Genomic DNA, 56,795 nt, shown 5'->3' with positions numbered 1-56,795 from the left:
GCGGCGACGGTGAAACCGAGCTTGCCGAGCCTTTCACGCGCCAGATCGATATTGACCACGGGCAGCACGACATGATCCAGCGGGTGCGACTTGGCGGAATGCGCGTTCATGAATATCCCTCCTGAAACCGGCAAGAGATGTGCGACAGCACCTCGCTCAATGCAAGACATGTGCACCAATCCGGCGAATGAAAATAAAAATCTCGACGAGTTGACGCGAAGTTTTACGGAAATTTAGCTACTTGCGGAACACATATGGAACATATAGTGTCCGTTCTGGATTTGTTTCAATCACGGGGTCTGACGTCGATGCTCACGCGCAAACAACAGGAGCTTCTCCTTTTCATTCATGAGCGCATGAAGGAATCCGGCGTCCCTCCCTCTTTCGACGAAATGAAGGATGCCCTGGATCTCGCCTCGAAATCCGGAATCCACCGGCTGATCACGGCGCTCGAGGAGCGCGGCTTCATTCGCCGCCTACCGAATCGCGCCCGGGCGCTTGAAGTGATCAAACTTCCGGAGGCCTATAACCCCAGCCTTCAACAGCGGCGCGGTTTTTCGCCGAGCGTCATCGAGGGCAGCCTCGGCAAGCCCCAGCCGGTCGCCGCCCCCGCTGCGCCAAAGCCGGTCGCCGACAATGGCAACTCCATCTCCGTGCCGGTCATGGGACGTATCGCCGCCGGCGTTCCGATCTCGGCGATCCAGAACAACACCCACGACATCGTCGTTCCCGCGGATATGCTCGGCTCCGGTGAGCACTACGCGCTGGAGGTCAAGGGCGATTCGATGATCGATGCCGGCATCTTCGACGGCGATACCGTGATCATCCGCAACGGCAGCACCGCAAGTCCCGGCGATATCGTCGTTGCCCTCGTCGACGACGAGGAAGCAACGCTGAAGCGTTTCCGCCGCAAGGGTGCCTCGATCGCGCTCGAGGCCGCCAACCCGGCCTACGAGACCCGCATCTTCGGACCCGACCGCGTCAAGGTGCAGGGCAAGCTCGTCGGCCTCATCCGTCGCTATCACTGACGCCGGATGGGCCGGAATCGGTAAAACGATCGTTGCGCCAATCATAGGCGCGGTGGCGCATCCATGGTCGCGACAAAGCATCGAAGGCGGTGGTGACCTCCAGGTCGGCACCGGCGAAGCGCAATTCGACGGAACCGGTCCTGCGCAGCGTCTCGCCGGTGAAAAGCGTGCCGCCTGAGCGGCAGCTGTCGAAGCGCAGACGGACCGAGGTCACGACGATATCGGCCGTATCGCAGGCCGGGCCGAGATAGGCGGCATTGTCGATGACGGTCACGATATGGCCATTGCCGAGTCTTGATGTGCACCAGGCTTTCTTGACGCAGGAAAAGCGGTTTGCTTCACCGCCTGCTGCGGCTGCCCGCATCGCTGCGCTCGCTTCGTTCTGCTGATCGCGGGAAAGCCTGACACGGCGGTCTTCTCCTTCCGGCGGGATAGCCGGACCATCCAGCATCTTCGGCGGATCATGTGTCGGCAGGACCAGCGCTCGCTGCCACTGGTCGAAGATGAAATCCGGCGGGTTTTCACGGTTGGAAGCTATTGCCTCAGCCGCGACAACCGCAACCAGACTGCCATCCTCCGAAATCACCAGATCCGGCGGCCGGGGAGCCGGCAGAAGCAGCACGATGAGCGTCGAGATGGCGATGATCGATGTGCCGACATGGCGCAGTCGGGTGCGCAGCAGCGTCAGCAGCAGAAAGCCTGCCACCGCCACTGCGAAATACCAGGCGGGCAAGTGGCCGACGCCGATATCACCGCCCCAGCCGGACACCGTCTTGGCGACCGCAATCACCAGATCGAGGCCGAATCCGACCACCTTCCAGAGCGGAGCGTCCACACCGAAAGGCATGAGCAACATCGCCAGCAACCCGGCCGGCATGACGATGAAGGAGATGATCGGCATCGTCGCAAGGTTTGCCGGCAGGCCGTAAGCCGTCAGGCGATGAAAATGCTCGATCGAAAACAGTGCGGTGGAAAAGCCGCCGATCAGCGAGGTCAGGAAGACGCCGCCGAAGAAACCGGCGACGGCAACCACCGGCCTGATGATCGGCAGTTTCAGAAAAGCGTTTTCGCGGACACGCCTGTCCTTCCAGAGCTGATAGCCCGATACCAAAGCCAATGTCGCGGCAAAGGACATCTGAAAGCTCGGTCCCAATACTTCAGAAGGTGAAATGGCGATGATGATGAGCGCAGAGAGAACGATATTGCGCAGGCTGATCGACGGCCGATCGAAGAAGATGGCAATCAGCATAATGGCCATCATGATAAAAGCGCGCTCGGCCGAAACGCCGAAACCGGAGATCAGGTAATAGGCGGTGACGGCGATGAGCGCGCCGGCGGCGGCGAATTTCTTTGTCGGATAGGCTTGGGCGACACCGGGAAAGAGGCTGAGCAGCATCCGGAAGCCGACGAAGAAGATGCCGGCCGACAGCGCCATGTTGAGGCCCGAGATCGCGACGACATGGGCAAGGCCGGACTGGCGCAGCGCCTCCGTCGTCGTCTTCGAGATGGCGCGCCGTTCATCCGTCACCAGGGCAGCGGCAAAAGCGCCGGTGTCACCGGGCAGGATCGATCTTATGCGGTCGCCGATGCTGCTGCGCAGGCGGTAGAGCCATTCGAGCAGCGCGTCCGTCGACCTGTCCGCCTGCGGGCCTGCCTCCAAGTCGAGTTTCTCCGGCGCACCGTAGAAGAAACCGTTGGCGCCGATGCCGTCGAAATAGGCACCGAAGGAGAAGTCGTTGAGCGCGGGAAGTGCGGGGCCGGCCGGCGGCGTCAGCCGTGCCTTGCCGGTAATGATGTCGCCGATCTCGAAAGGCGCATCGGCACCCCGGACGATCGCGGTAATGCGTCTCGGCGGCCGTTTCAGCTCCGGCGCCTCGGTGCCGGTGACGGCAAGAATGTAGCGCCAGCGCCCGCGGCCGTCGCCTTCCCGCCGTTCGACACGGCCGGTCACCGTCGTCGTCACGGATGAATCGAGGATCACCGTCGAAGCCCGCCAGCTCTCGAACTGAGCCGAGAGCATGCCGCCGGCGAAAAGTGCCAGCGCCATGAAACTTGCGCGCAAGACCGGCCGGCTGGGACCGGTGAGGAAAACCGCGGTCGCCGACACCAGCAGGCAGAGCAGCGATGCAACGAGGGGAAAATCCGATCTGCCGAGAAACCAGAAGGCCGAGCCGGCTCCGAGGAAGACCGGCGAGAACAGCAGCAGGCGGCCATGATCGGCCTCTTCGCCCAGCATGCAGGCTCCGGCACGCAGCGATTGCCGGCCGGTGGCCAGCAGCCGACGACGCAATGGGGTCTGCGACTGCGTCCTTACCGATTGAGTCACCACCGCAGGCGCAGGAAAATCCGGCGGATCGGCAAGGCCGACGCTCGCTTGCGGCCGCAATTCGGCTGTCGTCAATTCCTGCATGCCCCGCCCAAGATCACCCCGTAAAGTCGCCAGAATGCAACCTTCAAGCAAATCCGGCAAGGATAATCGATTGAAATATGAGGGAAAATCTTAAGCGGCAAAAGGCCAGTCGAATCATCGGCTTCCGCTATGCGTGCGGCTCATCGCTGCAGTGCCTAAAAGGTGATGCCGCAATGCACAAAATGCCGTCACGGTAACTTGGCATTAGCGTTGCGATCATATAGCTATCGGAAAGGACGCTTAACCCCTATGGCGCTTTTGTGGCGCCACCGACATTTCGGAGGATCAGCATGACGGATCAAAGCGCTACAATAAAAATCGGTGACAAATCAGTCGACCTCGCCGTTAAAAGCGGCACGATCGGCCCGAGCGTCATCGACATCGGTGCTCTCTACAAGAACACCGCTTCCTTCACTTACGATCCGGGCTTCACCTCGACCGCATCCTGTGAATCGAAAATCACCTATATCGACGGTGACGAAGGTGTGCTGCTGCACCGCGGTTATCCGATCGAGCAGCTCGCAGAGCATGGCGATTTTCTCGAGGTCTGCTACCTCCTGCTCTACGGTGAATTGCCGACGGCCGCGCAGAAGAAGGATTTCGACTATCGCGTCACGCACCATACGATGGTGCATGAGCAGATGAGCCGCTTCTTCACCGGCTTCCGCCGCGATGCGCACCCGATGGCCGTCATGTGCGGCTGCGTCGGCGCCCTGTCGGCCTTCTATCATGACTCCACAGACATCACCGATCCGCACCAGCGCATGGTCGCCAGCCTGCGCATGATCGCCAAGATGCCGACGCTTGCCGCCATGGCCTACAAGTACCATATCGGCCAGCCCTTCGTTTACCCGAAGAACGACCTCGACTACGCCTCGAACTTCCTGCGCATGTGCTTTGCCGTTCCGTGCGAGGAATACGTCGTCAATCCGGTTCTGTCGCGCGCCATGGACCGTATCTTCATCCTGCACGCCGACCACGAGCAGAACGCTTCGACCTCGACCGTCCGCCTCGCCGGCTCGTCGGGCGCCAACCCGTTCGCCTGCATCGCCGCCGGCATCGCCTGCCTCTGGGGCCCCGCTCACGGCGGCGCCAATGAAGCAGCGCTCAACATGCTGACCGAAATCGGCACAGTCGATCACATTCCGGAGTATATTGCCCGCGCCAAGGACAAGAACGACCCGTTCCGTCTGATGGGCTTCGGTCACCGCGTCTACAAGAACTACGATCCGCGCGCCAAGATCATGCAGAAGACGACGCATGAAGTGCTGGGCGAACTCGGCATCAAGGACGATCCGTTGCTCGAAGTGGCGATGGAGCTGGAGCGTATCGCGCTCACCGACGAATATTTCATCGAGAAGAAGCTCTATCCGAACATCGACTTCTACTCCGGCATCACGCTGAAGGCTCTGGGCTTCCCCACCACCATGTTCACCGTGCTCTTCGCGCTTGCCCGCACCGTCGGCTGGATTGCGCAGTGGAACGAGATGATCGAGGATCCGGAACAGCGCATCGGCCGTCCCCGCCAGCTCTATGTCGGCGAGCCCAAGCGCGACTACATCCCGGTTTCGAAGCGCTGATCGCTTCAGAGCTCAAAAGAAACCCGGTCAGGAATGGCCGGGTTTTTTCTTTTTCAAAACGTCGAGAAGGATTTCGGCGGCATGTTCGCCGGGCGGCTTTTCCGTCTGCATGCGCTGCCAGATGAGCTCGTAGCCTTCCTTCATCGCCTTCAGCTGATAGGTGTCGGCCGACAGCCTTTCCATCCAGCGTGCAAGGCTTGCGCCGCGAACGACATCGTTGAAATATTCCGGCACGACCGGGTAATCGGCAATCAGGTTCGGCAGCGCGCCGGTCCAGGTCTTGATGCCCGATGTCAGCATGCGCATGATCCAGTCGACCTTGTAGGCGGAGACGACGGGAACGTCGGCAAGTGCGAGCTCGAGAATAACGGTTCCGGACGCCGCCATGGCTGCATCGGCCTCGGCAAAGGCCTTCCATTTTGCTTGCGCGCCGACGACGATCTCCGGCTTTACCGCCCAGCCCGCCGTGATTTCGCGGACAAGCGCTTGCCTGTGTGTCACCGTCGGCAGAATGAAGCGCATGGACCCGTTGCGGGCGACGAGTTCATTCGTGGCGACCTCGAAGTAAGGCAGAAGCTTCTGGATTTCGGAGGAGCGCGAGCCGGGAAGAAGCAGGATCGGGCGGTTGCCTGGCTGCCTTCCCAGGCGCAGGCGACGTGTCTCCAGCAGTGCTGGGTCGGCGACCAGACGATGCCCGACATAGGTTGTCGCCGGACCATTGAGGTGCTGCATGGCTGCCGGTTCGAAGGGCAGAACGGCAAGCACGTGATCGACATAGCCGAGCATTCGCGTGGCGCGATATTCCTTCCAGGCCCAGACGCTCGGACAGACGTAATTGACGACGGGCAGATCGGGTAACGCGGTGCGCACGCGCTTGGCGACGCGATGGGTGAAATCGGGACTGTCGATGATGACAAGGATATCCGGCTTTGCGGCGATGATCTCAGCCGTGGTTCGACGGATCAGGCCAAACAGCCTTGGCAGCCGGCTCAGCACCTGGGTGACGCCCATGATCGACAGCTCGGAAAAATCGAACAGGGATTTCAATCCCTCCGCCTGCAGCCCCTCGCCGCCAACGCCGACAAGCTCCACCGGTCCGCTGTAATTCCGCTTGAGGGCCGCGATGAGATCGGCGCCGAGCAGATCGCCCGACACTTCCCCGGCAATGACGGCGATCTTCAGCGGCGCCCCATTCATTCGAGCCCCCATGCCGGCAGACCGCGATCGATGCCGCAGACGAACAACCCAGCCTCGTCGGCGGCGCTGATGACTGCGGTCCGATCAAGCACCAGCGAGCGACCGGCTTCGATTGCGATGCCAGCTAGGCCGGCTTTCGCAGCATTCTGGATTGTGGCAACGCCGATCGCCGGCAGGTCGGCGCGAATGTCCTGTTGCGGCTTGCAGAGCTTGACGAGCACGCCGCGGCGGCGCGGCGAGATCCGTCCGGCGGCCCTGAGGCCGGCGACACGGTCCAGCATCTCATCTGTGCCCTCAAGTCCTTCCAGCGCGACGACGCGCTCGCCGATGCTGACGGCACCCTGCCCGACATCCAGCCGGCCAAGCGTCTCGGCGGCATTGGCGGCTTGGCTGATATCGCGTCGGTCTTCCTCGCCGGGCGCGGCGGCACCAAGCGGGCCAACGGAAGCGAGCAGGTCGGGGGCGATCTCGTGGGCGCCGACGACGCGCCGACCGTTCCCCTCGATCAACCGGATCACCATCTGCAGAACGGTATCGTCGCCGCCGGAGAGCAGTGTGCGAATGGCGGCCGGGACCTTCATCAGAATGCGCAGCGTCGGGCGCACCTCGCGCCATTCCGGCCGGCGGCGCACACTTCCCGACATCACCACACGTCCGACGCCATATCGGTTGAAGAGACCCTCAAGGGCGGCGAAATCGCCGATGCCGATAACGGCGTGATCATAGCCTTCCCAGCGTGGATCACTCTCGTCCTTCAGCGCGACGATAACGGGATTTTCGCCAGCCGCGCGCGCGGCTTCGGCGACATAGGAAGGCAGAAGGCCACCGCCGGCGATGATCGCCAACCGGCCCGCAGCGGTGTCGCCTGTTAAAGCCACGGACTAGCCCTTCTGCCCCCGCGTCGGCGAGGACAGTGCGCGGTCGCTCTCGGCTGCAATGAAGTCGAGGATCTGCACGACCTGCTCGCAATCGGCATATTCATCACGGATCGCGGCGGCGTTTTCGCGCACTGAGCCCGTTCCTTCGAAGATCGCCTTGTAGGCGCGGCGCACCCGGTGGATGACGGCGCGGTCGATGCCGGCCCGCGTCATGCCGACGACATTGAGGCCGCCCAGCAGACCGGGATTACCGTTCAGCATGCCATAGGGAATGACATCGTAACTCACCGCCGACAGGCCGCCGACAAAGGCGTGGCGGCCGACGCGGGTGAACTGGTGAACAGCCGAGCCGCCACCCAGGATGACGCGATCCTCGATGACGACATGGCCGGCGAGCATGACGTTGTTCGACATGATCACATGGTTGCCGACCCGGCAGTCATGCGCGACGTGAGAATTGGCAAGGAAAAGGTTGTTGTCGCCAACGATCGTCCGGCCGCCGAAATCGGCGGTGCCGGTGTTCATCGTCACACCTTCACGGATCGTGCAATTGGCGCCGACCGTCAGCGTCGTTTCCTCGCCGCCGTGATGCACGCTCTGAGGATCACCGCCGACGACGGCCATCGGAAAGATGCGCGTGCCCTTGCCGATCACGGTGCGGCCAGTGACGACCGCATGCGCCAGGAGCTCAACATTCGCATGCAGGTCGACATGCGGCCCGACATGGCAGAAAGGACCGATTTTGACGCCCTCGCCGATGGTAGCCCCGTCTTCGACGACAGCCATCGGATGAATACGGGCGCTTTCGGCGATATTGCTCATGCCTGATCCTTACGAACGATCATCGCGCCGATATCAGCTTCGGCGACAAGTGCGCCGTCAACCTTGGCGTCGCAATGGAATTTCCAGATATTGCCGCGTTGCTTGTTCTTCTTGACGTGGAATTCGACGCGGTCGCCGGGCACAACCGGCTTACGGAAGCGCGCATTCTCAATGGTCATGAAATAGACGAGGTTGCCGGTTTGACCTTCCTTCTTGGCGCAGATGGCACCCGCCGTCTGAGCCATACCCTCGATCAGCAAAACCCCGGGCATGATCGGCGCTTCCGGAAAATGGCCGGTGAAATGCGGTTCGTTCACCGTGACGTTCTTGATGCCGATTGCCGTGTTGTCGCCGTCGATCCCGATGATCTTGTCGACCATGAGAAACGGATAGCGATGCGGCAGCAGCTTCATGATCTCGGTAATATCAGCCGAAGAAAGCGTCGTCGTGGCTTCCTCAGTCATTTTGCTTGCCTCCAGGGTTCCTCCCGCGCAACTTGGACTTCGACACCTGTTGCGCGGCCTCTCTCAAATAGTCTTTTAGCGGACGGGCAGGTATACCGCCATATTGTCCGCCCGCGGCAAGGTCAGTCATGATACCGCTTTTGGCAGCTATCTGCACGCCATCGCCGATCGTCACATGTCCCTTGATTCCCACCTGGCCGCCGATCTGCACGCCATTGCCGATCTTCGTGCTGCCGGCGATGCCGACCTGCGAAACAATGGCGCAATGGCGGCCGATCTGGACGTTGTGGCCGATCTGGACCTGATTGTCGATCTTGGTCCCCTCGCCGATTACCGTGTCGTCCATGGCGCCGCGGTCGATGGTGGTGTTGGCGCCGATCTCAACATTGTCCTGGATGATCACCCGGCCGATCTGAACGATCTTGATCATGCCGCGCGGACCCGGTGCATAACCAAAACCGTCCTGGCCGATCCGAACGCCGTTGTGGATGATGACGCCATTGCCGATCAGCGCACAAAGAATGCTTGCTCCAGCCGCAATCGAACAATCCCGGCCGATCTTGACATTCGGGCCGATGACACTGTTCGCGCCGATACGCGTTCCCGCCCCGATCTCGGCATGCGCACCGATGACGGCCAACGGTTCGACGATCACGCCCTTTTCAAGTTTGGCGCTCGGATCGATCACTGCGCTCGCAGCAATCTCGCTTTCACCCGAAAGAGCGATCGGACGCAATGCTGCGGGATAGAACAGGCCGCCCGCCATTGCGAAGGCGGCATGCGGATTGGACGAGAAGATAACCGGAAGATGCGGAGGAATGAGATCGGCAAGCGCCTTGTCGCAGATCACCGCCGAGGCCTCGCAGGTCGCAAACTCCTCGCGATTACGGCGCGACAGGATATAGCAGACATCGCCCGCCCGCGCCCGGCTGATCGGTGCGACGGACCTGACGATGACATTGGCATGATCGGAATTGGCGAGTTCCGCCCCAAGAAACTCTGCCAGCTCAGCGAGCTTCAGACCTTCATGGGGCAGAAAAAAAACGTTTTGCTCCATCGGCAACGCTCCAGAACGGAATTGAGTCTTACAGTTCCGGACTGCCGATATCAGAATTGGTTGTTGATGCCAAACTTGAAGTTTTGCGTCTTGTCGAAGTCTTCCTTGAGGACCGGGATTGCGTAATCCAGACGCAATGAACCGAAAGGAGACTGCCAAACGACACCGACACCGACGGAAGCGCGCAGCGAGGCGTCTTCGCCCTCAATGCCGTCGCCCCTCAGGTCAACGTCATTGCCGAACAACGTGCCGGCGTCGGCGAAGACCGCGCCGCGCAGGTTGAAGTCGCGCGGGAAGCCCGGCATCGGGAAAGTCGCTTCGGCCGATGCGGTGAAGTATGTTGTACCGCCCAGCGGATCGTCGTTGTCACCCCTGACGCGCGGGCCGATACCCTTGTTCTCGAAGCCGCGAATGTCGCCATTGGTCAGCGTGAACTGGTCGAAGACATTCAGGTGCTCACCGAACCCGACGACATAACCTGCCGAAGCCGAAACCGAACCGATGATATCGGCATCGTCGGCGAGCAGGTGGTAGTAGCGGGCCTTGCCGTAGATCTTGTAGAACTGCGAGTCGCCCCCGAGGCCGGCAATTTCCTGCGTCGCCGTCGCATAGATGCCTTCGCGCGGCAGAACCGTGTCATCGAGCGTGTTGTAGGTCAGCGTCTGCGAGACGGAAGAACGTGTCCACGGGCTGTCCTCAACCAGGTGCTGATACGGAGCGGACAGATCGGAAAGATCGCTGTTGTCAGCGTCGTACTTCATCTGCTTGTAGTTATAGCGGAAAGTCGTCGCCAGATCTTCGGTGATCGGCGCCGTGACGCGCAGAACGACGCTGGTTTCCTCATAGTCGTAATTGTCGTTGCTCGACGTCTCGCTGTGGTTGACGTCGAAGCCCGCCGCCAGGCGGTAGCCGAGGAAATAGGGTTCGGTGAAGCTGACGCCGTAGGCGCGCGATCCTTCCTGGCCGCCGCCGGCCGAGATGCGGATGTACTGACCGCGACCAAGGAAGTTCTTTTCTTCGATCGATGCTTCGAGCAGCAGACCGTCGCCGCCAGCGGCATAACCCGCGCCGACACCGAACGAACCGGTCGACTGATCCTGCACGTCGACCACCACCACGACGCGGTCCGGGGAGCTGCCCGGCTGCGTGGAGATATTGACGGAAGAGAAGTAACCGAGCGCTTCCAGGCGGCGCTTGGCCTTGGTGATCATCTGCTGATTGAAGGCGTCGCCTTCGCTCATGTCGAATTCGCGGCGGATGACGTAATCGCGCGTACGGCTGTTGCCGCGGATCTCGATGCGCTCAACATAGGCGCGCTCGCCCTGGTCGACGAGATATTCGACGCCGATCGTGTTGTTGTTGAGGTCGCGGTTACCGCGCGGCGTGACGCGCGCAAAGGGATAACCGGCGGAGGCCACCTGATCGGAAATCGCTTCGATCGACTTCTGAACTTCCTTGGCGCTGTAGAGGTGGCCTTCTTTCGTGCGCACCAGCGGCAGCAGCTGATCCGAGCCGACGCCCTCGACGGTGGACTGCACGGTCACCGGTCCGAAATTGTAGCGCTGGCCCTCCTCGATATTGAAGGTGAGCGTGTATTTGTTGGTCGCCTCGTCAAAGCTGGCATCGGAAGAGACGATGCGCATGTCGGCATAGCCGCGATTGTAATAGAACTGGCGCAGCGCTTCTTCGTCTGCGTGGAGCTTGTCTTCGTTGTAGACGTCCTTGCGGGTCAGGAACGAAAGGAAGTTCGAACGCTTTGTCTGAATTACGGCAGCAAGGCGGCCGGCGCTATAGGCGTTGTTGCCGACGAAATTGATCGAATCGATCTTGGTGCGATCGCCCTCGTTGATGACAAAGGCGAGATTGACGCGGCCTTCGCCGAGCGGCACCACCTGCGTCGTCACCTCGACTTCGCTGCGGCCGGTGGCGGCATAGGCATCCTTGATCGCCTGGATGTCGGACTGGATCTGCGTGTCGCTGTAAGGACCGGCAGCATGCGTCTGGACGATCGTCGCGAGCTTGTCGTCCTTGATCTTGCGGTTGCCGTTGAAGACCACCTGATTGACGAGCTGAGCCTCCTGGACGTTGACGACGAGCGTGCCGCCGGAAACCGAAATCTTCACATCGGAGAAGTAGCCCGTGCCGTAAAGCTGTTTGACCGAGTTATCGATATCAGTGTTCGAGAAACTCTTGCCGGGCGTGATGGTGAGGTTCGACCGGACGGCTTCCGCGCCGACGCGGCTTGCGCCACGCACATCAATGCGCTGGATGACCGCGGCCTCGGCGGCCGTAGCGGAAACGAACGTCAAAGCACCTGCGCCCGAAGCAACAACACTAGCAGACAGCGCAATCGCCGATACTGCGTTCAAAAACTTTGAACCAGCCTTCATTTCACCTATTACCTTTTTTCCCTCGTCCCCGTCCCCGGGAGAACCCGATTCCGGTCACGTGTGTCGTTTTACCCGCTTTTGACATACAAGCAAGGGAGGGCGTTAATTTCTGTTTACTTCATTTCCAAGCGTGACCCATTCGCCACTACAGCCTTGAAACATCGTAAATAAATAGTAATTCCCTTGCCTTACGCGTTTACCTTCAGCTCAGGCTGATGTCGTTCCAGGTCGTGAAAACCATCAATGTCAATATCATTGCCAGGCCTATACGAAATGCAATTTCCTGTGCCTTGGCACCCAGCGGTTTTCCTCTGACCGCTTCCACCGCATAGAACATCAGGTGGCCGCCATCAAGTACCGGAACCGGCATCAGGTTAAGCAATCCTATCGAAACCGACAGCACCGCAGCAAGCTGCAACACTGCCCCCAGGCCAAGCTTCGCCATCTGGCCGGTAGCCTGCGCCACACGGATCGGTCCGCCCAGCTGATCGGCCCGCATCGATCCGCTGAAGATGTTGCCGATATATTTGAAGGTGTCCGTGACGATTTGCCCGCTGGCGATCACGCCCTCACGCAGCGCCTGGAGCGGAGTGTAGGTCTGCAGCCGGAAATTGCCGGAGTTCTTGTCGGTAGCGATGCCGATCTGACCGACTTCCATCTTGTTGCCGAACTGATCGGTCTGGTCGACGCGCTGCGGCACCATCGGCACATCAAGCTTCTGGCCGCCGCGCTCGACTGTAACGACAATCCTTTGGCCGGGGCGCATGCCGACATAGCGGCGCACATCTTCAAACGTCTCGACCTTGCCGCCATCGATGGCAACCAGGAGGTCGCCGGGAAGGATGCCGGCGGCGGCCGCCGAGCTCTCCGGCTTGACCTCGGCAACGACCGGGTCGGCGATCATGCGGCCATAGACGGTGAAGAGAACAGTAAAGATGGCGATCGCCAGCAGAAAATTGGCGATCGGACCTGCTGCGACGGTCGCGGCACGTTTCCACAGCTTGGCACCGGCAAAGGAGCGCGCCCTCTCCTCTTCGGACATGGCGGCAAGCTTGTCGCTGTCCGGTTTGCTCGACGCATCCTCGTCGCCAAAGAAGCGGACGTAACCGCCAAGCGGGATTACGGAGATCTTCCAGCGTGTTCCATGGCGGTCGGTGAAGCCGAATAGCTCGGGACCAAAGCCGACCGAAAAGGCAAGGATACGGATTCCGCTCCAGCGCCCGACAAGGTAATGGCCCATCTCATGCACGAAGACGAGCAGCGAGAGCACCAGGATGAAGGTGACGATATTCCCCATCACAAATGCGTATATGCCGGTCATCACGTCCATGGTTCCTTCCGTCGGGCTACCGCGTCATCAGAGGCCAAACAATGCCGCTCCGAGCGACGTCATGCCAGCTCCCTTTATCAGGGAAAATGATACAGCAAGCAAGAACGCAGCAAAACAGGCGAAAATCAGTCCGTCGACGCGGTCCATGACGCCGCCATGGCCCGGAATGAGACGGCTCGAATCCTTGACGCCGAATTTTCGCTTGATGAAGGATTCGAAAAGATCGCCCGACTGGCTGCAGATCGACAGGATGAGCGCCACGCCGGCGGCGACGACTTCGGTGCCCGGAAGGAGGAAATGGGCGAGAAGGACGCCGGCTGCGACCGCGAAAACGGCGCCGCCGATAGCGCCAGACCATGTCTTTCCCGGCGAGATCGACGGGGCAAGCTTCGGTCCGCGGAGCGCCCTGCCGACGAAATAGGCGAGGATATCGGTCGCCCAGACGACGGCAAAGACGAAAAGCATGGCGTAAAGACCGGGCTGGTCGTTGCCTCTGATCGCGGCGAGCGCCAGGCCTGTGGCGCCGGCATAGAAGAGGCCGACCGGCAGCCAGCGACTCGTGCCGTGCAGGATGATCAGGGCTATGCCGACGGCGGTGACGCCGGCCAGCATGCCGGCGGCGAATTCGAAATTGCCGACAAGCACGAGGAAGGCGATCGCCGCTTCGCCGATCCAACCGACCACATTGGCCACCCAATCCCGCGCAATGCCGGTTATCTTAGACCATTCATAGTAGATCAGCAGACCGATCACCACGGCCAAGGTGCGAAAGGCAAGGCCGCCATACCAGGTGGCGACAAGAACGATGACCGCGAGAATCAATCCTGAAACGATGCGGAGCTTCAATTCCCTCTGCATCAGGTGCCGACCGCGGCTGCCTGCGATGACAGGCCACCGAAGCGCCGGTCGCGGGAGGCGAATTTTTCCAGCGCGGAGCGGAAAATCTCCGGACTGAAATCGGGCCAATATTCCGGGATGAAGATGAATTCCGAATAGGCGGCCTGCCAAAGCAGGAAGTTGGAAAGCCGTTCCTCGCCGCTGGTGCGGATGATGAGATCCGGATCCGGGATGCCGGCCGTGTCGAGACGGGCGTTGATCAGCGCGGGGGTGATGTCCTGTGCCCGCAGGCGGCCGGACTCGACATCCCTCGCGAGACTCACGACGGCGCGCGAGATTTCATCACGCGAGCCGTAATTGAAGGCGATGACCAGCGTCAGCGCCGTGTTGTTCCTGGTGGTCTCCTCCGCCTCAAGCAGCAGGCCGAGAATGTCGCTGCGCAGGCTGTGGCGGTCGCCGATCACCTTGATGCGTACATTCTGGCGATGAAGCTCGGCAAGGTCGCGACGAATGAAAGCCTTGAGCAGACCGAGCAGATCGGAAACCTCGGCTTCGGGCCGGCGCCAGTTCTCCGAGGAGAAGGCGAAGAGGGTGAGATATTTTATGCCGGCCGCGCCGGCAGCGCGTACTGTCTCGCGGACCGCCTCGACGCCCTTGCGATGGCCCATCGTGCGCGGCAAGCCGCGCTGCTTGGCCCAACGGCCATTGCCGTCCATGATGATGGCAACATGCTCTGGCACAGTCACAAATACAGATTCCGACATTTCCCGTCCGGTCTTTCCAGGCAAAGGCACAGGTCCACTAGACCTGCATGATTTCCTTTTCCTTCTCGCCAAGCAAGCGGTCGATTTCGGAAATCGTCTCGTCCGTCATCTTCTGTACGCGTTCGGATTGCGCACGGCTCTCGTCCTGGCCGATTACACCGTCCTTTTCGGCTTTCTTGAGGCCGTCCATGCCGTCACGGCGGACATGGCGAATCGCGACCTTGCTCTTTTCGGCATAGTCGTGCGCCACCTTGACGAGCGACTTGCGGCGCTCCTCGTTCAATTCCGGCAGCGGAATGCGCAGGCTCTGGCCGTCGACGATCGGGTTGAGGCCGAGATTGGATTCGCGGATGCCGCGTTCGACGGCGCTGACCATCGACTTGTCCCAGACGGAAACCGTCAGCATACGCGGCTCGGGCACGGTGATGTTGGCGACCTGATTCAAGGGCACGCGCGAACCATAGGCCTCGATCGTGACCGGATCGAGGATGTTGGCCGAAGCACGGCCGGTGCGCAGCGATGCGATGTCGCTCTTGAATGCGGAGACCGCGCCGTCCATCCGGCGCTTCAGTTCCTTGATATCGATACCTTCACTCATGTTGATGCTCCCGTTTAGAGCGATGCCGAAAAGTCAGCGGTTTTCGGAACGTCTCAGGCTCTAATTCTTTAATGTAGAACATGTTTCAGATTTCAGGCCAACCGGACCTAAAGCTCAATCATGTTCTAGCGAGGGCTGCGCCGAAACCGCGGCGCGGCTTGTATCAGTTGTCGGAGACGATGGTCTTGAGGCCACCGCCCGTCAAGATTTCAGCAAAACCACCCTTCTCGTGGATCGAGAAGACGATGATCGGAATGGAATTTTCCCTGGCAAGCGCCACGGCGGCAACGTCCATCACCGCAAGCCCCCTGTCCAGCACTTCTTGGTGCGTCAGGCGGTCGAAGCGGGTCGCATCGGGATATTTCTTCGGGTCGGCGGTGTAGATGCCGTCCACCTGCGTGCCCTTGAAGATCGCTTGCGCGCCCATTTCGGCGGCGCGCAGCGCGGCGGCGGAATCGGTGGTGAAGAAAGGATTGCCGGTGCCGCCGGCAAAGATCACCACGCGTCCCATCGACAGATGATAAAGGGTCGCTCGCTGCGAGAAACTTTCGCAGATTTCCGGCATGGAGATGGCCGAAAGCACCACCGTATCGATGTTCAGCTTGCGCAGCGAGGTTGCGAGCGCCAGCGCGTTGATGATGGTGCCGAGCATGCCCATATGGTCGCCGGTCACCCGGTCGCCACCTTTGGATGCGACTGCGACACCACGGAAGATATTGCCGCCACCGACGACGACGCCGACTTCCACGCCCATATGCCTTGCCTCGGCGATATCGGATGCAATGCGATCCGCCACCGTGACATCGATCCCGAAACCCTGGCCACCCATGAGCGCTTCGCCGGAAGCCTTGAGCAGAACGCGTTTATAGACAGGCTCTAAAGACATCTTGGCTCCTCGTAAATTGCCGTGAATGCCCGATACACGAAGGGCACCGCGTTGTCACGCGATGCCCTGGCGTTTTCCCAATTATGGCTGAAAGATCAACCCTTGACGGCAGCCGCAACTTCAGCTGCGAAATCGGTCTCTTCCTTCTCGACGCCTTCGCCGAGCAGGAGACGTGCCATGCCGGCAACTTCGATCGGGGCGCCGACGGCCTTTTCAGCTTCCTTGATAGCGGCTGCGACGGTGAGATCCGGATTGATGACGAAAGACTGCGAGAGAAGAGCGACTTCCTCGAAGAACTTGCGCATGCGGCCTTCGACCATCTTTTCGATGATGTTGTCGGGCTTGCCCGAAGCGCGCGACTGCTCGATGAAGACGTTGCGTTCGCGTTCGGCGACGGCAGCATCGACTTCTTCCGGGCGGATCGCCAGCGGCGCGGTCGCTGCAATGTGCATGGCGACCTGGCGGCCGATTGCGTTCAGGGCTTCCTTGTCACCGGTCGACTTCAGGGCGACGAGAACGCCGAGCTTGCCGAGGCCGTCGGAAACCGCATTGTGGATATAGGTGGCGACGACGCCGTCCTCGACGGAGAGAGCGATCGAACGGCGCAGGTTCATGTTTTCGCCGATCGTTGCGATCGCATCCTTGATCGTGTCGGAAACGGACTTGCCGGATGCCGGATAGGTCGCGGCAGCCACGGCGTCGACCGTGCCGTCAGTGGAAACGGCGACCTTGGCGATGCCGCGGACGAGATCCTGGAAGGCATCGTTACGGGCGACGAAGTCGGTTTCGGAGTTGACTTCGACGACGACGGCCTTCGTGCCTTGGCTCGAAACGCCCACGAGGCCTTCAGCGGCGGTGCGGCCCGACTTCTTGTCGGCCTTGGCGATGCCTTTGGCGCGCAGCCAGTCGATCGCCGCTTCCATGTCGCCGCTGGTTTCAGCAAGAGCCTTCTTGCAGTCCATCATGCCTGCGCCTGTCTTTTCGCGCAGTTCCTTCACCATTGCAGCCGTAATCTCGCTCATTATCTTCCTCTTGTCGGTTCAAACGGTGGACCGCAAAGCGGCGCGACACCGGATTGAGGCACGAAATGTACCTGTATGTATGACAGCGTGATGAAGACGCGCCATAACGAAACTTTACTGGCGGAGCGCCTGACGCCTCCGCCTTGAAACAGGTAAGGCCGCCGAACTTCGATGAGTCGCGAGCGGCCTTCCCAGTCTATGCAAGCTTCGACGGAGTTTTGTCTCCGCCCGCCTTCATCAGCCTTCGGCTGCTTCCTCGAGAGCCGGCTCGACCGGAACTTCGGAAGATGCGCCGAGATCACGGCCGGAAGAGCTCTGCTGGCGCGCAATGCCGTCGATGGCAGCGCGGGAGATCAGCTCGCAGTACAGGGCGATGGCGCGCGATGCGTCGTCGTTGCCCGGGATCGGATAGTCGATCAGGTCCGGATCGCAGTTCGAATCGATGATGGCGACGACCGGGATGCCGAGGCGCTTGGCTTCGTCGATCGCGATCTTTTCCTTGTTGGTGTCGATGATGAACATCAGGTCGGGCGTGCCGCCCATATCGCGAATACCGCCGAGAGCCTTGTCGAGCTTTTCACGCTCGCGCTCGAGGTTGAGGCGTTCCTTCTTGGTGAAGCCCTGGGCTTCGCCGTTGAGGATCTCGTCGAGTTTGCGCAGGCGCTGGATCGAATTGGAGATCGTCTTCCAGTTCGTCATCATGCCGCCGAGCCAACGCGAGTTGACGTAGTACTGTGCCGAGCGCTTGGCGCTGTCGGCGATGATTTCGGACGCCTGGCGCTTGGTACCGACGAAGAGAACGCGGCCGCCGCGGGCGACGGTGTCGCTGACGACCTGAAGAGCGCGCGACAGCATCGGAACCGTCTGGGCCAGATCGATGATGTGAATGTTGTTGCGATCGCCGAAGATATACGGCTTCATCTTCGGGTTCCAGCGATGGGTCTGGTGGCCGAAGTGGACGCCTGCTTCAAGAAGCTGACGCATAGAAAAATCAGGCAATGCCATGCCTTGTTACTCCTTTTCCGGTTGAACCTCCGCAAGACGAACAGCACCCTCTTCGAGAATGCCACCGGCGGAACAGCCCGGATTTCTCCCGGACGATCCCAAGCCTTACGTGTGGAATGCCGGTGCCCATACATTCGGTTCGGCATAAAAGCAAGGAAAACATTCCATTCGGCCTAAAAACAAGGATCATGCCGAACTTCCGGCCGACTGCCCTGCCCTGAAAACGCGCCGCTCAGCTTGCCAGCGTCGGCAGCAGCGCCAGCATGACGCCGGCGTCGGGCATCGGCAGGACGGCGTCGATCTCGGCGGGCAGCAGGCTGGCGATTGCGCTGTCGGCGTTTCCGGTCGCCGTCCCCAGCGGACCGCGGAAGCCGTGTCGCGTCCAGGCGAGTTCCTGCAACCGCGGGCTGATCAGCGCCTCGATCAGCCGATTGGCATTTTCATCAACGACGATCAGCGGATGCGAGGAGTAAACGGTCGGGCGCGGATAGAGCACGACCGGCTTCGCGCTTGCGCTCGTCTTGATGCGGTCCCAGCGTTCTGGATCGGCGAGGATCCATTCGACCAGCTGATTCTCGTAGCCGACGATCATCGGTTCGCCGCCGAGGCCGCCTGCCAGATACTGCTCGAAAAGCTTGCCTGATGACGGCGACTTGAAGCCCATATTGCGGAAGATCGCCTGGACCTTGCCGCCTGATGCGGAAAGATCAGCCGTTGTCGCGACATTGCCGCTAAAAAGGCTCAGCACGAGGCCGGCAAACATGAAGCCGGAATTGGAGCGGTTGGGATCGGTCGAGACGATGCGGGCGCGTCCATAGAGCGAGTTGACACCCAGCTTCGACCAGTCGGCGCCGGACAGGATCGCGTCGAGCAGCGCCTTGAGATCGAGCTGATGGTGGCCGTCCTTCGTGACCGTTACCAATCCCGCCTTCGTCAGCCCATCGACCACCGGTTGCCAGGAATAGACGACGATCGGCGTGTTCAGTACGACGCGGTCGTTGCGGACACCGATCCCGTTCTGTCTGGCGATATCGACCATGATCGAGGAGGACGGCCAGAGGAATTGCGGATGCTGCGACAGCAGCGCCTGTTCGCGCACCATCTCGACGGAGCCGGCGACGCGGCTGTCCATCGTCAACCCGTATGCGCCAAGCGCTTTGATCACGTCGGGGTCGGCGACGAAGGCCTCCTTTTCGCCGCCGACGAAGCCGAAGAACGTCGTGCGGGCGCCAAGCAGGCCCTGCAATTCCGGCCGGTCCCGGACAGCGAAATAACCGCCGGTGCCGACGATGCCGGCTCCAAGCAACCCCACTCCGAAGGCGCGACGAGAAAGGGCCATCAGCGTCCAATATCCTCTTTGAGCGATGCCTGGATGAGGCGCAGGTCGGTGTCGAGCGTGCCAAGTTCCTCGTCGACCAAGCTGTCGGCGTAATGAATAAACGCCTCCTCGAGCTTCACCAGAACGCCGCGCACCTCCCCCAATTGCTTCGGATCGGGAACACGCTTGGCTTCGATCACGGCAAAACCTTCCGCCACCTCGGCGGCACGCGGCAGATAATAGGAGAGAAACCGGCGAACGGCGTTGGCGCTTTCGGGCTTGGCCTCGACCTTGCGAAAGACATCGGCGGCGATTTCGGCAAGATGCCGGGCAGCGGCGGCCGCAGACTTGTCAACGATCGCATCGGCGGCGGTCTCCAGCCTCTCAGCAAAGGGAACGGCCGCCTCCAGGAGGTCGCGGGCAAAGGCGACCCGCCCGCTGCCGATGCGCTTGAGATCGACACCTTCGAACAGCCGGCGCGGCGCGAGCAGAATGACGAGCCCGGCAAAGACCAGAAGGGCGATGATGGCGGCGATCCAGAAGGGCATGCCGGCGGCAAGGCTCAACAGCGGCACGGTGATCGCCGCGGCCAGTCCCGCCACGATCCAGTTGCCGTCATTGCCGAGCCAATTGTGCATGCTCGTCCTAATTATAGCCGCGCGCGGTGCGGAAGGCGGTGGCGAGATCGGAACCGCCGTCGAACACGCGCGCCGAGGTCAGCTTGGCAAGGCTGTCAAGCTGGGTCTTGTCGGCGTCGCCGAATGTGATGCCGAAGATCGGCACGTGCGGCTCGGTCGCGTTCCATTCGCTTATGAAGGCCTGGCTTCGATCGTCTGACTTGCCGTCGGTCATGATGACGACGGCAGGCAGATAAGTCGAGAGCTTGTCGGTTCCGGCGATCTGCTGCAGAGCCCGTTCGGCGCAGGCATACATATCAGTGCCGCCGCCCGCTCTTTGCAGCGAAATCTCCTTCAGCAAGCCTTCCTGCTCCAGCGGGTTTCCGCTTGCCATGAAGGCGTTGCGCACGCTGCCGTCGAAGGGAATGACGATGATCTGGTCGGCGGGTGACCATTGCACCAGCACCTTGCTCGCCTCATCTGGCGTCAGCAGGAAACGCATCGCCTTCTGCAACTGGTCCTCGCCATTACCCTGCATCGAGCCGGAAAAATCGAGGCAGAGCGCCGTCAGAGACGGTTTGCGCAGCGCCGCCTGGTAAAGGGTGAGCGCCTGGCGGATGACGCCGGGCTCCGGCATGCGGATTGCCGTCACCAGCCGGGCGGGATCGAAATTCCACTTCGGCTCCGGCTTGGCGGCAACGCCGGTCAGCGGGATGCGCCGGCCGGTATCGGCGATGCGCTGCTGCACGGGGCCTGAGCTCAAATAGGCAAGCAGATCGTTGAAGAAGCTCTGGACTTCGGGCCCGCGGCCATGATCGACGAAACCGATCGGCGAATCCGCCATGGCGACACCATCGGCCGGATAGATCGCGTAAAGCGGCTCCCGCGACAGGGCGGCCAGCTTGTCGTTGGTTTCCTTCAGCACCGCCTCGTAATTCCACATCGCGTCGTAGACGGTGCCCTTGCCGGCGGAATCGACATAGAGATCGGCAAGCCAGCCCGATGAGCCGGAAGAGCGCACGACGCCTGAAAGCAGCGCCCTGACGCTGTCCTGGACGTTCTTGTCATCGAGATCGCCGGGCTCGATCACCGGCTTGTTGCCGAGCGCGCTCGACAGCATGGCGAGATAGGCGCTGGCGCCGGAATTGGATTGCGTCGCCGAAGTCATCAGGAATTTCAGCGATCCGCTCTGAACGGCAGCCAGAATGTCCTTCGTGAACACCTCCCTGCCGACCCAGCCGAGTTCCTCGGCCTTCGACCTGCGCACCCCCAATACCACGGGCGTCTGCGCGATCGAGGTCAAGTTCTTGACGCGGCGCCTGGTGTCGAACATGTCGACCCAGACGCTGGAGGCCGGCCAGACAGCATCCTGTGCGACGCCCTGGTCGCTCTGCAGCGCCAGGCCGATATCGAGCGTGCCTTCGTATTTGAAGGTGCAGGTGGCGTTCTTCTGCTTGCAGAATTCCTCGACGATCGGCTGCAGGACGGTGTTCTCCGAGCCTGATACGATGGAGAACTCCGGCCCTTGGTCGAAGGGATTGCAGCCGGCAAGGGCCAGAGCGGCAAGAAGTGCCAGACCTGAGAGCAGCGCTCGCATCGTCATCCTGTCGATCACGCCTCAGTCATCGCCTTCTTGAGCTCGATCGTCATCTGCTCCATCTGCTGCTCGGCGAGCGCCCGCTTCCGACGTCCCTCCTCCTGAACCCGAAGCACGCCTGAGATCGTATCGATCAGATCCCTGTTCGCCTTGGCGAGGGTGTCGATATCAACGATGCCGCGCTGCGACTGCTGCTCGATTGATATCGCCTGGCCCTTCATCATCTCTGATGCCTGGCGGATCATGTCGTTGGTGGCGTCCGTTACCGCCTTCTGCAGGTCGAGCGCCGATTTCTGCCGCGTCAGGCCAAGCAGAATCACCATCTTCTGCTTCCATGCCGGCACCGTCAGCGCAGACGTCGCCTGCAGGTTCTCGATCAGCGTCTCGTCGCCTGCCTGAACGATGCGGATTTGCGGCAATTGCTGAATGCCGAGCTGACGCGCCTGCTGCAGGTAGAAGACCCGTTTTTCCAGCCGATCAAGCGCCTGCAAGCTGTCCTGATAGGTCTGCGCCTCCAGCATGCCGCCGCCCGGGCCGGTCGTCGCCGCTTCGGCTTGCGCCTTCAGCTTCGGCAGGTCGACGCTGCGGAAACGTTCGGCGAAGGTTTTGCCGGCCTCAACATAAGAATCGAGCCGTGTGATCGATTGCCTGGTTTCCTCATGCAGGTCGTCGAGCAGCGCGATGTCGCGCCTCAGCGTGTCCTTGTGACGGTCGAGCTCCAGGCCGATCCGGTCGATCTGGCCGGCGACGTCCTCGAACTCCTGCTTAAAGCGTTCGAGCCGCGCTTTTGCGGAGAGGAACATGCGGCTGAGGAAGCCTTTGTCTTTCAGCGATGCCGGATCGAGGCTCTTCGACTTGAGGATGATGTCGGTCAGCAGGCGACCGACCTCGCCGAGATCCTTGTTGCGGACCTCGCGCAGGATCCTGTCGGCATAATCGCTGACAGCCTGCTGGGCGCGGTCGCCGTAGACCGAAATGCCGGCTCGATCGGTGATATCGATGCTATCGGAAATGCGGGCAACTTCCGCCGGATCGGCGGCGACAACCGGCAGGGCGGCGTTCTGTACAGTCGCGAGATCGGTATCGGCCATAGTGAGGCTTTCCAGGCTTGCGGCGCGTGATGGTCTGGAGGCCTATTTCGCAACTGCAGGCCCCGTCGCATTGGACTGGCCGCTGGAGTCGCACCGATCACAAGAGCAGGACGACAGAAGGCGACTCAATCATCGCTGGTCGCCGACACAATAATGAACTTTATGATACAGTTTTATGACAGCGGAGAAACCGCGGCCTACTTGCAGACCTCAGCCTTGTGATCCAGCAGCTCGAGCTTGGCGAGCTTCCCGGTCAGGACAAAATCGCCATAATCCATCGTCAGGTCGCGGGTGATGCCGTTCTCGTAAAGCTTGAACGACATGCGATAGACCGGCAGCGAATCCGATTTTGCATTCTCGTTGAAATAGGCGATGGTCACCGGCCAGAAGGCCGTCTTCGAGAAGGCGCCGGCATTGCCGGCATCGGCCTCCTCGGCAGCGGGCGTTTCCTGCTTGCCGACGATCGTCGTCGTCACCAGCGACTTGTCGCCGTCATCGGAACCATCGAAAACGCGGGCTTCGAAGAAACGTTTTCCCTCCTTGGCGTTCTGGATCACATCGAGCATATGTTCTGTCGGAAAGCGGCTTTCGCCAAGCTGCAGCTCACGGCTCGCCGGCTGCTTGAGATCGACTTTGACGCCATTGGCCTGATTCTCGGCCGCGCCGTTGACCTCCTTGTCGAGCTGGTCGTCGGTGAAGGATTTGGTGTCAAAGGTAAACTTGCGGTCCTTCAGGTTCTCGAAGGTCTTTGTCTGCTGATCGCTGACGCGCACGCTGTCGCCGGTGTCGATCTGCGTCACGAAGCGGAAATTGGTGGTGAAGCCCTGGCAATAGCTGCCGTCGAATTCATAGACCATGCGGCCGTACATCGAGGCGATGCCGGAGCGGTCCGACGCATCCTTCAATTCCAGATCGTAGACCGCGCGATGGGCGACGAGACCGGTCGCGATCGCAGCGCTTGCCGCAGGCGCACCCGCCCATGCATTGGCGGATACGCTGGCAAGAAGCAGAGCGGCAAGCGACGATCGGAACATTCATTCACTCCTGTTGGACTCAGCCGCGATGTTATATGAACTCTTTCGGCCAAATCGAGGCTCGAAGCTGTCATAATAAAGATTCCAGTCTTGATGCATAATTTTTGAAACATTGACAACAAAAGCGGAGACGAAAATGTCCGACAAAATTGCAGAGCGCCTGACTGAGATGGGGATAACCCTGCCCGAAGCCGCAGCACCTGCCGCAAATTACGTTCCCTATGTCATCAGCGGCAATCTTCTCTATATCTCCGGGCAACTGCCGCTCGACGGCGGCAAAGTCGCCGTATCCGGCCATCTCGGCAAAACGGTCGACGTTGCGAGCGGCCAGCGCGGCGCCGAGCTCTGCGCCATCAACATCCTCGCCCAGGCAAAAGCTGCGCTCGTCGGCGACCTCGGCCGCATCCGGCGCGTCATAAAGCTGAACGGATTCGTCGCCTCGGCGCCCGACTTTGTCGAGCAGCATCTCGTCATCAACGGCGCGTCGAACCTGATTGCCGGCGTGCTCGGCGAGGCGGGCAAACATGCTCGCGCCGCCGTCGGCATGGCCGCTCTGCCGCTGAACGCCGCCGTCGAGATCGACGCTATCATGGAAATCGCAGAATGACCAATGCGGACTGGATCAAGGACGTGCCGGTCGCCCATCGCGGCTATCACGACCTGAATAAGCTTGTCTGGGAAAATACGCTTTCGGCCTTCTCGCGCGCTGTCGAAGCCGGCTTTGCGATCGAATGCGACCTGCATTACGCCTCCGACGGCGTGCCGATCATCTTTCACGACGAGGATCTTCAGCGTCTGTGCAATCTGAACGGCGACGTCCGCGAGCGTACCTCCCGGGAACTCGGGCTGATCGCCGTCGGCGGCACGGGAGACAAGGTGCCGACGCTCCGCCAGCTCCTCGACCTCGTCAAGGGCAAGGTTCCGCTGGTGCTGGAGCTGAAGGGCCGTGAGGCCGACGACGAAGGCTTTGCCGAATCCGTGCTCGAAGTGCTCGAAGGCTATGAGGGCAAGGTCGCGCTGATGAGCTTCGACCATTGGCTGTTGCGCGATCTGAAGGCGCTTGGCTCGCCCTACCCGCTCGGGCTGACCGCCAATGGCAACACGCCGGAAGAGTTTGAGACCCATGCCAAGGCAATGGAGATCGGTCTCGACTTCATCTCCTATTATTATGACGACCTGCCGAATGCCTTCATCACGGGCGAACGCGACAAGGGCATTCCGGTGATGACCTGGACGGTGCGTGACGAAGAGGCGCGCCGGCGCACTTTCGCCAATGCAGACCAGATGACCTTTGAAGGTTTCGACCCGCGTGCGGTTTGACGCTCGCTTTTTGGCCAAGATCATGCGCAGACTGAAACAGAGCCGAAACCCTCCTCCCACAGGCTTCGCATCCGCCGCATGACCGATGAATTGTCCATTCGCGTAGAACGCTCCTTCACCGCGATTTCCCCGGAGAGCTGGTCCAGGCTTTCCGGGGCGTCGAAAGCTTGCAGCACGCTCGCCTATAATCCTTTCGTTTCGCACGCCTTTTTATCGTCGCTAGAAGAATCCGGCTCGGCCACGGCCGAAACCGGTTGGCTCGGCCACCATCTGTTACTCGAAACAGATGGTGGCGAGCTGATCGGCGCCCTGCCCGGCTACCTCAAGAGCCACAGCCAGGGCGAATATGTCTTCGACCACGGCTGGGCCGACGCCTTCGAGCGGGCCGGCGGGCGTTATTATCCCAAGCTGCAGTGCTCGATTCCATTTACACCCGCGACCGGCCCGCGTCTTCTCGTCGCCGAAGGGTTGCAGCGGCTGCCGATCCAGAGCGCGATCGCCGAAAGCCTCAAAGAGGTCGTGCGCCGGCTCGGCATCTCCTCGGCGCACATTACCTTCGTGCCTGATGAAGAGATCGGCGTCTTCGAGATGGATGGCTATCTGCACCGCACCGACCAGCAGTTCCATTTCATCAACGACGGCTATGCCAATCATGACGAGTTCCTCGAAACGCTCGCTTCGCGCAAACGCAAGGCATTGCGCAAGGAGCGCCGCGCCGCGCTCGAAAACGGCATCAGCATCGACTGGCTGACGGGGCGCGATCTGACGGAGCGGATCTGGGACCAGTTCTTCAAATTCTACATGGATACCGGCGGCCGCAAATGGGGCCGGCCCTATCTCACCCGCAAATTCTACTCGCTGATCGGCGAGCGCATGGCCGACGATATCCTGCTCGTCATGGCCAAGCGCGACGGGCGCTATATCGCCGGCGCGATCAATTTCATCGGCGGCGATACGCTCTACGGCCGTCACTGGGGCTGCATCGAGGACCACCCGTTTCTGCATTTCGAGGTCTGCTATCACCAGGCGATCGACTTCGCCCTGGCGAAGGGGTTGAAACGGGTCGAGGCCGGCGCCCAGGGCGAACATAAGCTCGCTCGCGGCTACCTGCCGGTGACGACGCATTCCGCCCATTATGTCGCCCATGCCGGGCTGCGCCGCGCGATCGGCGATTATCTCGCGCGCGAGCGCGCCGATGTCGAACAGATGAGTGAATTGCTGAGTGAGCACAGCCCCTTTCGCAAGGGTGAGCGTCAGCAGGAGGATTGACGCGGCCCCGGCGAGCGCGCTACCCGATCAAATGGAACGTGAGGAGATTTTGCGATGACCAGCGCCTATGACGACAACAATATCTTCGCCAAGATCCTGCGCGGCGAAATTCCCTCGCACCGAATCTTCGAGGACCAGCATACGGTGGCGTTCATGGATGTGATGCCGCAAGCGCCGGGCCACGTGCTCGTCGTTCCGAAGGCGCCTTCGCGCAATATCCTCGATGCCGATCCCGCCACCCTCGTCCATGCCATTACCGTCGTTCAAAAGGTCGCCCGGGCGGTCCAGGAAGTTTTCGACGCCGATGGCGTGTTCATCGCCCAGTTCAACGAACCGGCGGCTGGACAAACGGTGTTCCATCTGCATTTCCATATCATTCCCCGCCATGAGGGCGTGGCCCTCAGGCCGCATTCCGGCAAGATGGAAGACGGCGCTGTGCTTGCCGCCCATGCCGAAAAGATCCGGGCGGCCCTGGCGTAACACGGATCTCTGCCGACGAGGGGAAGCAAAAAAGGCCGCGGGTGACGCGGCCTTTTTTAATTCGGTGACGAGGTCTCACTTCTTGCGCGGAACCTTGGGAACCGTGCTTCCCTTCTTGGGGGCGTCGCGGACCTCGGGCTCGGCCTGCGGGACCGTCTTGGCGCGGGTCTTGCGGGCCGTCTTCGTTTTCAGCTCGCCATCATCCTCGTCGTCGGCTTCGGGATGCACGACCTCGGCTTCCGGCTTCGGCTTGATCGGCGCCGTATCCGGAATGGCTTCCAGCAGGATACCGGGCTTGCCGTCTTCCTTCGGGCCGACGGTGACGTTGACGACGCCGCCCTTCTTCAGCTTGCCGAAGAGGATTTCGTTGGCGAGCGGCTTCTTGATCGTGTCCTGGATCACCCGGGCCAGCGGGCGGGCGCCCATCTTCTCGTCGTAACCCTTTTCTGCGAGCCAGGCGATCGCATCCTCGTGCAGGTCGAAGGTGACATTCCTTTCGGAAAGCTGGGCCTCCAGCTGCATGATGAACTTCTGCACGACCTTGTGAATGACCGCCGTCGGCAGCGCCGCGAACGGAATGATCGCGTCGAGACGGTTGCGGAATTCCGGCGTGAAGAGACGGGTCAGCGCTTCCTCGTCCTCGCCGGTGCGCTTGGACGAGCCGAAGCCGATCGCGGCCTTGGCCATTTCGGAGGCGCCCGCATTCGTCGTCATGATCAGGATGACGTTGCGGAAGTCGATCTTCTTGCCGTTATGGTCGGTCAGCGTGCCGTGGTCCATGACCTGCAGCAGTATGTTGTAGATGTCAGGATGCGCCTTCTCGATTTCGTCGAGCAGGACCACGCAATGGGGATGCTGATCGACGCCATCGGTCAGCAGACCGCCCTGGTCGAAGCCGACATAGCCGGGAGGTGCGCCGAGCAAACGCGAGACCGTGTGCCGCTCCATATATTCCGACATGTCGAAGCGCAGGAGCTCGACGCCGAGCGACGCAGCCAGCTGCTTTGCCACCTCGGTCTTGCCCACACCGGTCGGACCGGAGAAGACATAGGCGCCGATCGGCTTGTTCGGCTCGCGCAGGCCGGCACGCGCCAGCTTGATCGAGGTCGAAAGCGCTTCGATCGCGATGTCCTGTCCGTAGACCACCGAACGCAGTTCCTGCTCGAGATTGGCAAGCACCGCCTCGTCGTCCTTGGAGACGGTCTTCGGCGGAATGCGGGCCATCGTCGCGATCGTCGCCTCGATCTCCTTTTCGGTGATCAGCTTGCGGCGCTTCGACGGCGGCAACAGCATCTGGGCCGCACCCGTTTCGTCGATCACGTCGATCGCCTTATCAGGCAGCTTGCGGTCGGAGATGTAGCGGGCCGAGAGTTCGACGGCCGACTTGATGGCATCGTTCGAATAGCGCAGGTGGTGATACTCTTCGAAATAGGGCTTCAGGCCCTTCATGATCTCGATCGCATCATTGATCGACGGCTCGCTGACGTCGATCTTCTGGAAACGACGCACCAGCGCCCGGTCCTTCTCGAAGAACTGGCGGTATTCCTTGTAGGTGGTCGAACCGATGCAGCGGATGGCGCCCGACGACAGGGCCGGCTTCAAGAGGTTCGATGCATCCATCGCCCCGCCCGAGGTGGCGCCGGCGCCGATCACTGTATGGATCTCGTCGATGAAGAGGACGGCGCCCGGATATTCTTCCAGCTCCTTGACGACCTGCTTCAGACGTTCCTCGAAATCGCCGCGGTAGCGTGTGCCGGCAAGCAGCGTGCCCATGTCGAGCGAGAAGATCGTAGCATCGGCGAGCGCCTCGGGAACCTTGCCTTCGACGATGCGCTTGGCAAGACCTTCGGCGATCGCCGTCTTGCCGACCCCGGGATCACCGACGTAGAGCGGATTATTTTTCGAACGGCGGCACAGGATCTGGATGGTGCGGCTGACCTCGGCATGACGGCCGATCAGCGGGTCGATCTTGCCGCCCTTGGCCTTCTCATTGAGATTGACGCAATAGGCTTTAAGCGCATCCTGCTGCTTCTTGGGCCCGCCCTCTTCCTCGCCGCCGCGCGCCGTCGGCTTGCTCTCGGCCTCTTCCTCGGCGCCGCGCGGAGTGCGGGTCTCCGACGCGCCCGGCCGCTTGCCGATGCCGTGGGAGATGTAGTTGACGGCATCGTAGCGGGTCATCTCCTGCTCCTGCAGGAAATAGGCGGCATGGCTTTCGCGCTCGGCGAAGATCGCAACGAGCACGTTGGCGCCGGTCACTTCCTCGCGGCCAGATGACTGCACATGGATAACGGCCCGCTGGATGACGCGCTGGAAGCCGGAGGTCGGCTTCGAATCCTCGTCGTAACCCGTGATCAGATTGGAAAGTTCGTTATCGACATATTCGACGAGCGTCTTGCGCAGCGCATCGAGATCGACATTGCAGGCGCCCATGACCGCGGCCGCATCGGCGTCGTCGATCAGTGCGAGCAGCAAATGCTCGAGCGTCGCATATTCATGATGCCGCTCGTTGGCAAAGGTCAGTGCCTGATGGAGCGCCTTCTCTAAGCTAGGCGAAAATGTTGGCACGTTCAGATCCTCACTTCTTTTCCATGACGCATTGCAGCGGATGCTGGTGCTGCCGGGCGAAGTCCATCACCTGGCTGACCTTCGTTTCCGCTACCTCGTATGTGAATATTCCGCACTCGCCGACGCCGTGATTGTGGACATGGAGCATGATGCGGGTGGCACTTTCACGGTCCTTCTGAAAAAAACGCTCCAGAATATGAATGACGAATTCCATGGGCGTATAATCGTCATTCAAAAGCAGCACGCGATAGAGGTTGGGCTTCTTGGTCTTTGGCTTGGTGCGCGTGATGACCGAGGTTCCGCGATTTCCGTTGTCCCCGTTCCTTTCGCTGTCGTTCTGCATCCGGATCGGCTTTGCGATCATTGTCATTCATTCCTCGATCAATCCGGCGGAGCATGGGAGGGTGCTTTTCCCGCCGAATATCTGAAACACTAACTTAGTTCATAATGGGCCGATTTTAAGCCCCCTTTCAGACACTGCAATCAAGAAATGCCGGCATGCACGGGAAAGACCAAAAAAGTCCCCGGGGCCGATCCGAGCGGACGCTGTGGCGAAGGTGGAAACAAAAAAGACCGGCTACAGATGCGTAGCCGGTCCCGGTATTTCAATATGTCGCGCAGGTTGCGCCGGCGCAATCAACTCATGCGGCGGCAGGCGTTGCCGCCGGCGCCTGCCTGCCCGTCTTGGCGACGGCAGCGGCGATCGGAGCCTCGTAAGGCTTATAGGCAGACTTGGCGAGATCGGCGTACATTTCGCCGAGCTTGGTGGCTTCGGAAACGAAGCTCTCATAGCTGGACTTGACGTAGCTGGTCTGCAGCTCGAACACGGCCTCGAAGCTCTTGGCCCCGGCCAGCGTTTCGAAATGCGTCACCGCATCCTGAAAGGACTTCTTCGAATAATCAGCAGCTTCGGCGGCGATTGCCTGAAAGCCCCTCGCCGTATCGGAATAGGTTCTCAACGCCGTATCGACGGCTTCCTTGCTCTTCCTGTTTGCTTCGTCAAAGTTGAACATGGCCGTCCTCCGTTGGGCTGTTGGATGGCGGCAGGGTAGCCGCAACGCACAAATAGTCAAGTAGTCTTGTGCGGCGCAAAACATCTACAGGTTGCGTTACAGCGATAAGACAAAGCGGGCGCGCCTGTGAACGTACCTCTTTAACGGTTTTTGCTAATATATATCACAATGCCACAACCACGCGTTTTAAAAAAAATTTGATTCGGCAGCAAAAAAACAAAAAAGACCGGGCGGATGCGCCGCCCGGTCCGCTTCAAGTTCTCATGCGCGATCAAAGATCGACGTCGAGGATCGCCATCGAAAAGTTGTAGGAGCGATCGCCGTCTTCGTCGTCGACATAGACGACGCCCAGAAATTCTTCGCCGAGATACACTTCCGCGGAATCGTTCTTGCGCGGACGCGCCTTGACGATGATCTGCGGGTTGAACATGCGCTTGAAATAGGCGTCGAGCTTCTTGATTTCTTCAGGCTTCACTCTGTCATCTCCGTAAGCGGTCTTGATTGGCCGCTTCTTGCACAGGAAAAGCAGCGGTGTAAAGGCGGGCTGCTGCTTGGGCAGTGGCTGTCCCCGCTCGGTTCCTGCCGGTTTTCCTTTCCTTTCGAACAGGCGCTCAGATATCGGCGCCGATCACCTGGTCCATGTTGCGCGACGGTTCGGAACAACCGGCCTCGCCGACGACCTTGGCCGGCACGCCTGCGACCGTCTTCTTGGGGGGCACCGCCTTCAGCACGACAGAGCCAGCGGCGACGCGCGAGCAGTAGCCGATCTCGATATTGCCGAGGATCTTGGCGCCGGCGCCGATCATGACGCCGCTGCCGATCTTCGGGTGGCGATCGGCGCCCTCCTTGCCGGTGCCGCCGAGCGTCACGCCGTGCAAGATCGAGACATTGTCGCCGATGACGGCCGTCTCGCCGACGACGAGGCCGGTGGCGTGATCGAGGAAGATGCCCTTGCCGATACGCGCGGCCGGATTGATGTCGGTCTGGAAGACGCTGGAGGAGCGGCTCTGCAGGTACAGCGCGAAATCACGCCGGCCACGGTTCAACAGCCAGTGGGCGAGACGATGCGTCTGCAGCGCATGAAAGCCCTTGAAATAAAGCACCGCTTCCATGAAGCGCAGGCAGGCGGGATCGCGGTCGTAGATTGCCTGGATATCGACGCGCAGGATCGAGCTCCACTCCGGCCAGTCGAGCAGCATTTCCTCGAAGGTCTGACGCAGCAGGTTCGCCTGCATATCCGGATGATCGAGACGTTCGCAGATGCGGTGGATGACGCATTCCTCAAGCGAATGGTAATTGATAACCGTCGAGTAGAGGAAGGCGGCGAGAACCGGATCCTTTTCGGCCGCGATCCGTGCTTCCTCGCGCAGGCTGTCCCAGATGGGATCCATCACTTTCAGCGGATGGCCGGTCTCAAAAGCACGGATATCTGTCTTGGCGACCATCGCCGCTCTCCTCGTTGCCAGCCGGAATGCCGTTTTCGGAATACCGATATATAGAGGAAAACGGCAATAACATAAATGGGTGCCGTCGCCATGGTTTTTTAGCATGGTTTTTCGGCATCACGATGATGTCACCGCTCGGCGACCCTTGCGTAGAAGGCCAGCACCGCCAGCTTGAAAACCTTATCGCCGACGGCGAGCATATGATCGCGGCCGGGAATATCGAGCGCTTCGGCCTCGGGCATCAGGGCAGCCAGTTCCTGCGGCGAGCCGGCGATATCGTCCTTGGTGCCGACGCCGATCAGGGTCGGCATGTCGAGCTTGCCCATATCGGAGCGAGCGACGAGGTCGCGCGAGCCGCGGATGCAGGCGGCAAGCGCAGTGCGGTCGCTCTTAGTCTGTTCGGCGAAGGCGCGGAACATGCGGCCGCGCTCATGCGTCACGACCTCCAGCGACGGAGCCAGCAGCGCATCGGCGATCGGGTCCCAGTCGCCGACCCCATCGGTCATGCCGATGCCGAGGCCGCCGAGCACCAGCGAGCGGACGCGGTGCGGATTGGCGAGTGCTGCAAAAACGGAAATGCGCGCGCCCATCGAATAGCCCATGAGATTGGCCTCAGGGATGCCGAGATGATCGAGCAAGGCGATCGCATCGCCGGCCATGACCCAGGGGCGATACGCTTCGGCATCGTGCGGCTTGTCGCTCGCGCCATGGCCGCGATTGTCGATGGCAATCACCCGATAGCCGGCATCTCCCAACGTCTTCAACCACCCCGGATGCACCCAATTGACGTTCGCCGTCGAGGCAAAACCATGGATCAGCAGGACAGGCACGCCGGACGGGTCGCCCTCATCGAAAAAGGCGATCTCCAATCCGTCATGAGTGAAGCTTGAAAATGCAGGTGTATTCAGGTTCATCGGGCCTTCCTTTTGGCGCGACCATAGTCGAGCCGCCTCTCGGCGTGAAGCCAAAATAGTGGGTAAAAACTGTGCCCGGAGCGGCGCTTTGGCTCTACACATTTGCGGCGAAGGCTTATAAGGTCCGCGCACTTTCAAAGCATTCGGAGAGCGACATGGCCGGCCATAACATTCCCCACTTCCAGAACGACGGCGGTCATCGCGTCATCGAGGTCGGCGTCAAGGAATTCATGTGCACCGGCGCTTCGGTTCCGTTCGACCATCCGCATATCTTCATCGACATGGGCGACGACAACGAGAAGGTCTGTTCCTACTGCTCGACGCTCTACCGCTATAATCCTTCTCTCAAGCCGAGCCAGACCAATCCGGCCGGCTGCGTTTTCCATGTGAAGGCGGCGTAAACCGTCCAGAATCCGGATCGGACTTGATAATGCCGGTCGAACATGCCGCCATCATCGGCGCCGGTATTGCCGGGCTGACCGCTGCGCTTTCGCTTTCGCGGCGGGGCATCAGCTCGGAGATTTTCGAGCAGGCGGATGAACTCGCCGAGGTCGGCGCAGGATTGCAGGTTTCGCCGAACGCCTCCCGCATCCTGGCAGAACTCGGCGTCCTCGAGGGACTTTCAAAAGTCTGGCTCGAACCGGAGGCGATCCGGCTGATGTCAGGCGGTTCGCTGCGCCAGCTTGCGGCCGTGCCGGCCGGCAAATTCGCGCGGCAGCGCTGGGGGGCACCCTATGGCGTGCTGCACCGCGCCACATTGCAGAATGCGCTTCTCACCGCAGTCGAAGCCGATCCGCTCTGCCGGCTTCATCTCGGCGCGCGAATGGAATCGAATTCGCCACCTGTCGAACGGGCCGCCGATGTGGTCATTGGCGCGGATGGCGTCTGGTCGAAACTCCGGCACTCCATACCCGGCAGCCCCTCACCGCGCTTTTCCGGCAACATCGCCTACCGCTTCACCATTGCCGAAGACGAGGCGCCGGGTTTTCTCGACCGGACAAGCGTTTCGGCCTTTCTCGGCGGATCGGCGCATCTTGTCTGCTATCCGCTGAAAGAGACCGGAAGCATCAACATGGTGGCGATCACCGCCGGCAATGCCGCGCCGCAGGCTTGGGGGAACGAGCCGACGGCAGAGCAGCGCGCGCGGCTCCGGGCGCAGCTTTCCGGTTGGAACAGCGCGATCATGTCGCTGCTCGAAAAACAGCCGAAGCTGACGTTCTGGCCGCTCTTCGAAACCACGTCGGGCGCGTGGCAGGACGGCCGCGAGACGGTTCTGATCGGCGACGCCGCGCATGCGATGATGCCCTTTGCCGCCCAGGGAGCGGCCATGGCGATCGAAGACGCCTACGAACTTGCCGCGGTTCTTTCAAACCGTCCGGTGGCGGAAGCACTGGCGCTCTTTGAAAGGCATCGTGCGCCGCGCATTGCAAAGCTTCGCCAGCGCGGCGCCTTCAACAAATTTGCCTATCATGCGAAGGGGCCGATCCGGATCGGCCGTGATCTGGTGCTCGGCCTCAAGCCGCCGCAAAGCCTGGCGGCCGATCTCGACTGGATCTACGGCTACCGGGCTCGGAGCACGCTGTAAGGCGCCGCAAGCGGCCGCAGCCCCTAAAGCGCATCGCGATCTTTCAGATTCGCTCATGCGCTTTAGGTATTTGTTCTACGCATTTGTTGCCGCAAAACCGCTGCACATTTTTGCGCGACATACTTTAGCCGCAACTGCTCAGACGGCGCTTGCCGCCGCGAAACCCCGTTCGATATCGGCCTTGAGGTCGGCCACATCTTCTAGGCCGATCTGCAGGCGGATGACCGGCCCCTCCTTCGGCGCCTTGGCGACCTTGCGGTCGTTCAGATTGGCCTGTAGCGCGAGGCTTTCAAAGCCTCCCCAGGAATAGCCGAGACCGAAAATCCTGAGCGCGTCGAGGAAGGCGTGGGCCTTCGCCTTGAATTTCTGGGGGCTCTCCGCGGCAAGCACGAAGGAAAAGATACCGCTGGCGCCCGTAAAATCGCGTTTCCAGATAGTGTGAGAGGGGAAACTCGGCAGCGCCGGATGCAGCACGCGGGCGACATCCTCCCTGCCCTCCAGCCATTCGGCGATATCAAGCGCGCTTTGATAATGGCGCTCGAGGCGCAGGCCCATGCTGCGCAGTCCGCGCAGGATCTGATAGGCATCGTCGGGCGCGCCACAGATACCGAGCACGCCGTTCGCCTCCTTCAGCCGCTCCCAGTGCTCGGCATTGGCCGACACCGTTCCGAGCAGGATGTCGGAATGGCCGGATGGATATTTGGTCGCTGCATGGATGGAGATGTCGACGCCGTGATCGAGCGGCCGGAAATAGAGCGGCGTCGCCCAGGTATTGTCCATCATGACGACGGCGCCATGGCGATGGGCGACCGCCGAGATCGCCGGAATATCCTGCATTTCGAAGGTATTGGAACCGGGAGCCTCGGTATGGACGAGCCTGGTGTTCGGCCGGAACAGCGTCTCGATGCCGCTGCCGATCGCCGGATCGTAATATTCCACCTCGACGCCGAGCCGCTTCAGCATCGTATCGCAGAAATGGCGGGTCGGGCCATAAACCGAATCGACGACGAGTGCGTGATCGCCGGCGGCGACGAACCCCAGGAACGGAATGGTGACGGCCGCCAGCCCGGAGGGGACGAGGATCGTGCCGGCAGAACCTTCGAGCGCATCGATCGCCTCGCAGAGCGCGTCCGTCGTCGGTGTGCCGCGCGTTCCATAGGTGTATTTCTGCGAGCGCGTGTCCATCGTCGCCGCATTCGGAAACAGGACCGTCGAGGCATGCACGACCGGCGGATTGACGAAGCCGTGATAGTCGAAGGGGTCGTTGCCGATATGGGTCAGGCGGGTGTTGATGCCGGCGGTCTGCAGCAAGCTGTCTTTGTCTTTCATGTCGGAAATAGCCTTTGGCGAGGGGCGCAAAACCAGACTTTTGGACGCCTCGACCGGTCCGGTCAACCCCTCGAGGAGGGGGACACCAGTCGCGAGGTTTTTCTAAATTCGCGTTATTTTTCCGCAATTGGGCGCTCATTTCCTAGCCAACCGCCTTCGAATGTGGCGCAATCCGGCAAAATGCTGAATTTTGCCGCAATTATTGATGGCGACACTTGACCATGGTGACATTTGCGACTGTGATAGGGTACTCGCGCCGGGAGGGTGTCGAGACGATGGGGGTGGCAGAGTTTTCCGCCGGAACGCCCCACAAGAAAATATAATACAACGGAAAAGGTTGGGAAAAAAATGAAGAACAAGCTTCTGTCCGCCGCGATCGGCGCAGCAGTTTTCGCTCTTGGCGCCTCGGCTGCTTCGGCCACGACTCTCGGTGATGTAAAGGCAAAGGGTTTCATTCAGTGCGGCGTCAACACCGGTCTCGCCGGCTTCGCAGCGCCTGACGCTTCCGGCAACTGGGCGGGCTTCGACGTCGACTTCTGCAAGGCTGTCGCTTCGGCCGTGTTCGGCGACCCCACCAAGGTGAAGTTCACGCCGCTCAGCGCCGCCAATCGCTTCCCTGCCCTGCAGTCGGGCGAAATCGACGTCCTTGCCCGCAATACGACCTGGTCGATCAACCGCGATACGGCACTCGGCCTGAACTTCCGTTTCGTCAACTATTATGACGGCCAGGGCTTCATGGTCCGCAAGAGCCTGAACGTGAAGTCGGCATTGGAACTCTCCGGCGCGTCCGTGTGCGTCCAGTCGGGCACGACCACCGAGCTCAACCTCGCCGATTATTTCAAGGCGAACAATCTTCAGTACAATCCGGTCGTCTTCGAAAAGCTGGACGAGGTCAACGCCGCCTATGATGCCGGCCGTTGCGACGTCTACACCACCGACCAGTCCGGTCTGTATTCGCTGCGCCTGACGCTGAAGAACCCGGACGAACACGCGATCCTGCCGGAAATCATCTCCAAGGAACCGCTCGCCCCGGCTGTTCGTCAGGGTGACGACCAGTGGTTCGATATCGTCAGCTGGGTCGGCTATGCCATGATCAATGCTGAAGAATTCGGCATCACGCAGGCCAATGTCGACGACATGAAGAACTCGCCGAACCCTGACATCAAGCGCTTCCTCGGCGTCGAGGCGGATACCAAGATCGGCACCGATCTCGGTCTGACCAACGACTGGGCTTACAACATCGTCAAGAACGTCGGCAATTACGGCGAAGTCTTCGAGCGTAACATCGGCCAGGGCAGCCCGCTCAAGATTGCGCGCGGCCTTAACGCCCTGTGGAACAAGGGCGGCATTCAGTACGCTCCGCCGGTTCGCTGAGCGGCATCACGCATGAAGCCGGAAAGGCGGGCGACCGCCTTTCCCCTCCAATAAAAAAGCTCCGAAAAGGAGCGTAATGGGGAATTGGCCAAGCATGACGCATCAGGCTTTGGATTCAACACGTGTATCCAGGAGCGGCTGGAGCCTTCAGTCCGCCCTCTACGACCCGACAATTCGGGGCATTTTCTTCCAGGTTCTCACCATCGTCCTGCTGGTCGTCTTCGTCTGGTGGGTCGCGCACAACACTGCCGTCAATCTGGCGCGCGCCAACATCGCGTCGGGCTTCGGTTTTCTGAACGGCCGTGCCGGGTTCGAGGTCGGTCAGTCGCTGATCGCTTATTCAAGCGATTCGACCTACGGCCGGGCGCTGGTCGTCGGCCTTCTGAATACGATCCTGATCGCCGTTACCGGCATCATCACCGCCACCATCATCGGCTTCATCATCGGCATCGGCCGCCTGTCGAGGAACTGGCTGATTGCCAAGCTGTGCACGGTCTACGTTGAAGTCTTCCGCAATATCCCGCCGCTGCTTGTCATTTTCTTCTGGTATTCGGGCGTTCTGGCGGTTCTCCCGAATGCGCGCGAGTCACTGCATCTGCCGCTCGGGGCGTATCTGAACAACCGTGGGCTTTCTTTCCCCAAACCGATTTTCGGCGAGACTTTCTGGCTCGTCGGCGTCGCCTTCGTCGTCGCGATCATCGCCGTTATCGTCACGGTCCGATGGGCGCATCGCCGGCAGGCAGCGACAGGTCAGCCGTTCCATACGATCTGGGCTTCGATCGGCCTGCTGATCGGCCTGCCGCTGATCGTCTTCCTGGTCGCAGGCGCGCCGCTTTCCTTCGATTATCCGATCGCGGGCAAATTCAACCTCACCGGCGGCTCCGTCGTCGGGCCTGAATTCATGTCGCTCTTCCTGGCACTTTCCTTCTACACCGCTGCCTTCATCGCCGAAATCGTGCGCGCAGGCATTCGCGGTGTGCCGAAGGGACAGACCGAAGCTGCGGCCGCACTCGGGCTTCACCCCTCGTCGATCACCCGGCTGGTCGTCATTCCGCAGGCCTTCCGCATCATCATTCCGCCGCTGAGCAGCCAGTATCTCAATCTGACCAAGAACTCGTCGTTGGCGATCGCCATCGGTTTTGCCGATCTCGTCGCCGTCGGCAGCACGACGCTGAACCAGACCGGTCAGGCTGTCGAGGTGATCCTTATCTGGATGGTTATTTACCTCAGCCTCAGCGTCGTAACTTCGTTGTTGATGAACTGGTTCAATGCCAAGATGGCGCTGGTGGAGAGGTAAGATGAGCAACGCTTTCGTCAGAACCGCCATACTGGCGCCGGAACCGCCGCCCTCGGCAGAGAAAGGCCCGGTCGCTTGGATTCGGCGTAACCTGCTTGCGACCCCCAAGGACATGGTCCTTACCATCCTGGCGCTGGTCTTTGTCGTTTGGGCCCTCCTGCACGCGCTCGACTGGCTCTTCGTGCAGGCGGTTTGGAGCGGCCCGGACCGCACCTTCTGCGCCACTGCCGTACAGGGTGGCATCCAACCGGATGGCTGGAGCGGTGCATGCTGGGCCTTCGTCAATGCCAAATTCGACCAGTTCATCTTTGGACGTTATCCGCTCGACGAGCGCTGGCGCCCGACGCTGGTCGGCATTCTTTTCGTACTCCTGTTGGTGCCGATGCTCATCCCTTCGGCGCCGCGTAAGGGCGTCAACGCCCTCCTGCTCTTCGGCGTGCTGCCGATCGTTTCCTTCTTTCTGCTTTACGGCGGATTTGGCCTGGATATCGTCGAGACCCCACTCTGGGGCGGGCTGCTGGTGACGCTGGTGCTCTCTTTCGTCGGCATCGCCGTCTCCTTCCCTCTCGGCATCATCCTGGCGCTCGGAAGGCGCTCGCAGATGCCGGTCATCCGCACCTTCTGCGTCGTCTTCATCGAAGTCGTCCGCGGCGTGCCGCTGATTACCGTCCTGTTCATGGCGAGCGTCATGCTGCCGCTTTTCCTGCCGGCCGGCTGGACGGTAGACAAGCTCTTGCGCGCGATCATCGGGGTATCGATCTTCGCCTCCGCCTATATGGCGGAAGTCATCCGCGGCGGCCTGCAGGCTATTCCCAAGGGCCAGTTCGAGGGCGCGGATTCGCTCGGGTTGGGCTACTGGCAGAAGATGCGGTTGGTGATCATGCCGCAGGCAATCAAGTTGGTGATCCCCGGCATCGTCAACACCTTCATCGGCATGTTCAAGGACACCTCGCTGGTATCGATCATCAGTATGTTCGACCTTCTCGGCATCGTTCGCCTCAACTTCGTCGATCCGAACTGGGCAACCGCAGTAACGCCGCTGACGGGGCTGATATTCGCTGGCTTCGCCTTCTGGCTTTTCTGCTTCGGCATGTCGCGCTATTCAGCATTCATCGAACGTCACCTCGACACCGGCCACAAACGATAAGAATGAGGGAAATAATCATGGCTGAAGCTCCAGCTAAGAAGCTCACCGTTTCCGCAACGGAAGTGGCGATCGAAATCATCAACATGAACAAGTGGTACGGCGATTTCCACGTGCTGCGCGACATCAACCTGAAGGTCATGCGCGGCGAACGCATCGTCATCGCCGGCCCGTCCGGTTCGGGCAAATCGACGATGATCCGCTGCATCAACCGTCTCGAAGAGCACCAGAAGGGCCAGATCATCGTCGACGGCACCGAACTCACCAACGATCTGAAGAAGATCGACGAGGTGCGCCGCGAGGTCGGCATGGTATTCCAGCACTTCAACCTCTTCCCGCACCTGACGATCCTCGAAAATTGCACGCTGGCGCCGATCTGGGTGCGCAAGATGCCGAAGAAGCAGGCGGAAGAAATCGCCATGCACTTCCTGAAGCGGGTCAAGATCCCCGAACAGGCCAACAAATATCCGGGCCAGCTTTCCGGCGGTCAGCAGCAGCGCGTGGCCATCGCCCGGTCGCTCTGCATGAACCCGAAGATCATGCTGTTCGACGAGCCGACTTCGGCGCTCGATCCGGAAATGATCAAGGAGGTGCTCGACACCATGGTCGGCCTCGCGGAGGAAGGAATGACCATGCTCTGCGTCACCCACGAAATGGGTTTTGCCCGCCAGGTCGCCAACCGCGTCATCTTCATGGATCAGGGGCAGATCGTCGAGCAGAATTCGCCAGCCGAATTCTTCGACAATCCGCAGCACGAGCGCACCAAGCTGTTCCTCAGCCAAATCCTGCACTGACCCCGAATGCTGAACTTGTTGGAGGCCCGCCGCACCTTTTGGGTTCGGCGGGTCTTTCATGTTCAGCGGGCGGCGGCGGCCTGCAACAGATTGCAGACACCGGCAGGACGGGAATCGCCGCCGCCCGGCGGAAGGTGCGGGCCGATCTCCTGGATTGATCCATTGAGGGGCCGCCGCGCTGGCGGTCCCGGCCATGCCGAGAGCGGTTCAGCTTTTGCATGGAAGCGCAGAACCGCTCTAAATTTTTGTTTTTACACAATTCCGGGACTGGAATTGCTCCAGCACCCCATCCCTCTTGCCCGCAGGCGTTGAAACAAATAACCTCCCGCTCGATTACTTCGATGATCAACCAGAGGAGAACTAAACCCAATGAGATTGATGGCAGTCGTTGGCGTTGCACTTAGCCTGGGCTGTATTTCGGCCGCAGAATCTCCTTCAAACTATCAATCCTACAGTGGCGTACGGGTCGAAACAGACCCTGCCCTCCTCTCTCGATACGACAAAGCTCTTCAGTGGTGCGTGCCGGAGGCAGGCTCATGGCGACGCGGGTCGCCGGATCCGCAGAGCCTGCACTATAACGCGGCGCTTAGAAATTGCCTCTACAGGCGCGGCTTTGTCGATCGAGGCGTCTACGCTTACCCCATCCCCAAGATTTACTTCGATCATTTCCTGGATCGCTGAGAAGATCCGAACGGTTCTAATTTGCCATAGGACTTCAAAAGCCGGGAACACAAGCCCGGCTGTATCGGCGTGGCTTGTCGACGGCGGGCGCATATCAGCTTTTGGCGCTGTCGGATGGCCGGCCCTTGCCGTCCGGCATTTACCACGGGGATGGTGGAAGCTGCAGCGCGGCTTTCAGGGCAACCGGAGCAGCGGGATTGGACCGAGCTCCATAAGTGCGGAGATCGGGAGCTGCGGGATGGATGCGAACCTCAACCGACGGTCGACACCGCATGTACTTTCATGTCATCTCGAACTTCGTAGAACTTGCTGCCGTCGATATAGATAAAATGGCAGCTTGGCTTTTCGCCTTTGCCGGCAGAACAGGCCTTATCCCCCTTGAAGGTGAGTTTCGTTTTCACGTCGATCGTTTTGCCGCCGACATCGGCCTTGCCGGTAATGGTCCCCTTCTTCCAACTCCAAACGAGTTCGGCGGTCACAGGCTTTTCGAGATCGACAATCTCTACCTTCACATGCTTGCCATCAGCAAAAGCTTTGAACTCGTCCATAGTAGCCTTTTTGGCCCCTGCAGGAAGATCAACCGCGTAGGCATTCATTGCAGTTAGAAATGCAGCGGCGCTGATGCTCACAAAGATCGTTCTCATACTCGCCCCCTAAGAATTGACCAGGGAGGGTATACGTTGTCGACGGCAGCAGCATCCCACCTATTGCGGCTAGAGGCAGTATAGCGCAGATCGAACATATATAATCCCACGATATTTCAACTTTCTGGCGACATCCTCAGAATTTCTGTCTTTGTCTTGGCTGCAACGCACCACACGAAATAACCCACTTGCGATGATTACTTTGCCGCCTTGGGTAATATTATTCACGTCTGCGATGTATCAAAGATGATCTCCATAAAACTGCTTGCCGCCTGCATGACGACGTGACAGCCAAACCGAAATCGTCATGGCTCCGGTATCGGAAAGACCAGCCACGAAGAAGATGGATCTTTCCCTCGCTATACAACAACTGCGAGGCCGAGAGCGTCTGAACATCTCCGTGCCGTTCGATGTGCCGCCAAAGGACCCCGCGCCGCAATTGGGTTCGGCCGCCTCCACGCCAGATGAGGTGTCCGAGCAAATTTCCCTTGTAATCTAGCGATGTGACCCCAGCCATGGATGAATTGCCCCGCCCACCCTCTCCAAAGTGGCGGGGGTTCGAGTTCAGGATTGTTCGGGATACGCCACCACCTGAGCGGTGTCTTTCGGCGCGATCACACGCATTCGATGCCGTGCGCTGAGTATAGGCGTCCGCCAGAGCCTGCGCTTCGAAGGCGAATTTCACCTGCTGGCATGTGTCTGCGGAGGAGCGGTGTGCCCATTATCTAATCAGTCTTGAAAGCGACTCATGATCGAATCGAGCACCCCGGAGAGGGTGCTGGCCTTGCCACGGCCATGTCAATTAGCCCCAATCGTGAAGGCGAAGCGGCCAAAAATTGAAAAATTCAGAAAAAATGTTGATCCCGCCTTGGCGGCAGGATCCCAGTCACGTCCATCAGATTTTCCTAATCTTTTCAATGGGCGGGCGTCGCCATGGTTGCAGAAAGAATAATTCGCGGGAAGCGAGATATATATTTTGTCCCAATTTGGGCGAATCGGATTTCCGCAAATATTTCAAAATGTAACTTGGCAGTGATCTGGATATTGTGGCAGCAATATGGCTATGTTTCTCAAGTACTTACTGTTTAGATGCTGTTGCGCCCTTCAGAACCTCGTCCTATAAACCCCGCCGCAAGACATGATTAACCACAAAATATTAGACAACGCTGAAGTTGAGGAACAAAACCATGACAACATACTACGTAGCTTCGAGCAGCAGCGGCGGCGGTAACGGCAGTGCCTCCTCTCCTTTTCGCACGATCAGTGAGGCGATGGCTTCGAACCTTAAGCCTGGCGACGAGGTCGTGGTGAAACCGGGGACCTACAACGAGAGCATCAACATCGACAAGGACGGCTCGGCGGCAGCCGACATCACGCTGCGCTCGGAAGTGCCCGGCGGGGCGCTGATCCGGCCCCCCGCGGGCTCGTGGAACGCGATCACTGTCAACGCCAACCACGTGGTCGTCGACGGCTTTGATATCAGCGGCGCCAGCGGCGACGGCATCGAAGCGAGCGGTGTCCACCACGTCCAGATCCTCAATAACAAGGTCCACGGCAACGGGGAGTCGGGCATCCAGTTCAACCAGTCGGACTTCATCCACGTCGAAGGCAACGAGACCTATAATAACGCGTCGTCGGGCTGGTTCTCGGGCATCTCGCTCTACGAGAACCGGAACATCACCGGTGATACCTCGACGGATGGCTACCGGAACATCGTGCGCAACAACATCTCGCACGACAACGTCACAAAGTCTGGTGAACACACCGACGGCAACGGCATCATCATCGACGATTTCCAGAGCACGCAGGCGAGCGGTAATCCGAACTACACGTTCAAGACCCTGGTCGACAACAACCTCGTCTATGGGAACGGCGGCAAAGGCATTCAGGTTACCTGGAGCGACTCCGTCACCGTGAAGAACAACACCGCCTACCACAACAACCAGGACCCACAGAACACCGGCACCTGGCGGGGCGAGCTGAGCAACTCGGCGTCGAGCAACAACACCTGGGTCAATAATGTCGCCGTAGCCGACCCATCGCTGAACAAGAACAATACTGCGATCGATAATACGTCGACCGACGCCTACACCAACAAAAACGTCGTCTGGGCCAACAACATCACCTACAACGGCACGGCCGGCCAGGCCTCGGTTAAAACCGATGGCGGCAACGCGATGCCTAGCTCGGCGGACGGCAACAAGCTCGGCGTTGACCCGAAATTCGTGGGGGCATCGAGCGACGACTTCCACCTCGGCTCCGGCTCGGCGGCGGTTGACAGCGGAACCACCAAGTACGGCGTCAGCTCGGTCGATCTGGACGGCGACGCGCGCGTCGTAGGAACTGTTGATATGGGTGCTTACGAATCCGGCTCCGCCCCGGCATCGGGAACACCGACCGCACCAACGCAACCGACAACGCCAACCACCGGTACGCCGACTACGGAGACGCCCACTACGGAAACGCCCACCACGGGAACGCCCACCACGGGGACGCCGACCACGGGAACGCCGACCACGGGAACGCCAACTACGCCGACTACGGAGACCCCCACCACGGGAACGCCAACCACAACCACGAAGCTGTACACCGGCACCAACGGCAATGACATCATGCCGCACACCGGTCAGTCCAACGGCGGCAACGAAACCTTCAAGGGTCTCGCCGGTAATGACATGTTGAAGGGCGGCGCCGGCGCGGACGTGCTCGACGGCGGCAATGGCAACGACACCGCCAGCTATGCGGGCTCCAGCGCGGGGGTCCACGTCGACTTGGCGACTAAGGTAGCATCGGGCGGGGACGCCACCGGTGACAAGCTCGTCAGCATCGAAAACGTGACCGGCTCCAGCTACGACGACGTGCTGACCGGCGGCAATAACGGCGGCAACGTTCTCAATGGCGGGGCCGGCGCGGACAAGCTGAACGGCGGCGCCGGCGCAGACGTCATCATTGGCGGTGCCGGGAAGGACATCATGACCGGCGGCACCAGCGCGGATACGTTTGCCTTCAAAACGGCGACGGAAACTGGGTCCGGCTCGAACCGCGACGTCATCACCGACTTCCAGCATGGCGTCGATAAGATCGACCTCTCGGCGATCGATGCGAATGGATCTGCGCAGGGCGATGCAGCCTTCCATTTCCAGGCGCAGGAGAATGCCTTGTTCGACAAGAAGGCTGGCGCGCTCGCGTGGCACTACGAGGACGACCATACCGTTATCCAGGCCGACTTGAACGGCGACGGTGTTCATGACTTCGAGATTCAGCTGCAGGGTCACGTCCAGCTGGGCGCAGGTGATTTTCTCCTGTAATCATACCCGTTGCGGCGGTCGCCCGACCGCCGCAACAATCGTGCCAACGTGGGCGGAGTAAAATCCGCCACACAGCACGCAAACTTCGGTTACTTCAGCGCGTGGATGAGCAAGCTGGGAGGGCGTAGCCCGAGCGGCGATCCCCTCCGCGCGCTGTCATTTTCGGCCGGTGTCGGCCGGCCTTTCCGGTGCCGCTTTGCGCGAGGCGATAGCGGTCCCCGTACATCTCGCGATTTTTGACGCGGTCGAGTGGAGCGCCGGTCAGGCGCCCAAGGCGCCGGCCTTGGACCGTCGACGGTATCGCGGAATAGCCAACTGTTTCTGGCTGTGGCAATAACTCGGATGTCGCGTTTCAGAATGTTATTATCGGTCGGCATCCTGCCATGGCAGCCAAATCCGCATGACCGCTACTGATGCTGCCCGTTGTCCATTCCTTCATCCCTGATTTCGCTCCAAATAAAAAATGTTAACAATTTGTTCTTGCGCACGAATTCTCTATTGGCCTTATCCTTGCGAAATTCCGGCCACGACCGCGAAAATAAATAACTCATGAGGCCTGGCAGAAATAGTACAGCAAGAAGTGTCCAAAGAATGTTGTAGGTATATCTGCTGGAGCCATGCATATACTCCACACCCCCGCTGAAAATTCCTAGGGCAATCACGCCTACGAAACAGAGGATGAAACCTACTAGGCAGATGATACTTGCGCGCTTTGTCACCTTCCCTCCATAGAAATCAGTACTAGGGTGTCCGCGAGTTCATGGCCGATAAATGTTAAACAGACTGCGCGCCCATTTCGGTGAGATTTGCCCAAAAGCCGATTACCAGCATTGCCGGATGCATATTAAAAGCCTAGCCCTCAAAACAACTCCGATAAGGGGTTTCTCAAAAACTGCGTAAAAACAGATATCTGAAAGATGGTGGCGACCCCTGCAGGAATCGAACCTGCGACAACCTGCTTAGAAGGCAGGTGCTCTATCCAGCTGAGCTAAGGGGCCGTCCGGCGGTCACGTTTAAAGAGCGCGACCGAATGCGCCATATGTGGACGAGAAATTTCAATGCGTCCAGGGTTGCGTGCGGGTATAGCGGAAATTGTCCGGATAGGCCACAACCTGACGCGCTGGGTCCTTCGGCGCGATGACGCGGTATTCGATGCCGTTGCGCTGGGCGTAGGCTTCGGCAAGTGCCTGCGTTTCGAAGGTGAGCTTTACCTGCTGGCGCATGTCGCCCGAGGAGGTGTAGCCCATGATCGGATCGATCTTGCGCGGCGACTCCTGATCGAATTCAAGCACCCAGAGATGGGTCTTGGCCTTGCCGGACTGCATGGCGGTCTTAGCAGGACGATAGATCTTGGCAGACATGACTGCGGCATCTCCGAATATGCGAGGACAGAGCGCCCCGCCTTTCATGGTCTCAATCCCGTTGCCGGGCCCTTGCTTCGTCGTTTGTGATAACGCGAAGAGTTGAATTTTGCTTATCCGCGAATCCCCGTTTTTTCAAGAAAAAAGCGGATCGCGACGCCGCCGCCACAGCCACACCGACAATGCGCCAATGTGTTGGGGAGCAAGGCTTATCGTTAACTCGGGCGGCTCAGCACATTCATCCCTCATGTCACAGGAATTCCAGGCCATTGCGTAATATTACCAATTGTCTCATGTTGTGATCACAAGCTGATTGCCGCAGTCGGCCATGAGCACTAGTTTGCGGCTCAATCGGCTTCAGTGGATGCACGCATGATGAGACGTTCGACAGAGTTCAATGCCATTATGATAGGAGCTGGCATCACCGCTTTCTTCTATATCGCTATCAGCTATGCCCAATATATCGGCCTGATCGCCCGCGGCTAAGGCTGATCGCCCTGACGTCCAATTGCGCCTCACAGGTAAATTGACGGCCGACCCGAGATTTCCCCCTGCGTCCACAGACATGGTGAGAAATCTCCGGCGACCGCTGGATTTATGGGTTGCGACGGTGAAGCGAACCGTGTATTCCCGCTGCCAATCACGGCACGGAGTGTAGCGCAGTCTGGTAGCGCATCTGGTTTGGGACCAGAGGGTCGGGAGTTCGAATCTCTCCACTCCGACCATTCAATATCCTGATATCCATCAATTTCTTGATACCTGCATCGCAGCTGGTGCACCCGCGAGCTTACGTACCGTCACTTCGCCTTCGTCGTCGTGGCGCTGACGATTCTGTCGCCTGGCTTGATTCCGAGTTTGCCGACGATGCCGGCATTGAGTTCGACGACGTATTTCACCGGGCTCATCGAATCGATGATGTCGCGTGAATAGGGTTTTGCGTTTTCCTTGATGTGGCGGATCGTGCCGGTGTCGTCGGCAAAGAGCATGTCGAGCGGCAGGATGGTGTTCTCCATCCACATGGCAACGCGCCGTGTTTGCCCGAAATCGAAAATCATGCCGGCGTCATCAGCCATCGACTTGCGAAACATCAGCCCGCGGGCGCGCTGATCACCGGTGGCGGCGACCTCGACGGTAAAATGCAGCATCTTGCCCGCGGCTGTCTGGATGAGCAGCGGCTCCTTGTCGAACCGCATCTCCTCCTCAGCCAAAGCCGGCAGGGCGACCAAGAAAAAAAGCGCCATGACGGCGCTTCTGATCGCATGAAACAGGACGATGCCGCGCATGTCAGTGCGACCGGCTTGCCGGGCTCGGAACGTCGGGATGGATCTCTGCGGCCATCAGGCCCTTTTCGCCATCGCCGAAGCGGACGAGGACCACCTGGCCGGGGCGCAGCTCCGTCAGCCCGAAGCGGCGCAGCGTTTCCATGTGCACAAAAATGTCTTCGGTGCCCTCACCGCGCGTCAGGAAACCGAAGCCCTTGGTGCGGTTGAACCACTTGACAAGCGCACGCTCGAGCCCGCTCGTGGCGGTGACCTGCACATGGGTGCGCACCGGCGGCAACTGCGAGGGATGAATGGCAGTCGACTGATCCATCGAGAGGATCTTGAAAGCCTGGTAGCCGCGCTCGCGGCGCTGGACGAGAGCGACGATGCGCGTGCCCTCGAGGATCGTTTGGTAGCCGTCGCGGCGCAGGCACGTCACGTGCAGGAGAACATCCTGCATGCCGTTATCAGGCACGATGAAGCCGAAGCCCTTGGCGACGTCGAACCACTTGACGACACCGGTGATTTCGACAAGATCGACCGCTTCTGACGACAGCTCGTCGACATCGGTGTATGCGTTCGATGAAATCCTATCAGCCATTATCGCCAGCCCCTCGAATACGCGTCACACTGTTACGGTTAACTGATTCTTGAAATCAAGATTAACATCTTGGTAACGGATAAGCGCAAGTCCTAGTTTTCGGTTATTCCCAGCTGCACATTTTATAAAGATGACTTGCCCGAAGCTGACCTCGGCTCGCCAAAAAGGCCAGCCCCTATAAAGGAGTAGATAGAATGCGTTATCTTCATACGATGGTTCGCGTCAAAGATCTGGACGCTTCGCTTGCCTTCTATACCTCGCTGTTCGGACTGGAGGAGATTCGCCGCCACGAAAACGAGAAGGGCCGCTTTACCCTGGTTTTCCTGGCCGCTCGCGACGATCTCGACCGTGCGCGCAGCGAAAAAGCCCCCTGCCTCGAGCTCACCTACAACTGGGATACGGAGGATTATAGCGGAGGACGCAATTTCGGCCACCTCGCCTATGAGGTGGATGATATTTACGCGATCTGCCAAAAGCTGATGGATAACGGCATTACCATCAACCGGCCGCCGCGCGACGGCAACATGGCCTTCGTGCGCTCGCCCGACGGCATTTCGATCGAAATTCTGCAGAAGGGAAGCCCGCTTGCGGCCGCCGAACCCTGGGCTTCCATGGGCAATACCGGCGCCTGGTAAGGGTTTTGGCCGCAAGGCTTTTGCGAAACTTGCGGCTTTTGCGATTTCGGGTCCGGCCGGCGCCTTGGCGCTTGCCGCGACCCGGCCCCGCAGGCAATCTCCCGGTGAATCGAAGCGGAGGATGGCGATATTTCGCTGTTTTTCGCATCAACCGGAGACAGATTGCTTGGGTAATATTGAGACGCGGATGCCCATTACCGGCGCATTGCTGATCGCCACCTCGATATTGGCGCTGTCGGGCTGCGTATCGAACAAGAAGACGCTCGATTCCGCAGCGGCGACCCCTGCGGTTCCGGCGACGGTGGCTGCAGCGCCACAACTTGGCGCAACGGCGCCGGTGAAATCTGCCCCGCGCTCGGTCTATACCGACCCCCGGCTCGTCAATGTCTCCGGCGCTCAGGCCGCGCCACAGGTCGTGGCAGGGGATGCGAATGCCGCCGTCCCGCCGGCCGATCCGGCAATGGCGGCGCCTGCCAATCTAGGCGGGCTCGTCATGCAGTCGACACGGATCAACGCCCAGGCGATGAGCATCTTTTCGGATCACCAGCCGCCGCCGCAGAACAACAGCACGTCTACCGTCATCCAGCCGCAAGCCTTTGCGCCGACGGAAGGAGTGGCACCCGCAAAAAGCAGCGTCTACAGCCAGCCGATCATGCCCTCGCAGCCGGCAGCGCCCGTGCTGCCGCAGCAATCGTCTGAAAATTCCGGCACGCAGCCTGCGCCCGTACAAACAGCCTCGCTGGCGACGGGCGGTATCCCGGCCTCGACGACAAACGCGCTTTACAGCGCACCGAAGCAGAACCTGCTCGGCAGTCTTTCCGGCCTCCTGCACAAAGCCGCCCTGCCCGGCATGACGCGAGTTGCGCCGAACGGGCTGCACGTCCAGAACGACAATGTCGAGGTCGGCTGCTTCAAGCCGGACCTGCTGAAAGTGATCAAGACGGTCGAGAACCATTTCGGCCGGCCTGTCATCGTCACATCAGGCTATCGCGACGAAGAACATAACCGCCTGGTCGGGGGTGCTGATGAATCGATGCATAAGAGCTGTGAGGCCGCAGACATTCAGATCGACGGCGTGTCCAAGTGGGATATCGCCGCCTATATCCGCTCCTTGCCGGATCGCGGCGGGGTCGGCACCTATTGCCACACCGACTCGGTCCACCTCGACACCGGCAAGACCCGCGACTGGAACTGGGGCTGCGGCGGCAAACGGGCGCCCGTAACCACCGCAAGAGCGATCTAACATCGTCGGCGCGAAGTTCCCTCACCTAAGGTCAGCTGAACTTCATCTGCTTCTGGAAGGCCGTACAAGCCTTTGATTCGGCAGCAGTAATCTGAAATACCACGGCCGTCGGAATATCTGTCACTTTTTTGAAAAAAATCGCATTTGCCGCTTGCGGCTTTCGAAGGTGCTGACTATAAGGGCGCCACCACGAAGGAAGCGCCCTTCGTCTATCGGTTAGGACACCAGATTTTCATTCTGGGAAGAGGGGTTCGACTCCCCTAGGGCGTGCCACTTTCCCTCCATATAGAAGCCATCACATCCGCTTGCAGAAGCCGGCGCGTACGCCTATTTTAACGAGGCTGGCCTGCGCCCTTCGTCTATCGGTTAGGACGACAGATTCTCATTCTGTAAAGAGGGGTTCGACTCCCCTAGGGCGTACCATCGAGCTTATGATTGCCGCCAAACACCCGTCGGTTCGATATTTCCAGCCATCCGCCGCCCCGTAGCGCCATGGTTTTCCACAGCTAAAAAAAATCGGCAAAAACTGTGATTTTTTCGCGCCTTGGCGCTTGCGGCTTTCGAAGGTGCTGACTATAAGGGCGCCACCACGAAGGAAGCGCCCTTCGTCTATCGGTTAGGACACCAGATTTTCATTCTGGGAAGAGGGGTTCGACTCCCCTAGGGCGTGCCACTTTACTTCCTTATATTCGTTCATCCGACGGCGGCTTTCGCAAGCGTGCTATCTCGCTGGCGCTGCGTCGCAGACGCGCAGCTGGATGCGGCGCGCGCCTTGATAATGTTCGGCGCCGAGCCAGCCTGCGACATGGAGGCTCGCGCCGCGTGAATTGATGAGAAGATTGCCGAGGCCGGTATCGGCGGCGCGGAAGGCGATTCCATCGAGCCGCGACCCGTCCATCGCCTCCAGCGTCACCTTCACATGTTTCTCGCCGACCAGGCGCGCATCTCGTACCCGATGCGCCGGTACCGCAAAAAGCGGCTGGGCGTGGCCGGAGCCATAGGGGCCGGCGGCTTCCAGGCGGTCAATGAGTTCAAGCGTGGCGCCGCTTGCGCCGATTGCGCCATCGATCTTCAATGTCTCGTTGGCGACGAGGCTCGCCACTGTCCGTGCGGCCTTCTCGGTAAAGAAGGTTCTCAACCTGCCGAGGTCGGCGCGCTCGACCGTCAGCCCCGCCGCCATGGCATGGCCGCCGCCCTTGACCAGGATGCCCTCCTCGACCGCAGCCCGCACCATCCTGCCCATGTCGAAGCCATTGATGGAGCGGCCTGAGCCGGTGCCGCGGCCGGAGGGATCGAAAGCGATCGCGAAGGCGGGCCGTTTGAATTTCTCCTTCAGCCGCGCGGCGATCAGCCCGACGATGCCTGGATGCCACTTCTCATGGGCGGTGACGATGACGGAGGCGCCCTCGCCGTCGCCGTATTCGGCAAGCGCCTCGGCTTCCGCCTCCTGCAGCATCATCGCCTCCATCGCCTGGCGTTCACGGTTGAGCTCGTCGAGGCGCTGCGCGATCACCTCCGCCTCGCCGGCATCATCGAGCGTCAGCAGGCGGCTTCCAAGTGCGGCGTCACCAATCCGTCCACCGGCATTGATGCGCGGGCCGATCAGAAAGCCGAAATGATAAGGCGTCACGGGGCCTGCGAGCCCCGCCTTGCGGAAGAGTGCGGCAAGCCCGGCATTGCTCTGGTGCCGGGCAGCAACCAGCCCCTTGACCACATAGGCGCGATTGAGCCCCTTCAGCGGCACGACATCACAGACCGTCGCAAGCGCCACGATGTCAAGCCATTGCAGCAGGTCGAGCGCCAAGATGTGTTTGTTGCCGGCCGCGCGCAGCAGCCGCAATGTCGCGACCAGCACCATGAAGACGACGCCGGCCGCGCAAAGATGCCCCTGCCCCGACAGATCGTCCTCGCGATTGGGATTGACGAGCGCATGGCAGGGCGGCAGCTCATGTGTCACCTGGTGGTGATCGATGACGACGACATCGATATTGCGCGCAGCAGCGGCGGCAAGCGCGTCGTGACTGGTGGAGCCGCAATCGACGGTGACGATCAGCCTGGCGCCATTGTCGATCAGCTGGTTGATCGCCGCCGGATTGGGGCCATAACCTTCAAAGATGCGGTCGGGAATGTAGATGTTCGCCTTGACCCCGAAATGGCTGAGAAAGCGGAACATCAGCGCCGAGGAGGCCGCCCCGTCGACATCATAATCGCCGAAAATCGCCACGCTTTCGCCGCGCTCGATCGCACGCACGAGGCGGGTTGCCGCCTTCTCGCAATCGGTCAGTGTGTGGGGATCGGGCATCAGGCCGCGGATTGTCGGATCGAGGAATTCGATCGCTTCGTCAACCGGGACGCCGCGTCCTGCGAGAACCCGGGCGATCAGATCCGGCAGCCCGTGAACCTGCGCCATGGCGAGCGCCCGGTTCTGGCCGGCCTGGTCGAGTCTTGCAACCCAGCGATTGTCGAGTGCGGATTTCTCCACGCCAAGAAACGCGCGCTGTACCGGATCGACGAGATCTGCCATTCCAAACTCCGCTGACTTCATCTGTTCTTTCTACAGGAGCAGCGGAGATAACATAGCGACGGATTTGCGGACACGCATTTTTACCAGAAGATCAGCCAGACGATCACGGCGATGCCACCGATCTGCACCAACAAGACCGAAAACAGCGTCAGCAGAATGGCCCAGTTGCGGCCTTCCGTGTGTTCATCGTCAAAGGGCCCGTCATGGCTGTCGTCCAGAATGTCAGGGCGCACCGGCTTGAGGATGTCTGCAAATATATCAGGGCGGGCTGGCGGCACCTTGCTCGGGCTGCCATCCTCCTTTCCGGCGTGGCTGTCCTTGCTCATGAAATACTCCACGCCGGCGACTCACCATCTATGGTTTTATTTATATCAATATTTCGGCATTTGGTAATATAGACGATGAACAGAAAAAGCCGCCCTGCCAGAGACAGAGCGGCTCATACTCCCAAGCGAAAAATGCTTAAGCTTCTTCTTTCGGCCGTTCGATGCGAATCACCTGCGGCTCGCCGAAGAGATAGCCTTCCGACTTTATCGAGGCGACCGCCTTGCGCACGGACTCTTCCATCGTTGCATGGGTGACGAGGATGATCGTCTGGTGATGCGATGGGGCCAGGTGCTGTGTAGAGCGCTGGACGATCGATTCGAGCGAGATGTGGTTTTCCGCCATGCGGGTGGCGACGCTTGCAAAGACGCCGGTGCGGTCGAGCACAGTCAGGCGGATAAAATATCCGCCCTCGTGGCTCTGCATCTGCGCCTTGCGGTAAGGCTCCAGCGCCTTTGCGGGATGGCCGAGCACCGGCACGCGCTGAGCGCCCGGCTGGCTCTTGGCGATATCGGCGATATCGCCAAGCACGGACGAGGCCGTCGCATTGCCGCCGGCGCCTGGACCGACCATCAGTAGTTCGCCGAGCACGTCGGACTCAATTGCTACCGCATTGGTAACGCCGTCGACTTGCGCGATGACAGAATCGACCGGGACCATGGTCGGGTGTACACGCTGTTCGATGCCGGTCTCGGTGCGCTGGGCAACGCCGAGCAGCTTGATGCGGTAACCGAGTTCGGCGGCGGCGTGGATGTCCTCGATCGAGATATTGGTGATGCCTTCGAGATAGATGTCGTCGGCCGCAATGCGATTGCCGAAGGCAAGCGTCGTCAGGATGGCGAGCTTGTGGGCGGTATCGTTGCCCTCGATATCGAAGGCGGGATCGGCTTCGGCATAACCCAGCCGCTGCGCTTCCTTGAGGCATTCGGCGAAGGAAAGCCCCTCCTTCTCCATCTTGGTCAGGATGTAGTTGCAGGTGCCGTTCATGATGCCATAGATGCGCGAGACGGTGTTGCCCGTCAGCGATTCGCGCAGCGCCTTGATGACGGGGATGCCACCGGCGACCGCAGCCTCGAAATTCAACAGCGAGCCCTTCTCTTCCGCGATGGTCGCAAGCTCGACGCCGTGATAGGCGAGCAGCGCCTTGTTGGCTGTCACCACATGGAGACCACGCTGAAGTGCGGCACGCACCGAGACGTTGGCAGCCCCTTCGGCGCCGCCCATCAGCTCGACGAAGACGTCGATATCACCCTTTTCGGCCAGATCCTCGGGCCGATCGAACCAGGTGACGGCAGAAAGATCAACGCCCCGGTCCCGCGTTTTGTCGCGCGCGGAAACCGCGGTGATCGTAATCGGACGTCCGCAGGTGACGGCAAGCTCGTTGCTCTTCTGCTGAATGATGCGGACAAGCGAGGCGCCAACGGTGCCTAAGCCCGCAATGCCGATTTTGAGGGCATCTGCCATGGATCGATCCTGAAATGTCTGTGTGGCGGCAGCCGCCAAACGCGGCTGCCCAAGAGTTGGAATTAACGGTGGGCGTTGAGCGAGATGACGTTATGCATCGTCTCGTCTGCGGTCGACATGAACTTCTTGATGTTGCGCGCAGCCTGACGGATGCGGTGTTCATTCTCGACAAGCGCCAGACGGACATAGTCGTCGCCCATCTCGCCGAAGCCGATGCCCGGAGCAACGGCGACGTCCGCCTTCTCGACCAGGAGCTTGGAAAACTCCAGCGAACCGAGATGACGGAACTTTTCCGGGATTTTCGCCCAGGCGAACATGGTGGCCGCCGGCGGCGGCACTTCGAAGCCTGATTTACCGAAGCTTTCGACCATGACGTCGCGGCGACGCTTATAGACGTTGCGCACTTCGGCAATGTCGGAGCCGTCGCCGTTCAGGGCATGCGTCGCCGCCACCTGGATCGGCGTGAAGGCGCCGTAATCGAGGTAGGACTTGACGCGGGTGAGCGCAGCGATCAGCCGCTCGTTGCCGACGGCAAAGCCCATGCGCCAGCCAGGCATGGAAAAGGTCTTCGACATTGACGTGAACTCGACCGTCACATCCATTGCGCCCGGCACTTCGAGAACCGACGGCGGCGGAGCGCCGTCGAAGTAGATCTCCGAATAGGCGAGGTCGGAGAGCACGATGATGTCGTGCTTCTTGGCGAAGGCGACGACGTCCTTGTAGAAATCGAGCGTCGCGACAAAGGCCGTCGGGTTCGAGGGATAGTTGAGGATCAGCGCCAAAGGCTTCGGGATCGAATGGCGGACCGCGCGCTCAAGCGGCGGGAAGAAAGTCTCGTCCGGCTCCACCGACATCGAGCGGATCACGCCGCCGGCCATCAGGAAGCCGAAGGCGTGTATCGGATAGGTGGGATTCGGGCAGAGAATCACGTCGCCGGGAGCGGTGATCGCCTGCGCCATATTGGCGAAGCCTTCCTTAGAGCCGAGGGTGGCGACCACCTGCGTATCCGGGTTGAGCTTGACGCCGAAACGGCGGGCATAATAAGCGGCCTGGGCGCGGCGCAGGCCCGGAATGCCCTTGGAGGAGGAATAACGGTGCGTGCGCGGATCCTGTACAACCTCGCACAGCTTGTCGACGATCGCCTGGGGAGTCGGAAGGTCAGGGTTTCCCATGCCGAGATCGATGATATCGGCGCCGCCCGCTCGCGCGCTTGCTTTCAAACGGTTGACCTGTTCGAAAACATAAGGCGGCAAACGCCGGACTTTGTGAAACTCTTCCATTTCATTCCCCATGGAAAGGCGGCTTTCGGGCCGCGGTCGAAGTTCGTTCCGTCTCCCGGCGGCTGCGACACGAACTTCACAATCGCAGCGCCGTATTCATCAGACCCAAGCCAAGCGGCAAATCTTTGACGGAAAGGCCGCACAACCACGCATTATCGGCAAAATCGCATCTTCCGATCCATCCGGAAGGCTTTGCGTCCAATTTGCCTGAAAGGCAAGGCTTATTTGGAGATTTCAGAGAGCGTCTGCGCACCGTGCTCGGCGGCAAGGCGGCGCATTTCGGTGACCTTGGCCTGATATTCGGCTTCCGAGATCGTGCCCGCCTTGCGCCGGGCTGCAAGCGCGGTCAACTGATGCTGCAGTTCGGCCGCCTGCTCATCGCTCATCTGGACATTGGCGGCCGTCAGGGGCGCGCCGAAATTCGGATAGCCGTCCGGTGATTTCATCAGACCGCCTTCAACCGCCTCGCCCTTGGTTGCCGGCATGACGACGGCGGTCGGCGCCGCTCGCTTGGCGGCGGCGGCGGCTTTTTCCTCCGCCGTCAGATTGCATCCGGCAAGGGTCATCGCCGCCGCGGCGCAGATCAATGCGGTGCGGTTGAAGGTTGCGATGCGCCGAATGTCGTTCTCGATCATGCCTCAAAATCCAGTTCTGATTGCTTCGACTGTTAAATTTGTCGCAGCCACAAAGCAATAGCACGAGCCGATGCGGGTGGAACTTGTTTTCTCGTTCGGTCACGATGTACAACAAACGGATAAAAAGAGTGCTGCCGCCGGAGGAAATGGTGACCGACAGCAAGCAGGAGAGTGGCGGCCAGAAGAATGGCGACAAGACCGGTTTCGACGCGACCGATCTCGAACCCTATCTGTTGAAGGATCCCGAGACCATGGCGATGAATTTCGCCCGGGCGCTCGAAAATCTCGGCCAGGCCGCCTCGGCCTGGCTTGCGCCACGCGAACGCGGCGAGATTACCGAAACCGCCATCGATCCGATGACCGACATGGTCAAAACGCT

Annotated in this window: 53 protein-coding genes, 5 tRNA genes and 1 pseudogene (2 of these 59 only partly in view); 21 read left to right on the top strand and 38 right to left on the bottom strand. The window is 60.2% G+C overall.

The window, feature by feature from the left end; all coding sequences use genetic code 11:
- Positions 1–110, bottom strand: partial view of a VOC family protein gene (locus AMK02_RS09835; RefSeq protein ID WP_064802300.1) — the beginning only. Its footprint begins 787 nt before the window's first position; only the first 110 of its 897 coding nucleotides appear in the window; it begins with the start codon at positions 108–110; its stop codon lies beyond the left edge, outside the window.
- 198 nt (positions 111–308) lie between these two features.
- Here AMK02_RS09835 and lexA point away from each other — a divergent pair, with 198 nt between their 5' ends.
- Entirely contained in the window at positions 309–1,028 is a 720-nt protein-coding gene (gene lexA / locus AMK02_RS09830) for a transcriptional repressor LexA (protein WP_064806107.1), read from the top strand.
- Here the strand turns inward: lexA and AMK02_RS09825 are convergent.
- A complete protein-coding gene (locus tag AMK02_RS09825; RefSeq protein ID WP_064802298.1) occupies positions 1,009–3,438 on the bottom strand; it encodes a ComEC/Rec2 family competence protein in 2,430 nt (809 codons plus the stop codon). The genes lexA and AMK02_RS09825 overlap by 20 nt on opposite strands.
- Before the next feature lie 290 nt (positions 3,439–3,728).
- On the opposite strand from AMK02_RS09825, the gene gltA reads away from it, so the two are divergent.
- Complete coding sequence (gene gltA, locus AMK02_RS09820) at positions 3,729–5,018, top strand: citrate synthase (RefSeq protein WP_038688692.1); 1,290 nt, start codon at positions 3,729–3,731, stop codon at positions 5,016–5,018.
- A 27-nt stretch (positions 5,019–5,045) separates the two neighbouring features.
- Here the strand turns inward: gltA and lpxB are convergent, their stop codons facing one another.
- The 18 genes from lpxB to AMK02_RS09730 all read right to left on the bottom strand — a co-directional run bounded on the left by lpxB (position 5,046) and on the right by AMK02_RS09730 (position 23,925).
- Positions 5,046–6,215, bottom strand: a complete 1,170-nt coding sequence (gene lpxB, locus AMK02_RS09815) for a lipid-A-disaccharide synthase (protein WP_064802296.1) — start codon at positions 6,213–6,215, stop codon at positions 5,046–5,048.
- Positions 6,212–7,093, bottom strand: a complete 882-nt coding sequence (locus AMK02_RS09810) for an LpxI family protein (protein WP_064802294.1) — start codon at positions 7,091–7,093, stop codon at positions 6,212–6,214. Before AMK02_RS09810 ends, lpxB begins: the two co-directional genes overlap by 4 nt.
- Positions 7,094–7,096: 3 nt before the next feature.
- Positions 7,097–7,915, bottom strand: a complete 819-nt coding sequence (gene lpxA / locus AMK02_RS09805; RefSeq protein ID WP_064802292.1) for an acyl-ACP--UDP-N-acetylglucosamine O-acyltransferase — start codon at positions 7,913–7,915, stop codon at positions 7,097–7,099.
- On the bottom strand, positions 7,912–8,379 hold the full coding sequence (gene fabZ, locus AMK02_RS09800; RefSeq protein WP_064802290.1) for a 3-hydroxyacyl-ACP dehydratase FabZ: 468 nt from the start codon (positions 8,377–8,379) through the stop codon (positions 7,912–7,914). The genes lpxA and fabZ overlap by 4 nt, the downstream gene beginning before the upstream one ends.
- A complete protein-coding gene (gene lpxD / locus AMK02_RS09795) occupies positions 8,372–9,436 on the bottom strand; it encodes a UDP-3-O-(3-hydroxymyristoyl)glucosamine N-acyltransferase (protein WP_064802288.1) in 1,065 nt (354 codons plus the stop codon). Before lpxD ends, fabZ begins: the two co-directional genes overlap by 8 nt.
- A gap of 50 nt (positions 9,437–9,486) precedes the next feature.
- Positions 9,487–11,826, bottom strand: a complete 2,340-nt coding sequence (gene bamA, locus AMK02_RS09790) for an outer membrane protein assembly factor BamA (RefSeq protein WP_064802283.1) — start codon at positions 11,824–11,826, stop codon at positions 9,487–9,489.
- Between the two features lie 202 nt (positions 11,827–12,028).
- Positions 12,029–13,156 (bottom strand): RIP metalloprotease RseP, encoded by a 1,128-nt coding sequence (gene rseP / locus AMK02_RS09785; RefSeq protein WP_064802281.1) that lies wholly within the window; start codon positions 13,154–13,156, stop codon positions 12,029–12,031.
- A gap of 27 nt (positions 13,157–13,183) precedes the next feature.
- Complete coding sequence (locus AMK02_RS09780; protein ID WP_064802276.1) at positions 13,184–14,014, bottom strand: phosphatidate cytidylyltransferase; 831 nt, start codon at positions 14,012–14,014, stop codon at positions 13,184–13,186.
- A complete protein-coding gene (locus AMK02_RS09775) occupies positions 14,014–14,757 on the bottom strand; it encodes an isoprenyl transferase (RefSeq protein ID WP_064802274.1) in 744 nt (247 codons plus the stop codon). Before AMK02_RS09775 ends, AMK02_RS09780 begins: the two co-directional genes overlap by 1 nt.
- Positions 14,758–14,794: 37 nt before the next feature.
- Positions 14,795–15,355, bottom strand: coding sequence for a ribosome recycling factor (frr, locus tag AMK02_RS09770; RefSeq protein ID WP_004678618.1), 561 nt, complete (start codon positions 15,353–15,355; stop codon positions 14,795–14,797).
- Positions 15,356–15,518: 163 nt separating this feature from the next.
- On the bottom strand, positions 15,519–16,241 hold the full coding sequence (gene pyrH, locus AMK02_RS09765; protein ID WP_064802273.1) for a UMP kinase: 723 nt from the start codon (positions 16,239–16,241) through the stop codon (positions 15,519–15,521).
- A gap of 95 nt (positions 16,242–16,336) precedes the next feature.
- Positions 16,337–17,263 (bottom strand): translation elongation factor Ts, encoded by a 927-nt coding sequence (gene tsf, locus AMK02_RS09760; protein WP_064802271.1) that lies wholly within the window; start codon positions 17,261–17,263, stop codon positions 16,337–16,339.
- 237 nt (positions 17,264–17,500) lie between these two features.
- Positions 17,501–18,268 (bottom strand): 30S ribosomal protein S2, encoded by a 768-nt coding sequence (gene rpsB, locus AMK02_RS09755; RefSeq protein WP_003573382.1) that lies wholly within the window; start codon positions 18,266–18,268, stop codon positions 17,501–17,503.
- Positions 18,269–18,500: 232 nt separating this feature from the next.
- Positions 18,501–19,607 (bottom strand): substrate-binding domain-containing protein, encoded by a 1,107-nt coding sequence (locus AMK02_RS09750; RefSeq protein WP_064802270.1) that lies wholly within the window; start codon positions 19,605–19,607, stop codon positions 18,501–18,503.
- On the bottom strand, positions 19,607–20,224 hold the full coding sequence (locus AMK02_RS09745) for a 5-bromo-4-chloroindolyl phosphate hydrolysis family protein (RefSeq protein WP_064802268.1): 618 nt from the start codon (positions 20,222–20,224) through the stop codon (positions 19,607–19,609). Before AMK02_RS09745 ends, AMK02_RS09750 begins: the two co-directional genes overlap by 1 nt.
- A gap of 7 nt (positions 20,225–20,231) precedes the next feature.
- A complete protein-coding gene (locus tag AMK02_RS09740) occupies positions 20,232–21,800 on the bottom strand; it encodes a substrate-binding domain-containing protein (RefSeq protein WP_064806105.1) in 1,569 nt (522 codons plus the stop codon).
- 14 nt (positions 21,801–21,814) lie between these two features.
- Entirely contained in the window at positions 21,815–22,891 is a 1,077-nt protein-coding gene (locus AMK02_RS09735) for a toxic anion resistance protein (RefSeq protein WP_064802266.1), read from the bottom strand.
- Between the two features lie 197 nt (positions 22,892–23,088).
- Entirely contained in the window at positions 23,089–23,925 is an 837-nt protein-coding gene (locus AMK02_RS09730; RefSeq protein WP_064802264.1) for a cell envelope integrity EipB family protein, read from the bottom strand.
- A 136-nt stretch (positions 23,926–24,061) separates the two neighbouring features.
- On the opposite strand from AMK02_RS09730, the gene AMK02_RS09725 reads away from it, so the two are divergent.
- The 4 genes from AMK02_RS09725 to AMK02_RS09710 all read left to right on the top strand — a co-directional run bounded on the left by AMK02_RS09725 (position 24,062) and on the right by AMK02_RS09710 (position 26,994).
- Positions 24,062–24,532 carry a RidA family protein gene (locus AMK02_RS09725; protein ID WP_064802263.1) on the top strand — a complete coding sequence of 157 codons (471 nt, stop codon included), beginning with the start codon at positions 24,062–24,064 and terminating at the stop codon, positions 24,530–24,532.
- A complete protein-coding gene (locus tag AMK02_RS09720; protein WP_064802261.1) occupies positions 24,529–25,245 on the top strand; it encodes a glycerophosphodiester phosphodiesterase in 717 nt (238 codons plus the stop codon). The genes AMK02_RS09725 and AMK02_RS09720 overlap by 4 nt, the downstream gene beginning before the upstream one ends.
- A 78-nt stretch (positions 25,246–25,323) precedes the next feature.
- Positions 25,324–26,514, top strand: a complete 1,191-nt coding sequence (locus AMK02_RS09715; RefSeq protein WP_064802260.1) for a GNAT family N-acetyltransferase — start codon at positions 25,324–25,326, stop codon at positions 26,512–26,514.
- Positions 26,515–26,568: 54 nt separating this feature from the next.
- Positions 26,569–26,994, top strand: coding sequence for an HIT family protein (locus AMK02_RS09710; RefSeq protein ID WP_064802258.1), 426 nt, complete (start codon positions 26,569–26,571; stop codon positions 26,992–26,994).
- 75 nt (positions 26,995–27,069) lie between these two features.
- Here AMK02_RS09710 and clpA read toward each other — a convergent pair whose 3' ends face one another.
- From clpA to AMK02_RS09680, 6 genes are all read right to left on the bottom strand, one after another.
- The gene (gene clpA, locus AMK02_RS09705) at positions 27,070–29,559 is read right to left on the bottom strand and encodes an ATP-dependent Clp protease ATP-binding subunit ClpA (protein ID WP_064802257.1); all 2,490 of its coding nucleotides are present in this window, start codon (positions 29,557–29,559) and stop codon (positions 27,070–27,072) included.
- 10 nt (positions 29,560–29,569) lie between these two features.
- Positions 29,570–29,923 (bottom strand): ATP-dependent Clp protease adapter ClpS, encoded by a 354-nt coding sequence (gene clpS, locus AMK02_RS09700; RefSeq protein WP_008526939.1) that lies wholly within the window; start codon positions 29,921–29,923, stop codon positions 29,570–29,572.
- Between the two features lie 277 nt (positions 29,924–30,200).
- Positions 30,201–30,572 carry a phasin family protein gene (locus tag AMK02_RS09695; RefSeq protein ID WP_064802255.1) on the bottom strand — a complete coding sequence of 124 codons (372 nt, stop codon included), beginning with the start codon at positions 30,570–30,572 and terminating at the stop codon, positions 30,201–30,203.
- Positions 30,573–30,843: 271 nt separating this feature from the next.
- On the bottom strand, positions 30,844–31,047 hold the full coding sequence (locus AMK02_RS09690) for a DUF3126 family protein (protein ID WP_011425185.1): 204 nt from the start codon (positions 31,045–31,047) through the stop codon (positions 30,844–30,846).
- A gap of 136 nt (positions 31,048–31,183) precedes the next feature.
- Positions 31,184–32,017: a serine O-acetyltransferase gene (gene cysE / locus AMK02_RS09685; RefSeq protein WP_064709189.1), complete on the bottom strand. Its 834-nt coding sequence runs from the start codon at positions 32,015–32,017 to the stop codon at positions 31,184–31,186.
- A gap of 128 nt (positions 32,018–32,145) precedes the next feature.
- Positions 32,146–32,931: an alpha/beta fold hydrolase gene (locus AMK02_RS09680; RefSeq protein ID WP_064802253.1), complete on the bottom strand. Its 786-nt coding sequence runs from the start codon at positions 32,929–32,931 to the stop codon at positions 32,146–32,148.
- 155 nt (positions 32,932–33,086) lie between these two features.
- Between AMK02_RS09680 and AMK02_RS09675 the strand changes: the two genes are divergently transcribed.
- Positions 33,087–33,332 (top strand): zinc-finger domain-containing protein, encoded by a 246-nt coding sequence (locus AMK02_RS09675; protein ID WP_064802251.1) that lies wholly within the window; start codon positions 33,087–33,089, stop codon positions 33,330–33,332.
- Positions 33,333–33,361: 29 nt separating this feature from the next.
- On the top strand, positions 33,362–34,516 hold the full coding sequence (locus tag AMK02_RS09670) for an FAD-dependent monooxygenase (protein ID WP_064802249.1): 1,155 nt from the start codon (positions 33,362–33,364) through the stop codon (positions 34,514–34,516).
- A 138-nt stretch (positions 34,517–34,654) separates the two neighbouring features.
- Here AMK02_RS09670 and AMK02_RS09665 read toward each other — a convergent pair whose 3' ends face one another.
- Positions 34,655–35,845, bottom strand: a complete 1,191-nt coding sequence (locus AMK02_RS09665; protein ID WP_064802247.1) for a cystathionine beta-lyase — start codon at positions 35,843–35,845, stop codon at positions 34,655–34,657.
- Between the two features lie 348 nt (positions 35,846–36,193).
- On the opposite strand from AMK02_RS09665, the gene AMK02_RS09660 reads away from it, so the two are divergent.
- From AMK02_RS09660 to AMK02_RS30015, 5 genes are all read left to right on the top strand, one after another.
- Positions 36,194–37,219: an amino acid ABC transporter substrate-binding protein gene (locus AMK02_RS09660; protein WP_064802245.1), complete on the top strand. Its 1,026-nt coding sequence runs from the start codon at positions 36,194–36,196 to the stop codon at positions 37,217–37,219.
- 94 nt (positions 37,220–37,313) lie between these two features.
- Positions 37,314–38,516 carry an amino acid ABC transporter permease gene (locus tag AMK02_RS09655; RefSeq protein WP_064802243.1) on the top strand — a complete coding sequence of 401 codons (1,203 nt, stop codon included), beginning with the start codon at positions 37,314–37,316 and terminating at the stop codon, positions 38,514–38,516.
- A gap of 1 nt (position 38,517) precedes the next feature.
- Positions 38,518–39,663, top strand: a complete 1,146-nt coding sequence (locus tag AMK02_RS09650) for an amino acid ABC transporter permease (protein ID WP_064802241.1) — start codon at positions 38,518–38,520, stop codon at positions 39,661–39,663.
- 17 nt (positions 39,664–39,680) lie between these two features.
- A complete protein-coding gene (locus AMK02_RS09645) occupies positions 39,681–40,454 on the top strand; it encodes an amino acid ABC transporter ATP-binding protein (protein ID WP_038688615.1) in 774 nt (257 codons plus the stop codon).
- 369 nt (positions 40,455–40,823) lie between these two features.
- Complete coding sequence (locus AMK02_RS30015) at positions 40,824–41,135, top strand: hypothetical protein (RefSeq protein ID WP_082929653.1); 312 nt, start codon at positions 40,824–40,826, stop codon at positions 41,133–41,135.
- A gap of 251 nt (positions 41,136–41,386) precedes the next feature.
- Here AMK02_RS30015 and AMK02_RS09640 read toward each other — a convergent pair whose 3' ends face one another.
- Positions 41,387–41,779: a hypothetical protein gene (locus AMK02_RS09640; protein ID WP_041678636.1), complete on the bottom strand. Its 393-nt coding sequence runs from the start codon at positions 41,777–41,779 to the stop codon at positions 41,387–41,389.
- 1,187 nt (positions 41,780–42,966) lie between these two features.
- Here AMK02_RS09640 and AMK02_RS09635 point away from each other — a divergent pair.
- Positions 42,967–45,087 carry a right-handed parallel beta-helix repeat-containing protein gene (locus tag AMK02_RS09635; RefSeq protein ID WP_064802239.1) on the top strand — a complete coding sequence of 707 codons (2,121 nt, stop codon included), beginning with the start codon at positions 42,967–42,969 and terminating at the stop codon, positions 45,085–45,087.
- 281 nt (positions 45,088–45,368) lie between these two features.
- Here the strand turns inward: AMK02_RS09635 and AMK02_RS31110 are convergent.
- The 3 genes and pseudogenes from AMK02_RS31110 to AMK02_RS09620 form a co-directional block, all read right to left on the bottom strand.
- A pseudogene (locus AMK02_RS31110) lies at positions 45,369–45,470 on the bottom strand (IS66 family transposase); the annotation flags it as partial.
- A gap of 538 nt (positions 45,471–46,008) precedes the next feature.
- Positions 46,009–46,085: transfer RNA gene (locus tag AMK02_RS09625), tRNA-Arg, on the bottom strand.
- Positions 46,086–46,142: 57 nt separating this feature from the next.
- Complete coding sequence (locus tag AMK02_RS09620; protein ID WP_008526983.1) at positions 46,143–46,448, bottom strand: ETC complex I subunit; 306 nt, start codon at positions 46,446–46,448, stop codon at positions 46,143–46,145.
- 648 nt (positions 46,449–47,096) lie between these two features.
- Between AMK02_RS09620 and AMK02_RS09615 the strand changes: the two genes are divergently transcribed.
- Positions 47,097–47,173: transfer RNA gene (locus tag AMK02_RS09615), tRNA-Pro, on the top strand.
- Positions 47,174–47,245: 72 nt separating this feature from the next.
- Here AMK02_RS09615 and AMK02_RS09610 read toward each other — a convergent pair.
- A complete protein-coding gene (locus tag AMK02_RS09610; protein WP_064802234.1) occupies positions 47,246–47,731 on the bottom strand; it encodes a DUF192 domain-containing protein in 486 nt (161 codons plus the stop codon).
- A 1-nt stretch (position 47,732) separates the two neighbouring features.
- On the bottom strand, positions 47,733–48,311 hold the full coding sequence (locus AMK02_RS09605; protein ID WP_064802232.1) for a cold-shock protein: 579 nt from the start codon (positions 48,309–48,311) through the stop codon (positions 47,733–47,735).
- A gap of 194 nt (positions 48,312–48,505) precedes the next feature.
- Here AMK02_RS09605 and gloA point away from each other — a divergent pair, with 194 nt between their 5' ends.
- From gloA to AMK02_RS09580, 5 genes are all read left to right on the top strand, one after another.
- A complete protein-coding gene (gene gloA, locus AMK02_RS09600) occupies positions 48,506–48,946 on the top strand; it encodes a lactoylglutathione lyase (RefSeq protein ID WP_064802230.1) in 441 nt (146 codons plus the stop codon).
- A gap of 187 nt (positions 48,947–49,133) precedes the next feature.
- Positions 49,134–50,189 carry a YcbK family protein gene (locus tag AMK02_RS09595; RefSeq protein WP_442966370.1) on the top strand — a complete coding sequence of 352 codons (1,056 nt, stop codon included), beginning with the start codon at positions 49,134–49,136 and terminating at the stop codon, positions 50,187–50,189.
- Between the two features lie 198 nt (positions 50,190–50,387).
- Positions 50,388–50,462 (top strand) — tRNA-Glu (locus AMK02_RS09590).
- Between the two features lie 75 nt (positions 50,463–50,537).
- Positions 50,538–50,612, top strand: a tRNA-Glu gene (locus AMK02_RS09585).
- A 175-nt stretch (positions 50,613–50,787) separates the two neighbouring features.
- Positions 50,788–50,862: transfer RNA gene (locus AMK02_RS09580), tRNA-Glu, on the top strand.
- Between the two features lie 48 nt (positions 50,863–50,910).
- Here AMK02_RS09580 and recJ read toward each other — a convergent pair.
- The 5 genes from recJ to AMK02_RS09555 form a co-directional block, all read right to left on the bottom strand.
- Positions 50,911–52,713 (bottom strand): single-stranded-DNA-specific exonuclease RecJ, encoded by a 1,803-nt coding sequence (recJ, locus tag AMK02_RS09575; protein WP_064802225.1) that lies wholly within the window; start codon positions 52,711–52,713, stop codon positions 50,911–50,913.
- Positions 52,714–52,793: 80 nt separating this feature from the next.
- Positions 52,794–53,039: a hypothetical protein gene (locus AMK02_RS09570; protein ID WP_064802224.1), complete on the bottom strand. Its 246-nt coding sequence runs from the start codon at positions 53,037–53,039 to the stop codon at positions 52,794–52,796.
- 136 nt (positions 53,040–53,175) lie between these two features.
- A complete protein-coding gene (locus AMK02_RS09565) occupies positions 53,176–54,501 on the bottom strand; it encodes a homoserine dehydrogenase (protein ID WP_064802222.1) in 1,326 nt (441 codons plus the stop codon).
- Positions 54,502–54,563: 62 nt separating this feature from the next.
- Positions 54,564–55,781, bottom strand: coding sequence for an LL-diaminopimelate aminotransferase (locus AMK02_RS09560; RefSeq protein WP_064802220.1), 1,218 nt, complete (start codon positions 55,779–55,781; stop codon positions 54,564–54,566).
- A 221-nt stretch (positions 55,782–56,002) separates the two neighbouring features.
- A complete protein-coding gene (locus AMK02_RS09555; protein WP_064802219.1) occupies positions 56,003–56,416 on the bottom strand; it encodes a hypothetical protein in 414 nt (137 codons plus the stop codon).
- Positions 56,417–56,562: 146 nt separating this feature from the next.
- Here AMK02_RS09555 and AMK02_RS09550 point away from each other — a divergent pair, with 146 nt between their 5' ends.
- A protein-coding gene (locus tag AMK02_RS09550) for a PHA/PHB synthase family protein (protein ID WP_237350471.1) crosses the window boundary here: on the top strand, positions 56,563–56,795 show its 5' portion. It continues 1,618 nt past the right edge of the window; the window shows 233 of its 1,851 coding nt (coding positions 1–233); its start codon is at positions 56,563–56,565; the stop codon falls past the right edge of the window.

Origin of the sequence: Rhizobium sp. N731, assembly GCF_001664145.1 — a bacterium.
GTDB classification, from domain to species: domain Bacteria; phylum Pseudomonadota; class Alphaproteobacteria; order Rhizobiales; family Rhizobiaceae; genus Rhizobium; species Rhizobium esperanzae.
Note: the sequence above shows the minus strand (reverse complement) of the source record. Positions and strands in the feature narration are given on the sequence as shown.

Bases quoted from the DNA above. Each gene is read 5' to 3' on its own strand.
- lpxD (WP_064802288.1), bottom strand. From the start codon at position 9,436: ATGGAGCAAAACGTTTTTTTTCTGCCCCATGAAGGTCTGAAGCTCGCT.
- gltA (WP_038688692.1), top strand. From the start codon at position 3,729: ATGACGGATCAAAGCGCTACAATAAAAATCGGTGACAAATCAGTCGAC.
- AMK02_RS09605 (WP_064802232.1), bottom strand. From the start codon at position 48,311: ATGGCTGATAGGATTTCATCGAACGCATACACCGATGTCGACGAGCTG.
- AMK02_RS09635 (WP_064802239.1), top strand. From the start codon at position 42,967: ATGACAACATACTACGTAGCTTCGAGCAGCAGCGGCGGCGGTAACGGC.
- AMK02_RS09725 (WP_064802263.1), top strand. From the start codon at position 24,062: ATGTCCGACAAAATTGCAGAGCGCCTGACTGAGATGGGGATAACCCTG.
- bamA (WP_064802283.1), bottom strand. From the start codon at position 11,826: ATGAAGGCTGGTTCAAAGTTTTTGAACGCAGTATCGGCGATTGCGCTG.
- AMK02_RS09745 (WP_064802268.1), bottom strand. From the start codon at position 20,224: ATGCACAATTGGCTCGGCAATGACGGCAACTGGATCGTGGCGGGACTG.
- AMK02_RS09775 (WP_064802274.1), bottom strand. From the start codon at position 14,757: ATGTCGGAATCTGTATTTGTGACTGTGCCAGAGCATGTTGCCATCATC.
- rpsB (WP_003573382.1), bottom strand. From the start codon at position 18,268: ATGGCATTGCCTGATTTTTCTATGCGTCAGCTTCTTGAAGCAGGCGTC.
- AMK02_RS09555 (WP_064802219.1), bottom strand. From the start codon at position 56,416: ATGATCGAGAACGACATTCGGCGCATCGCAACCTTCAACCGCACCGCA.
- AMK02_RS09565 (WP_064802222.1), bottom strand. From the start codon at position 54,501: ATGGCAGATGCCCTCAAAATCGGCATTGCGGGCTTAGGCACCGTTGGC.
- AMK02_RS09645 (WP_038688615.1), top strand. From the start codon at position 39,681: ATGGCTGAAGCTCCAGCTAAGAAGCTCACCGTTTCCGCAACGGAAGTG.
- AMK02_RS09620 (WP_008526983.1), bottom strand. From the start codon at position 46,448: ATGTCTGCCAAGATCTATCGTCCTGCTAAGACCGCCATGCAGTCCGGC.
- pyrH (WP_064802273.1), bottom strand. From the start codon at position 16,241: ATGTCTTTAGAGCCTGTCTATAAACGCGTTCTGCTCAAGGCTTCCGGC.
- rseP (WP_064802281.1), bottom strand. From the start codon at position 13,156: ATGGACGTGATGACCGGCATATACGCATTTGTGATGGGGAATATCGTC.
- AMK02_RS09825 (WP_064802298.1), bottom strand. From the start codon at position 3,438: ATGCAGGAATTGACGACAGCCGAATTGCGGCCGCAAGCGAGCGTCGGC.
- AMK02_RS09570 (WP_064802224.1), bottom strand. From the start codon at position 53,039: ATGAGCAAGGACAGCCACGCCGGAAAGGAGGATGGCAGCCCGAGCAAG.
- lpxA (WP_064802292.1), bottom strand. From the start codon at position 7,915: ATGAGCAATATCGCCGAAAGCGCCCGTATTCATCCGATGGCTGTCGTC.
- AMK02_RS09750 (WP_064802270.1), bottom strand. From the start codon at position 19,607: ATGGCCCTTTCTCGTCGCGCCTTCGGAGTGGGGTTGCTTGGAGCCGGC.
- AMK02_RS09650 (WP_064802241.1), top strand. From the start codon at position 38,518: ATGAGCAACGCTTTCGTCAGAACCGCCATACTGGCGCCGGAACCGCCG.
- lexA (WP_064806107.1), top strand. From the start codon at position 309: ATGCTCACGCGCAAACAACAGGAGCTTCTCCTTTTCATTCATGAGCGC.
- AMK02_RS09655 (WP_064802243.1), top strand. From the start codon at position 37,314: ATGACGCATCAGGCTTTGGATTCAACACGTGTATCCAGGAGCGGCTGG.
- tsf (WP_064802271.1), bottom strand. From the start codon at position 17,263: ATGAGCGAGATTACGGCTGCAATGGTGAAGGAACTGCGCGAAAAGACA.
- AMK02_RS09740 (WP_064806105.1), bottom strand. From the start codon at position 21,800: ATGCGAGCGCTGCTCTCAGGTCTGGCACTTCTTGCCGCTCTGGCCCTT.
- AMK02_RS09665 (WP_064802247.1), bottom strand. From the start codon at position 35,845: ATGAAAGACAAAGACAGCTTGCTGCAGACCGCCGGCATCAACACCCGC.
- recJ (WP_064802225.1), bottom strand. From the start codon at position 52,713: ATGGCAGATCTCGTCGATCCGGTACAGCGCGCGTTTCTTGGCGTGGAG.
- AMK02_RS09680 (WP_064802253.1), bottom strand. From the start codon at position 32,931: ATGAACCTGAATACACCTGCATTTTCAAGCTTCACTCATGACGGATTG.
- AMK02_RS09675 (WP_064802251.1), top strand. From the start codon at position 33,087: ATGGCCGGCCATAACATTCCCCACTTCCAGAACGACGGCGGTCATCGC.
- AMK02_RS09720 (WP_064802261.1), top strand. From the start codon at position 24,529: ATGACCAATGCGGACTGGATCAAGGACGTGCCGGTCGCCCATCGCGGC.
- AMK02_RS09595 (WP_442966370.1), top strand. From the start codon at position 49,134: ATGCCCATTACCGGCGCATTGCTGATCGCCACCTCGATATTGGCGCTG.
- AMK02_RS09640 (WP_041678636.1), bottom strand. From the start codon at position 41,779: ATGAGAACGATCTTTGTGAGCATCAGCGCCGCTGCATTTCTAACTGCA.
- AMK02_RS09660 (WP_064802245.1), top strand. From the start codon at position 36,194: ATGAAGAACAAGCTTCTGTCCGCCGCGATCGGCGCAGCAGTTTTCGCT.
- gloA (WP_064802230.1), top strand. From the start codon at position 48,506: ATGCGTTATCTTCATACGATGGTTCGCGTCAAAGATCTGGACGCTTCG.
- AMK02_RS30015 (WP_082929653.1), top strand. From the start codon at position 40,824: ATGAGATTGATGGCAGTCGTTGGCGTTGCACTTAGCCTGGGCTGTATT.
- AMK02_RS09715 (WP_064802260.1), top strand. From the start codon at position 25,324: ATGACCGATGAATTGTCCATTCGCGTAGAACGCTCCTTCACCGCGATT.
- fabZ (WP_064802290.1), bottom strand. From the start codon at position 8,379: ATGACTGAGGAAGCCACGACGACGCTTTCTTCGGCTGATATTACCGAG.
- AMK02_RS09560 (WP_064802220.1), bottom strand. From the start codon at position 55,781: ATGGAAGAGTTTCACAAAGTCCGGCGTTTGCCGCCTTATGTTTTCGAA.
- AMK02_RS09610 (WP_064802234.1), bottom strand. From the start codon at position 47,731: ATGCGCGGCATCGTCCTGTTTCATGCGATCAGAAGCGCCGTCATGGCG.
- AMK02_RS09695 (WP_064802255.1), bottom strand. From the start codon at position 30,572: ATGTTCAACTTTGACGAAGCAAACAGGAAGAGCAAGGAAGCCGTCGAT.
- AMK02_RS09730 (WP_064802264.1), bottom strand. From the start codon at position 23,925: ATGTTCCGATCGTCGCTTGCCGCTCTGCTTCTTGCCAGCGTATCCGCC.
- lpxB (WP_064802296.1), bottom strand. From the start codon at position 6,215: ATGAATGGGGCGCCGCTGAAGATCGCCGTCATTGCCGGGGAAGTGTCG.
- AMK02_RS09670 (WP_064802249.1), top strand. From the start codon at position 33,362: ATGCCGGTCGAACATGCCGCCATCATCGGCGCCGGTATTGCCGGGCTG.
- frr (WP_004678618.1), bottom strand. From the start codon at position 15,355: ATGAGTGAAGGTATCGATATCAAGGAACTGAAGCGCCGGATGGACGGC.
- cysE (WP_064709189.1), bottom strand. From the start codon at position 32,017: ATGGTCGCCAAGACAGATATCCGTGCTTTTGAGACCGGCCATCCGCTG.
- AMK02_RS09710 (WP_064802258.1), top strand. From the start codon at position 26,569: ATGACCAGCGCCTATGACGACAACAATATCTTCGCCAAGATCCTGCGC.
- AMK02_RS09735 (WP_064802266.1), bottom strand. From the start codon at position 22,891: ATGGCCGATACCGATCTCGCGACTGTACAGAACGCCGCCCTGCCGGTT.
- clpS (WP_008526939.1), bottom strand. From the start codon at position 29,923: ATGATCGCAAAGCCGATCCGGATGCAGAACGACAGCGAAAGGAACGGG.
- AMK02_RS09780 (WP_064802276.1), bottom strand. From the start codon at position 14,014: ATGCAGAGGGAATTGAAGCTCCGCATCGTTTCAGGATTGATTCTCGCG.